At 62.2% G+C, this 54,943-nt stretch carries 55 protein-coding genes and 1 pseudogene (2 of these 56 only partly in view); 29 read left to right on the top strand and 27 right to left on the bottom strand.

The window, feature by feature from the left end:
* Both NTD80_RS16685 and NTD80_RS16680 read right to left on the bottom strand, forming a co-directional pair.
* A protein-coding gene (locus NTD80_RS16685; RefSeq protein WP_065905967.1) for a hypothetical protein crosses the window boundary here: on the bottom strand, positions 1 to 419 show its 5' portion. The gene continues 136 nt to the left of window position 1, outside the view; 419 of the gene's 555 nt are visible here — the first part of the coding sequence; the start codon lies at positions 417 to 419; its stop codon lies off the left edge, out of view.
* A 72-nt stretch (positions 420 to 491) separates the two neighbouring features.
* Positions 492 to 2,300 (bottom strand): monovalent cation:proton antiporter-2 (CPA2) family protein, encoded by a 1,809-nt coding sequence (locus tag NTD80_RS16680; protein ID WP_262134337.1) that lies wholly within the window; start codon positions 2,298 to 2,300, stop codon positions 492 to 494.
* Between the two features lie 246 nt (positions 2,301 to 2,546).
* Here NTD80_RS16680 and NTD80_RS16675 point away from each other — a divergent pair, with 246 nt between their 5' ends.
* The 3 genes from NTD80_RS16675 (at position 2,547) to NTD80_RS16665 (ending at position 4,171) form a co-directional block, all read left to right on the top strand.
* On the top strand, positions 2,547 to 2,912 hold the full coding sequence (locus tag NTD80_RS16675; RefSeq protein WP_213552489.1) for a type II toxin-antitoxin system RelE/ParE family toxin: 366 nt from the start codon (positions 2,547 to 2,549) through the stop codon (positions 2,910 to 2,912).
* Complete coding sequence (locus NTD80_RS16670; RefSeq protein WP_065905971.1) at positions 2,905 to 3,210, top strand: XRE family transcriptional regulator; 306 nt, start codon at positions 2,905 to 2,907, stop codon at positions 3,208 to 3,210. Before NTD80_RS16675 ends, NTD80_RS16670 begins: the two co-directional genes overlap by 8 nt.
* 64 nt (positions 3,211 to 3,274) lie before the next feature.
* On the top strand, positions 3,275 to 4,171 hold the full coding sequence (locus NTD80_RS16665; RefSeq protein WP_262134336.1) for a LysR family transcriptional regulator: 897 nt from the start codon (positions 3,275 to 3,277) through the stop codon (positions 4,169 to 4,171).
* On the opposite strand, the gene NTD80_RS16660 is transcribed toward NTD80_RS16665, so the two are convergent.
* From NTD80_RS16660 to NTD80_RS16640, 5 genes are all read right to left on the bottom strand, one after another.
* Entirely contained in the window at positions 4,161 to 4,562 is a 402-nt protein-coding gene (locus tag NTD80_RS16660; RefSeq protein ID WP_262134335.1) for a RidA family protein, read from the bottom strand. The genes NTD80_RS16665 and NTD80_RS16660 overlap by 11 nt on opposite strands.
* A gap of 82 nt (positions 4,563 to 4,644) precedes the next feature.
* A complete protein-coding gene (locus tag NTD80_RS16655; RefSeq protein ID WP_065905977.1) occupies positions 4,645 to 5,547 on the bottom strand; it encodes an EamA family transporter in 903 nt (300 codons plus the stop codon).
* Between the two features lie 53 nt (positions 5,548 to 5,600).
* The gene (gene asnB, locus NTD80_RS16650; RefSeq protein ID WP_262134334.1) at positions 5,601 to 7,505 is read right to left on the bottom strand and encodes an asparagine synthase (glutamine-hydrolyzing); all 1,905 of its coding nucleotides are present in this window, start codon (positions 7,503 to 7,505) and stop codon (positions 5,601 to 5,603) included.
* Between the two features lie 46 nt (positions 7,506 to 7,551).
* Positions 7,552 to 8,511: a diiron oxygenase gene (locus tag NTD80_RS16645; RefSeq protein ID WP_262134333.1), complete on the bottom strand. Its 960-nt coding sequence runs from the start codon at positions 8,509 to 8,511 to the stop codon at positions 7,552 to 7,554.
* Between the two features lie 79 nt (positions 8,512 to 8,590).
* Complete coding sequence (locus tag NTD80_RS16640; RefSeq protein ID WP_065905983.1) at positions 8,591 to 9,376, bottom strand: crotonase/enoyl-CoA hydratase family protein; 786 nt, start codon at positions 9,374 to 9,376, stop codon at positions 8,591 to 8,593.
* 107 nt (positions 9,377 to 9,483) lie between these two features.
* Here NTD80_RS16640 and NTD80_RS16635 point away from each other — a divergent pair, with 107 nt between their 5' ends.
* From NTD80_RS16635 to NTD80_RS16625, 3 genes are all read left to right on the top strand, one after another.
* Positions 9,484 to 10,281, top strand: coding sequence for an AraC family transcriptional regulator (locus NTD80_RS16635; RefSeq protein WP_262134332.1), 798 nt, complete (start codon positions 9,484 to 9,486; stop codon positions 10,279 to 10,281).
* 103 nt (positions 10,282 to 10,384) lie between these two features.
* Positions 10,385 to 11,938: a DUF726 domain-containing protein gene (locus NTD80_RS16630; RefSeq protein WP_262134331.1), complete on the top strand. Its 1,554-nt coding sequence runs from the start codon at positions 10,385 to 10,387 to the stop codon at positions 11,936 to 11,938.
* 41 nt (positions 11,939 to 11,979) lie between these two features.
* Positions 11,980 to 13,299 carry an Nramp family divalent metal transporter gene (locus NTD80_RS16625; RefSeq protein WP_065905989.1) on the top strand — a complete coding sequence of 440 codons (1,320 nt, stop codon included), beginning with the start codon at positions 11,980 to 11,982 and terminating at the stop codon, positions 13,297 to 13,299.
* 269 nt (positions 13,300 to 13,568) lie between these two features.
* Here the strand turns inward: NTD80_RS16625 and NTD80_RS16620 are convergent, their stop codons facing one another.
* Positions 13,569 to 14,501: a LysR family transcriptional regulator gene (locus NTD80_RS16620; RefSeq protein WP_065905991.1), complete on the bottom strand. Its 933-nt coding sequence runs from the start codon at positions 14,499 to 14,501 to the stop codon at positions 13,569 to 13,571.
* Positions 14,502 to 14,619: 118 nt separating this feature from the next.
* On the opposite strand from NTD80_RS16620, the gene NTD80_RS16615 reads away from it, so the two are divergent.
* The 3 genes from NTD80_RS16615 (at position 14,620) to NTD80_RS16605 (ending at position 15,825) form a co-directional block, all read left to right on the top strand.
* Positions 14,620 to 15,108: a DMT family transporter gene (locus NTD80_RS16615; RefSeq protein WP_262134329.1), complete on the top strand. Its 489-nt coding sequence runs from the start codon at positions 14,620 to 14,622 to the stop codon at positions 15,106 to 15,108.
* 4 nt (positions 15,109 to 15,112) lie between these two features.
* Positions 15,113 to 15,565: a DMT family transporter gene (locus tag NTD80_RS16610; RefSeq protein ID WP_065905995.1), complete on the top strand. Its 453-nt coding sequence runs from the start codon at positions 15,113 to 15,115 to the stop codon at positions 15,563 to 15,565.
* A gap of 89 nt (positions 15,566 to 15,654) precedes the next feature.
* Complete coding sequence (locus NTD80_RS16605; RefSeq protein WP_016977247.1) at positions 15,655 to 15,825, top strand: metallothionein; 171 nt, start codon at positions 15,655 to 15,657, stop codon at positions 15,823 to 15,825.
* 99 nt (positions 15,826 to 15,924) lie between these two features.
* On the opposite strand, the gene NTD80_RS16600 is transcribed toward NTD80_RS16605, so the two are convergent.
* Both NTD80_RS16600 and NTD80_RS16595 read right to left on the bottom strand, forming a co-directional pair.
* Complete coding sequence (locus NTD80_RS16600) at positions 15,925 to 16,188, bottom strand: hypothetical protein (protein ID WP_262134328.1); 264 nt, start codon at positions 16,186 to 16,188, stop codon at positions 15,925 to 15,927.
* Positions 16,189 to 16,202: 14 nt separating this feature from the next.
* Positions 16,203 to 16,445, bottom strand: coding sequence for a DUF6555 family protein (locus NTD80_RS16595; RefSeq protein ID WP_065905999.1), 243 nt, complete (start codon positions 16,443 to 16,445; stop codon positions 16,203 to 16,205).
* A gap of 117 nt (positions 16,446 to 16,562) precedes the next feature.
* On the opposite strand from NTD80_RS16595, the pseudogene NTD80_RS16590 reads away from it, so the two are divergent.
* From NTD80_RS16590 to NTD80_RS16580, 3 genes and pseudogenes are all read left to right on the top strand, one after another.
* Positions 16,563 to 17,347, top strand: a pseudogene (locus NTD80_RS16590) (AraC family transcriptional regulator).
* 70 nt (positions 17,348 to 17,417) lie between these two features.
* Entirely contained in the window at positions 17,418 to 17,591 is a 174-nt protein-coding gene (locus tag NTD80_RS16585; RefSeq protein WP_074851542.1) for a DUF1427 family protein, read from the top strand.
* A gap of 27 nt (positions 17,592 to 17,618) precedes the next feature.
* Positions 17,619 to 18,578: a zinc-binding alcohol dehydrogenase family protein gene (locus NTD80_RS16580; RefSeq protein ID WP_120448243.1), complete on the top strand. Its 960-nt coding sequence runs from the start codon at positions 17,619 to 17,621 to the stop codon at positions 18,576 to 18,578.
* Positions 18,579 to 19,137: 559 nt separating this feature from the next.
* Here NTD80_RS16580 and NTD80_RS16575 read toward each other — a convergent pair.
* The 3 genes from NTD80_RS16575 to NTD80_RS16565 all read right to left on the bottom strand — a co-directional run bounded on the left by NTD80_RS16575 (position 19,138) and on the right by NTD80_RS16565 (position 22,222).
* Complete coding sequence (locus tag NTD80_RS16575; protein WP_262134326.1) at positions 19,138 to 20,166, bottom strand: purine-nucleoside phosphorylase; 1,029 nt, start codon at positions 20,164 to 20,166, stop codon at positions 19,138 to 19,140.
* Between the two features lie 14 nt (positions 20,167 to 20,180).
* Complete coding sequence (locus NTD80_RS16570; protein ID WP_065906007.1) at positions 20,181 to 21,128, bottom strand: nucleoside-specific channel-forming protein Tsx; 948 nt, start codon at positions 21,126 to 21,128, stop codon at positions 20,181 to 20,183.
* A 155-nt stretch (positions 21,129 to 21,283) separates the two neighbouring features.
* The gene (locus tag NTD80_RS16565; protein ID WP_106804327.1) at positions 21,284 to 22,222 is read right to left on the bottom strand and encodes an AraC family transcriptional regulator; all 939 of its coding nucleotides are present in this window, start codon (positions 22,220 to 22,222) and stop codon (positions 21,284 to 21,286) included.
* A 210-nt stretch (positions 22,223 to 22,432) separates the two neighbouring features.
* Between NTD80_RS16565 and NTD80_RS16560 the strand changes: the two genes are divergently transcribed.
* The gene (locus NTD80_RS16560; RefSeq protein WP_201144077.1) at positions 22,433 to 23,743 is read left to right on the top strand and encodes an ABC transporter substrate-binding protein; all 1,311 of its coding nucleotides are present in this window, start codon (positions 22,433 to 22,435) and stop codon (positions 23,741 to 23,743) included.
* Positions 23,744 to 23,761: 18 nt separating this feature from the next.
* A complete protein-coding gene (locus tag NTD80_RS16555; RefSeq protein ID WP_065906013.1) occupies positions 23,762 to 24,535 on the top strand; it encodes an L-iditol 2-dehydrogenase in 774 nt (257 codons plus the stop codon).
* A 40-nt stretch (positions 24,536 to 24,575) separates the two neighbouring features.
* On the opposite strand, the gene NTD80_RS16550 is transcribed toward NTD80_RS16555, so the two are convergent.
* On the bottom strand, positions 24,576 to 25,268 hold the full coding sequence (locus tag NTD80_RS16550) for an NUDIX hydrolase (protein WP_201144078.1): 693 nt from the start codon (positions 25,266 to 25,268) through the stop codon (positions 24,576 to 24,578).
* 146 nt (positions 25,269 to 25,414) lie between these two features.
* On the opposite strand from NTD80_RS16550, the gene NTD80_RS16545 reads away from it, so the two are divergent.
* The 3 genes from NTD80_RS16545 to nadE all read left to right on the top strand — a co-directional run bounded on the left by NTD80_RS16545 (position 25,415) and on the right by nadE (position 28,203).
* Positions 25,415 to 26,062, top strand: coding sequence for a nicotinamidase (locus NTD80_RS16545; RefSeq protein ID WP_106804323.1), 648 nt, complete (start codon positions 25,415 to 25,417; stop codon positions 26,060 to 26,062).
* 11 nt (positions 26,063 to 26,073) lie between these two features.
* Entirely contained in the window at positions 26,074 to 27,312 is a 1,239-nt protein-coding gene (gene pncB / locus NTD80_RS16540) for a nicotinate phosphoribosyltransferase (RefSeq protein WP_120448249.1), read from the top strand.
* A 75-nt stretch (positions 27,313 to 27,387) separates the two neighbouring features.
* Positions 27,388 to 28,203, top strand: a complete 816-nt coding sequence (gene nadE / locus NTD80_RS16535) for an ammonia-dependent NAD(+) synthetase (RefSeq protein WP_262134325.1) — start codon at positions 27,388 to 27,390, stop codon at positions 28,201 to 28,203.
* Between the two features lie 85 nt (positions 28,204 to 28,288).
* On the opposite strand, the gene NTD80_RS16530 is transcribed toward nadE, so the two are convergent.
* Positions 28,289 to 28,777, bottom strand: coding sequence for an Hcp family type VI secretion system effector (locus tag NTD80_RS16530; protein WP_262134324.1), 489 nt, complete (start codon positions 28,775 to 28,777; stop codon positions 28,289 to 28,291).
* A gap of 184 nt (positions 28,778 to 28,961) precedes the next feature.
* On the opposite strand from NTD80_RS16530, the gene NTD80_RS16525 reads away from it, so the two are divergent.
* From NTD80_RS16525 to NTD80_RS16515, 3 genes are all read left to right on the top strand, one after another.
* A complete protein-coding gene (locus NTD80_RS16525; RefSeq protein WP_262134323.1) occupies positions 28,962 to 29,885 on the top strand; it encodes an NAD synthetase in 924 nt (307 codons plus the stop codon).
* Positions 29,882 to 30,361 carry a hypothetical protein gene (locus NTD80_RS16520; RefSeq protein ID WP_262134322.1) on the top strand — a complete coding sequence of 160 codons (480 nt, stop codon included), beginning with the start codon at positions 29,882 to 29,884 and terminating at the stop codon, positions 30,359 to 30,361. The genes NTD80_RS16525 and NTD80_RS16520 overlap by 4 nt, the downstream gene beginning before the upstream one ends.
* Before the next feature lie 292 nt (positions 30,362 to 30,653).
* Positions 30,654 to 31,130, top strand: coding sequence for a hypothetical protein (locus tag NTD80_RS16515; protein WP_262134321.1), 477 nt, complete (start codon positions 30,654 to 30,656; stop codon positions 31,128 to 31,130).
* A 3-nt stretch (positions 31,131 to 31,133) separates the two neighbouring features.
* On the opposite strand, the gene NTD80_RS16510 is transcribed toward NTD80_RS16515, so the two are convergent.
* From NTD80_RS16510 to NTD80_RS16480, 7 genes are read right to left on the bottom strand one after another with little or no spacing between them, the layout of a single operon-like run.
* Positions 31,134 to 32,165, bottom strand: coding sequence for an ABC transporter substrate-binding protein (locus NTD80_RS16510; protein ID WP_262134320.1), 1,032 nt, complete (start codon positions 32,163 to 32,165; stop codon positions 31,134 to 31,136).
* Positions 32,166 to 32,179: 14 nt separating this feature from the next.
* A complete protein-coding gene (locus NTD80_RS16505; RefSeq protein ID WP_262134319.1) occupies positions 32,180 to 33,277 on the bottom strand; it encodes an NAD(P)/FAD-dependent oxidoreductase in 1,098 nt (365 codons plus the stop codon).
* A complete protein-coding gene (locus tag NTD80_RS16500) occupies positions 33,274 to 34,617 on the bottom strand; it encodes an NAD(P)/FAD-dependent oxidoreductase (protein ID WP_262134318.1) in 1,344 nt (447 codons plus the stop codon). Before NTD80_RS16500 ends, NTD80_RS16505 begins: the two co-directional genes overlap by 4 nt.
* A complete protein-coding gene (locus NTD80_RS16495) occupies positions 34,614 to 34,904 on the bottom strand; it encodes a (2Fe-2S)-binding protein (protein ID WP_065906028.1) in 291 nt (96 codons plus the stop codon). The genes NTD80_RS16500 and NTD80_RS16495 overlap by 4 nt, the downstream gene beginning before the upstream one ends.
* A complete protein-coding gene (locus NTD80_RS16490; RefSeq protein ID WP_262134317.1) occupies positions 34,904 to 35,698 on the bottom strand; it encodes an ABC transporter permease in 795 nt (264 codons plus the stop codon). Before NTD80_RS16490 ends, NTD80_RS16495 begins: the two co-directional genes overlap by 1 nt.
* A gap of 4 nt (positions 35,699 to 35,702) precedes the next feature.
* Positions 35,703 to 36,548 (bottom strand): ABC transporter permease, encoded by an 846-nt coding sequence (locus NTD80_RS16485; protein ID WP_065906033.1) that lies wholly within the window; start codon positions 36,546 to 36,548, stop codon positions 35,703 to 35,705.
* On the bottom strand, positions 36,545 to 37,573 hold the full coding sequence (locus NTD80_RS16480; RefSeq protein ID WP_262134316.1) for an ABC transporter ATP-binding protein: 1,029 nt from the start codon (positions 37,571 to 37,573) through the stop codon (positions 36,545 to 36,547). The genes NTD80_RS16485 and NTD80_RS16480 overlap by 4 nt, the downstream gene beginning before the upstream one ends.
* A gap of 243 nt (positions 37,574 to 37,816) precedes the next feature.
* Between NTD80_RS16480 and NTD80_RS16475 the strand changes: the two genes are divergently transcribed.
* On the top strand, positions 37,817 to 38,647 hold the full coding sequence (locus tag NTD80_RS16475; RefSeq protein ID WP_106804313.1) for an IclR family transcriptional regulator: 831 nt from the start codon (positions 37,817 to 37,819) through the stop codon (positions 38,645 to 38,647).
* A 119-nt stretch (positions 38,648 to 38,766) separates the two neighbouring features.
* Here the strand turns inward: NTD80_RS16475 and NTD80_RS16470 are convergent, their stop codons facing one another.
* Positions 38,767 to 39,432 (bottom strand): response regulator, encoded by a 666-nt coding sequence (locus NTD80_RS16470; RefSeq protein ID WP_065906038.1) that lies wholly within the window; start codon positions 39,430 to 39,432, stop codon positions 38,767 to 38,769.
* A complete protein-coding gene (locus NTD80_RS16465; RefSeq protein ID WP_065906040.1) occupies positions 39,407 to 42,790 on the bottom strand; it encodes an ATP-binding protein in 3,384 nt (1,127 codons plus the stop codon). Before NTD80_RS16465 ends, NTD80_RS16470 begins: the two co-directional genes overlap by 26 nt.
* 300 nt (positions 42,791 to 43,090) lie before the next feature.
* On the opposite strand from NTD80_RS16465, the gene urtA reads away from it, so the two are divergent.
* From urtA to NTD80_RS16435, 6 genes are all read left to right on the top strand, one after another.
* Positions 43,091 to 44,299: an urea ABC transporter substrate-binding protein gene (gene urtA, locus NTD80_RS16460; RefSeq protein WP_065906042.1), complete on the top strand. Its 1,209-nt coding sequence runs from the start codon at positions 43,091 to 43,093 to the stop codon at positions 44,297 to 44,299.
* A gap of 170 nt (positions 44,300 to 44,469) precedes the next feature.
* A complete protein-coding gene (gene urtB / locus NTD80_RS16455) occupies positions 44,470 to 45,387 on the top strand; it encodes an urea ABC transporter permease subunit UrtB (protein ID WP_065906044.1) in 918 nt (305 codons plus the stop codon).
* Between the two features lie 10 nt (positions 45,388 to 45,397).
* Positions 45,398 to 46,561 carry an urea ABC transporter permease subunit UrtC gene (gene urtC, locus NTD80_RS16450; RefSeq protein WP_262134314.1) on the top strand — a complete coding sequence of 388 codons (1,164 nt, stop codon included), beginning with the start codon at positions 45,398 to 45,400 and terminating at the stop codon, positions 46,559 to 46,561.
* Positions 46,558 to 47,316 carry an urea ABC transporter ATP-binding protein UrtD gene (urtD, locus tag NTD80_RS16445; protein WP_262134313.1) on the top strand — a complete coding sequence of 253 codons (759 nt, stop codon included), beginning with the start codon at positions 46,558 to 46,560 and terminating at the stop codon, positions 47,314 to 47,316. The genes urtC and urtD overlap by 4 nt, the downstream gene beginning before the upstream one ends.
* Positions 47,317 to 47,326: 10 nt before the next feature.
* Positions 47,327 to 48,016: an urea ABC transporter ATP-binding subunit UrtE gene (gene urtE, locus NTD80_RS16440; protein WP_138815132.1), complete on the top strand. Its 690-nt coding sequence runs from the start codon at positions 47,327 to 47,329 to the stop codon at positions 48,014 to 48,016.
* Positions 48,017 to 48,346: 330 nt separating this feature from the next.
* Positions 48,347 to 49,429: a hypothetical protein gene (locus tag NTD80_RS16435; RefSeq protein ID WP_262134311.1), complete on the top strand. Its 1,083-nt coding sequence runs from the start codon at positions 48,347 to 48,349 to the stop codon at positions 49,427 to 49,429.
* A gap of 62 nt (positions 49,430 to 49,491) precedes the next feature.
* Here the strand turns inward: NTD80_RS16435 and NTD80_RS16430 are convergent, their stop codons facing one another.
* The 3 genes from NTD80_RS16430 to NTD80_RS16420 all read right to left on the bottom strand — a co-directional run bounded on the left by NTD80_RS16430 (position 49,492) and on the right by NTD80_RS16420 (position 53,641).
* A complete protein-coding gene (locus NTD80_RS16430) occupies positions 49,492 to 50,883 on the bottom strand; it encodes a class II fumarate hydratase (RefSeq protein ID WP_262134310.1) in 1,392 nt (463 codons plus the stop codon).
* A 12-nt stretch (positions 50,884 to 50,895) separates the two neighbouring features.
* Entirely contained in the window at positions 50,896 to 52,200 is a 1,305-nt protein-coding gene (locus NTD80_RS16425; RefSeq protein ID WP_065906053.1) for a cation:dicarboxylate symporter family transporter, read from the bottom strand.
* A gap of 85 nt (positions 52,201 to 52,285) precedes the next feature.
* Positions 52,286 to 53,641 (bottom strand): adenylosuccinate lyase family protein, encoded by a 1,356-nt coding sequence (locus NTD80_RS16420; RefSeq protein ID WP_065906055.1) that lies wholly within the window; start codon positions 53,639 to 53,641, stop codon positions 52,286 to 52,288.
* 113 nt (positions 53,642 to 53,754) lie between these two features.
* Between NTD80_RS16420 and NTD80_RS16415 the strand changes: the two genes are divergently transcribed.
* Both NTD80_RS16415 and fmdA read left to right on the top strand, forming a co-directional pair.
* Positions 53,755 to 54,486 carry a GntR family transcriptional regulator gene (locus NTD80_RS16415; protein ID WP_262134309.1) on the top strand — a complete coding sequence of 244 codons (732 nt, stop codon included), beginning with the start codon at positions 53,755 to 53,757 and terminating at the stop codon, positions 54,484 to 54,486.
* An 87-nt stretch (positions 54,487 to 54,573) separates the two neighbouring features.
* Positions 54,574 to 54,943, top strand: partial view of a formamidase gene (gene fmdA / locus NTD80_RS16410; RefSeq protein WP_262134308.1) — the start only. The gene runs 860 nt beyond the window's last position; only the first 370 of its 1,230 coding nucleotides appear in the window; the start codon lies at positions 54,574 to 54,576; its stop codon lies off the right edge, out of view.

Genomic DNA, 54,943 nt, shown 5'->3' with positions numbered 1-54,943 from the left:
TGGGTGGCGGTGCTGTCCACCTGGCGCAACCCCAGGCCCTTGAACGTGAGTTTCTTCTCGCTGAGTTTCTTGAAGTCGGGCAGTGCAGCGGTCTGGTCCTTGACGAAGCCGGCCACGGCGCCGTCGAGGAACTGCGTGTCGTTGTCCTGGATGGTAACCCCGTCGTTACGCACGGTTTCGGCGACGATCACCACGCTTTTCGTGGTCTGGTTGGCGTACATCGTGCCTTGGGTGTCGGCGGTGCCATCTTCGGCCTTGCCGGCCGGCAGGGTGTCGGCGACGTAGGCCTTGGGCAGGCTGAAAGTGAACTTACCGCCCAGGGTGGAGAGGGTTTGCGTGGCAGGCTTGGCAGCAGCGAAGGCGCTGCCGGCGGTAAGCGCAAGGGCCAGCAGGACGGCGGTCTTGGTGAAAGTGGCCATGAAGCGCTCCAGGGATGAACGAAATTGCGGCATATTCTGTCAGAAATTTCGCAATATCGTTCATCCGAAGCCTTACACCTTGTCGGACTCCTCCTCGAGCCGATCCATCTCAAACAGTCGCGCCAGTTCTGCACGGGCTTCCTGGGCGGTCTGCATGACCTTGGCCGCATCGTCGTACACCGCGTGTTGGGCGGCGAGGACTTGCAAGTCGTGATTTTTGAAACGGGTGATGCGCGCATCCGCCTGGGCCTGGCTCAAGCCCAGGCCCACCAGGGTACGGCGGCTCATTTCCAGGCTGGAGTAGAAGGTCTCGCGCACCGGCGAGGCATCCAAGTCCACCAGGCGGTGCACGTGCTGGCGGTTACGCGCGCGGGCGATGATCTTCATGTGCGGGTAGAGGCTGCGCACCAGCTCGGCGGTCTTGATGTTGATCTCCGGGTCGTCCATGGCGATCACGAAGAATTCCGCCTGGTCGACCTTGGCCGCATGCAGGATTTCCGGGCGTTGCGGGTCGCCATAGAACACCGGCATGCCGCCGAAACTGCGGGTCAGCTCGATGGTTTCCACCGAAGTGTCGAGGGCGATGAACGAGATGTTCTGCGCACGCAGGATCCGCGCCACGATCTGCCCCATGCGGCCCATGCCGGCGATCACCACGCGCGGTGCATCGCTTTCGATGGTGCGGTATTCCTCGGGCACTTCCACCGGCTTGACCTTGGGCTTGAACAGCTTCGGGCACACCAACAGCAGCAGCGGCGTCACGGCCATGGACAGGGTGATGGTCAGCACCAGGATGTCGTACAGGTGCGGTTCGAACAGGCCCTGATCGCGACCGATCTTGAACACCACGAAGGCGAATTCCCCGCCTGCCGCCAGCACCACGCCCAGGCGCAGCGCGCTTTCGCGGTTGAGTTCACCGACCATGCGGCCCACGGCGTAGAGCAGCGGCAGCTTCAGACCGATCAGCAGCAGCGTCAGGCCGATCACCACCAGCGGCGAGCTGAGCAACAGGCTGAGGTTGGCGCCCATGCCCACGCTGATGAAAAACAGCCCGAGCAGCAGGCCCTTGAACGGCTCGATCTGCGATTCGAGTTCGTGACGGTACTCCGAGTCCGCCAGCAGCAGGCCGGCGAGGAACGCGCCGAGGGCCATGGACACGCCCACCAGTTCCATCAACCAGGCGGTGCCGATCACCACCAGCAACGCGGTGGCGGTGGAGACTTCACGCAGGCCGGTCTTGGCGACGATGCGAAACACCGGCCGCAACAGGTAGCGGCCGCCGATGATCACCACGGCGATGCTGCCGAGGATCTGCAGCACGTGTTGCAGGCCCTGGGCCTCGGTGGTCGGATGATCGCTGCCGGCCAGCAGCGGCACCATGGCGATCAGCGGGATCGCGGCAATGTCCTGGAACAACAGGATGGCAAACGCCAGGCGCCCGTGGGGCTGGTTCAGCTCCTTGCGCTCGGCCAGGCTCTGCAGGCCAAACGCGGTGGACGACAGCGCGAGGCCCAGGCCCAGCACGATCGCGCTGTTCCAGGGCTGGCCAAACAGCCACAACGCCACGGCCCCCATTACCAGGCCGGTCAACAGCACCTGGGCCAGGCCAACCCCGAACACCGCCTTGCGCATCACCCACAAACGCTTGGGCGACAACTCCAGGCCAATAATAAACAGCAGCAGTACCACGCCCAGCTCCGAGAACTGCGCCACGCTTTGCGGATTGCCGACCAAACCCAGCACGGAGGGGCCGATGATCACACCGGCAAACAGATAGCCCAGGACCGCACCCAGTTGCAGGCGTTTGGCCAGGGGCACGGTCAGCACGGCGGCGAGCAGGAACACCACGGCTGCTTGTAACAGGTTGCCTTCATGGGGCATTGCGAACTCCAGGATCTTCAAAACCAGTCAACAGGCGGGTATTAGAGCGCTTTTTACATTTCGATAATTGTGTTTTTGCAGCGAGCTACCGTGCATGGGGCGCCATTTCTATTGCGCAAGCACTATTCCGCCGCTACGCAGGAAGGATGTACAAACAATTTCCCGAGGTCGGCGGGTGGCAGCTCATCCAGTTTATCTACTAGTTTTCAGTCTCTTGAGTTTATATTCCTTGGATGGCATATTTGCATGAGCTGGGAAATTGAATACACGGATGAATTCGGGGCCTGGTGGGAACATCTGGGTGAAAAAGAGCAGGTTTCGGTGTCGGCCAGCGTTGATCTGCTGGGCCTCTTCGGTCCGGGTTTGAGTTTTCCCCACAGCAGCGACATCAGGGGCTCTCGGCACGGCAACTTGCGAGAACTGCGCATCCAGCACGCGGGGCGGCCTTATAGGGTGTTGTACGCGTTTGATCCGCGACGATGTGCGTTGTTACTGATGGGCGGTGATAAGACCGGGCAACATCGATGGTATGAAACGCACGTCGCCGTGGCAGAAAAGCTGTATGACGTGCATTTAGAAATATTGCGTAAAGAGGGCCGTAACCGTGGCTAAGAAATTCGCCGAACTCCAAGCTCGCATGACGCCGCAGGCGCGTGCCGAAGCCGAGCAGTTGCTTGAGCAACACCTCAAGGAAATGCCGCTGCACGAACTGCGCAAGGCTCAGCAGTTGAGCCAGGAAAGCCTGGCGAAAATATTGAATATCAACCAGGCCGCCGTCTCCAAAATGGAAAGGCGCACCGACATGTACATCAGCACGTTGCGTGACTACATCCGCGCGATGGGCGGCGAGTTGGAAATTATCGCGACGTTTCCCGACGGCCAGGTCAAGATCGAAAACTTCGCGTGCTGAAGTCCAGCAGGGTGTTTGGCAATCGCCAAGGCATGCGCCGGGTATGCGTTAAAGTGTCGCTCTCGTGAATCAGCTTCTCGCCATGCGCGCCTTCGTCCGTGTGGTCGAAACCGGCTCCTTCAGCCGTGCGTCCGACCAGTTGGGATTGCCGCGCTCCACCGCCAGCAAGTTGATCAACGACCTGGAAATGCACCTGGGCATCAAGTTGATGCACCGCACCACGCGCGCGCTGGCGCCGACGTCCGAAGGGCTGGAGTATTACCGCCATGCCCGGCGCCTGGTGGCAGAGCTGGATGAAGTGGACAGCGCCGTGCGCGGGCAAACCCTCAAGCCCAGCGGGCATTTACGGGTAGACGCACCGGCGTCGTTCGCCAATTGCCTGTTGATTCCGGCGCTGGTGGATTTTCACCGCGAGTATCCCGATATCACGGTTGCCCTGGGCATCAGTGATCGCTCAGTGAATATCGTGGGGGAGGGGGTTGATTGCGTGATCCGCGCCGGCAAGCTGGAGGACATGGCGATGATCGGTCGCAAGGTCACGGACCTTGAGTACCTCACCTGCGCTGCGCCGGCTTATCTGGAGCGCCGAGGTGTACCGGTGTCCCCGCAGGACCTGGCGCAACATCACCACAACGTCGGCTATTTCTTCGCTGGCTCGGGCAAGCCGGAGCCGTTGATTTTCGAGCAGGGCGACACGCGCATCGAGGTGGAAAACTGCGCGTTTTCCACCAACGAGGGCAACGGCCTCAAGGAAATGCTGCTCGCCGGCCTGGGCGTCGGGCAGCATTTCAAGGCAATCGTGCAGCACTACGTGGACACCGGCGAACTGGTCAGCGTGTTGCCGCACTGGTCACGCCCGGCCACACCGCTGCATATTCTTTACCCGCCCAACCGGCACCAGAGCGCGCGGCTCAAGGTATTCGCCGATTGGGTGATTGGTACGTTCGGGGTCAGGGAATGATCGCGGTCACGCGGATTTCCACGCGCATGGTCGGCAAGCCCAGCGCTTCGACGCCCAGTTGCGTCCAGATCGGCGCATGGTTGGGCATGTACTGGCGGTAGCGCTTGACCATCGCCTCGTTGACTTCGGGCGGGAAACCGCCGACGTGGTAGGAGTTGACGTGGATCACGTGCTCCCAACTGGCACCGGCGGTGGCCAGGGTGCGCTCCAGGTTGTGAAACGCCTGGGCGATTTCCTCGCCCAGGTCGGCGGGGATCTGCAATTCATCGTCCCAGCCGCCCTGGCCGGAGGTTTCCACGCGATTGCCGACCTTTACCGCTTGCGAGTAGTGCAGGTGCTCGCGCAGGTAGTCGCCATAGCCTGGGGTGACAAAGAATTCGGGCGTGCTCATGGTGTTTCCTTGGGTTCAGTACAAGACCGGACCCAGGCTAGAGCACTGGATGGGCGAACAAAATCCCGAATTCATGCCATGACTATCTATCCATATGCACAATCGGCTGCGGCTCTACAGGTGCAAGGTTCGCTGGCTTGCGATACAGCCCCACGGCCAGCCCGGCGATGATGATGCCGATCGAAATCAGGTTCGGCGTGGAAATACGCTCGCCGATAATCAGCATCGAACTGGTGATCCCGAACACCGGAATCAGCAACGACAGCGGCGCCACGGTGGACACCGGGTATAGCTTGAGCAGCGAGTTCCAGCCCCAGTAGGCGAAGTGCGTGGCCAGGTAGACCTGGAACAGGATGGACAGGATCGCCGTCAGGTCGAGGCTCGCCTGCAGGCTTTCGAACGGCGCACTGCCGTGCATCAGCCAGGCCGTGAGAAACAGCGGGATCGGTGGGATCAGGCTGGCCCACACCATGAACGAGAAGATCTCCTTGACCCCGGATTTCTTGATGATCACGTTGCCCACGCTCCAGGCCACCGCGCTGAGCACGATCAGCATAACCCCGAGTACCGCGTGGTTGCCCTCCTGGGTGGAGATGATCCCCGCCAGGCCGATCAGGGCCAGGAGTGCACCGAGCATCTGCGCGCCACGGATTTTTTCCTTGAACAACACAAAGCCCCAACCCATGGTGAAAAACACGCTGAGCTGAATGATCAATGAGGCAATGCCGGGGCTCACGCCCACCTGGATCCCGTAGTTGATCACGCCCCACATGCCCAGCCCGAAAATAAAGCCGTAGGCGGCCACATAGCTGAACTTCACGGCCGGGCGCTTGATGAAGAACACCAGCGGCAAGGCGGCGAGGGCGAAGCGGATGCCCGTGAGCACAAACGGATCGATCGAGCGCAGGCCCAGTTTAGTGATAGGGAAGTTCACCCCCCAGACCAGGGTGACGAGAACGGCGAGTGACAAATGTTTTTTCAGCATGGACCCTCCTTGGGTCAGGCGGCACACCGCAATCACGGTGCGCCGCGTGCAAATCAGTTCAGGGCGAAGCGTTGTTGCATCAGGCACAGCCCGGCCATTTCCATCAGCAGGTTGTCGGCCGAAGCACGTTGGGCCGGCGACAGGCTGGGCAGTGTAGCCAGCAAGGCGCGCACTTTACGCGGATCGAAGAACGGTACGTTGCTCAAGGCCGGGCCGCTCAGGACGTCGTGGATCATTTCGAACAGCTTCGACTGCGGGCTTTCGGACGCCGGCGGCGCGCGGAAATACTGTTTCTTGCGATCCAGCACCGCCTGCGGCACATACGGGCGCATGGCTTCGCGCAGCGCGTATTTCTCGGTGGCGCCGCGCACTTTCATGTTCACCGGCAGGCGGCAGGCGGCTTCGATCACTTGGTGGTCCAGTAGCGGCGGGCGGCCTTCGAGGCTGCCGGCCATTTCCATGCGGTCGCCCAGGGAGGTGAGGACCACGTTCGGCAGGCTGGATTTGGCGACCATGTACAGCGAGCGGTTGACCGGCTCCCAGCCTTCGAGCGCGCGGGGGCTCAGGCGGTCGTAGAACTGGCGATAGGCATCCACGTCGCAGAAACGCTCGCGGAACTCATCGGTGTACAGCTGTGCCAGCGGGCCGAACAACGCGGACTGGGTCTGCAGCCACGACACGCCGTGGCCGAGTTCGTCCTGCACCCACTTCACGCCATTCTTGCCGCCGGGCAGGTAGCGATCTTCGCTGCTGTGCAGGCGTCGGGTGAGTTCGGCGATCACCGCCGGGTCCTGGTGTTCGTGGTTGTACAGCAGCATGTCGCGGCGGTAGTGCGGATAGCCGCCGAAGACTTCGTCGGCGCCTTCGCCGGTCAGCACCGCGCGCATGCCCTGGCCCTGCACGAACTTGCACAGCAGGTACTTGGCCACGCTGTGGGCGTTGGCGAACGGCATCTCGGCGTGCCACAGCGCGTTTTCGAAGTTGTCCGCCATGTCGGAGGAGTTCACGGACAACACATTGAGGTGGGCGCGGTTATGCCGGGCAGCCACTTCGGCGTATTGGCGTTCGTCGTAGGCCTGCTCGCCTTCGAAGGACAAGTGGAAGGCCTGCAGGGGCTGGCCGGTCAGCTCGGTGGCGATGCCCAGCATTGCCGAGGAGTCCAGCCCGCCGCTCAGGCAGACGCCGACCGGTACGTCGGCATGCAGGCGCAGGCGTACGGACTCCTCGATGGTGCTGCGCAGCGTGTCGATGATCTCGGCTTCACTGCGCTGCTCGGTGTCCTGCGCGTCGGGGAAGTCCCAGTCCCAGTACTGCTCGGTCTGCAGGCCGCTTTCGTCGGCGATGATCCAGCAACCCGGCTTGACGCTGCGAATATTGTTGAACAGCGTGCGGTCGCGCAGGATAAAGCCACGGCTGGCGTAGGCTTCGTGGTCCCACTGCGCCGGCACACCGGCTGCCAGCAGCGCCTTGATTTCGGAGGCGAAGTACCAGGCGCCTTCATGCTCGGTGTAGTACAGCGGCTTGACGCCGACCCGGTCACGCACGGCAAACAGCTTTCTGCGCAGGCGATCGAAGATCAGGATGGTGAACTCGCCGCGCAGTTGCTTGAGCCCGCGCACGCCGTGGCGGCGGTACAGGTGCATGGCGATTTCGCTGTCGGAGGAGGTCTTGAAGCGGCAACCGTAACCCTCCAGCTCTGCGCGAATGCGCTGATAGTCATAGAACTCGCCGTTGACCATCATCACCAGGTCGCCTTCATCGGCGACGATCGGCTGGGTGCCATTGCCCAGCCCGACCAGGCCCAGGCGCACATACCCGAAAGCGGCCTGGCCCTTGGGGTCGAACCATTGGCTGGAGCTGTCCGGGCCACGATGATGGATGGCGCGCAGGGCTGCATCGAACATGTTCGGGTTGAACGCACGAGGGTGTTTGGCAAAGACGCCAATGTATCCACACATAAGATTTACTCTATTGAATTTGTATTGGTCAGCGGCACGCTGGTGTTCAAACGGTGGTTACCGGTTCCGGCATCAACTGCAACTCAGGCAGCACCGAGGCTGGGTGTATGCCAATCGAATTGAGGATCTCGGGCATGGCCGAGTAGTCCGCTTCACCGGTCTCGATGAATTGGGTGGGCAGCAGCAGCGAGCGATCGCCGAACACTTCGAGCAGTTGCGGCAGGATGATTCGCCACGCGGAAATCTCGCGCATCGGGAAAATACGGATCGAGTTGGCGATGCCGCGGGTAAACAAGGTGGTTTGTTGCGCGGTGAAGTCGCCGACCACCTGCTGCACGAACAGCGGGAAGATGTGCTTGTGCACCAGCTCGTCTTTTTTGTGCAGGGCCACGACGTGACGGAACACCGGTTGGATCTCGGGTGCGTCGCTGAGGTCGGCCAGGTAGTCGCTGATGAAGGTCTCCGACACCAGCGAGAAGGCCAGGCGGTAGATCTTGAAGTCCGCCTCGGACATCGTGGCCTGGGCCTGGCTCAAGTGGCGGGTCAATTCCAGCTCCGGCCATTTGATGCGCATGCCGCGCTGGGTAATCGCCAATTCACACATGTTGATCGAGAACAGCGTGTGGTAGGCCTCATCCGCCAGGGTTTCGGAAATGGTCGCGGCGCTCGCTGAGCTCAGGCGCGAGCCCAGTTGCAGCAGGTCGATGCAGGACGGGCAGATGATCTCGGTTTCGATGGCGATGGTTTTCTGGTTGTAGATCACCCAGCCCGCCGACAGGATCAGCAGTTTCAGCGCGTGGGGGTAGTGCTGGTAGTGCGGGTCATGGGCGAAAGGTAACAGGGCCTCGAGAAAGTCCGGGGCCTGCAGGTCGAGCTGGATATCCGGGCGTTGGGAATCGAGCTTGATCTGTGCGCGTTTGTGCCAGCTGCGTTCGATTTTGATCAATCGTTCATCGGCGGCGTCATTGCTGCGATAAAGATCGTCTTGAGTGCTGTGCTGAAACATGGTTTCACCGGGTTGATAGTGAATTGTGAAGGCCATCCATGGTTTGCCGATTAAGCTCGGCAACATTCACGACCGCGAGTTACACCGCCGGGGCGGTCTGGATCTTGTCCTTCTTGCGATCCAGGAAATCCGCCAGGCGATCCTGTGTGCGGGTGTCGGAGGACACCACTGCAGCAATCAAGGCTTCTGTCATCAGGCCGTCCTGCTGGCTCTGATCCACGATGCGTGGCAGCACGTGGGTGACCGCGTAGTTGGTCATGGGCAAGTTGCCGGCGATCTTGTGCGCCAGTTCAGTCGCCTTGAGCACCGCCTGGCCGACCGGGACCAGGTACTGCGCCACGCCGCGCTCGTAGCTTTCCTTGGCGTAGAGCGTGCGGCCGGTGAGCATCATGTCGGTCATCAGGGCGATGCCGGCGATGCGCGGGAAGCGCACCGAGGCGCCGACGCCCACATACAGGCCGCGCATGGCTTCGGGCAGCGAGAAGAACGCGCTGTCATCGACCACGCGAATACTGCAGGCCGTGGCGATTTCCAGGCCGCCGCCGATGGCCGCACCGGTAATGGCGGCCACGACCGGCACTTTGCCGAACTGGATCAGTTCAAAGGTTTTATGCCACTCACGGAAGGCCTGGACGTTGTCGATTACCGATTGGTCGCGGATTTCCGACAGGTCCAGCCCCGTGCAGAAGTGCTGGCTGGTGCTGTAGAGCACGGCGGCACCAATGCCTTCAGGCAGGTTGCTGAAGGTCTCGCGCAGTTCATGCATGACCTCGAGAGACATGGCGTTGCGCTTCTGCGGGCGGTTGAGTCCCACCATCAAAACCGCGCCATCTACTCGTACGTCCAAGTAGTTTTTGATCGTCATTTTCCGAGTATCCCTTCGATATGAACCCAACTTGGGGAGCAACGATTCTAGGTGGCAGAGTAATGGCCCGCTTGCTATGTCAGGTCATACTTTGACAAAATCGGGCCATGCCGCCGACCTTCACTTTTTCCCCTTACGAACTCGACAGCCCCGAAGCGGTGGTGACGCTGCGGGAGTACCCGTCCGGCACGGTGTTTCCACGCCACACCCATCGTCGGGGACAGTTCGCCTATGCCTCGACGGGGGCGCTGAAGATGTTCACCGACCTGGGTAACTGGGTGGTCCCGCCGCAACGGGCGATCTGGGTGCCGGGCGGGGTGGCGCATGAGATGCACATGCGCGGCGATGTGGTGATGCTCAACACCTACCTGGACGACGATGCGGCCGAGCGTGCCGGTTTGCAGAATTACTGCCAGGTGTTCGGGGTGTCGCCGCTGCTGCGGCATTTGCTGGAAGCGGCGTTGGCCATCGGGCCGTCGGCGTCGCCGAGTGTCAGGGACCGCTGCGTGCTGACCCTGTTGATCGATGAGATCGGCGCCATGCCCGAGCTGCCGCTCAGCGCCCCGTTGCCCTCCGAATCGCGGCTGTCCCGTTCTTGTCAGCGGTTTCTCGAAGCGCCGACGCAGAAAATCTCCATCGGCGAAATGGCCGATTGGTCGAGCATGAGCCGGCGCACCTTTACGCGTAACTTCCGGGAGTGCACTGGCATGACCTTTGTATCGTGGCGCCAGCAGGTCTGCCTGCTGGAGGCCACGGCGCGGCTCAGTCACGGCTCGTCGATCACCGATGTGGCCTTTGAGCTGGGTTTCAGCAGTTCCAGCGCGTTCACTTCGGTATTTCGCCGCAACCTGGGGGATTCACCGGCGCGCTACCTGGCCAAATCCAAGGCGGCGTCGATGTTCTGAAAGGAGGAGGGCGCTAACCTGGTGCCTTTCCCCCCAGCGGTACGGCGTTGAGTCTCACCCTTTGTTACTATCGCCGTCCCTTGTCACCCGGAGTCACCGCCCCATGCAGCACCAGTGGGATGAAATGCACCGCACTCGCAAGCCCACGTTCGTGTTGTGTGGCGAGCCGCAGGGGGAGGTGCTCAATCTCTATGTCCACGGTTATTCGGCGTTCTTCAATCAGCAACAACTGGGCAATTTCAAGCAACAGTTGGCGGCGATCGAAGGCTCGACCAACCTGATGCTGTTCTGGCCGGCGGGGCATTTCCTGGAAAACCTGTTTGCGCCGTTCAAGGACGTGATCACCGCGATGCTTGGCGGTGGCAGCCTCGGCGCGGCGACGGTGGGGGTGGGCAAGGCGATTGCCTATTTCCTCGACCACTACAAAAGTGTCGAGGCCCGGGTCGACGAAGTGGCCAGGAGCCTGCTGCCGGAACTCGCCGGTTACCTGCACGGGGAAGCGCTGCAAGTGCGGCGTATCAACCTGATCGGCCACTCCCTGGGCGCGCGCATTCTGGTCAAGAGTGTGTTGGCCAACCCCGAAACCGCTCGCGAGCTGCCGTTGGACAACCTGCTGCTGATGGGCGGCGCGATCTGTACGTCGAGCCCGTGGGACGAGGTCTCGGCGCCGCTCAAGGGACGGGTGATCAACTGTCACTCGAGCAAGGACTGGGCCCTGGCGATGAAGCCCGACACCGAGCGCTGCATTGGTCGTTACGCGATCCCGGTAACTCCGGCGCTCAAGGCCAAGGTCACCAATGTGCACCTGGCCAGCTTCGATCACGCCGCCTACTGGCCGCAGTTGCAGACCGTGGTGCAGTACACCGACCTGTTGCAGGAGCGGCGCGGCATGATCCGCGCCGACCAGCGCAGCAGCGAGGTGCGCTTTGCCGAGGAGGACGCAGACCTGTTCCCGGCCCTGGTGCAGGCGCGGCCGGAAGAAGTGAAGTTCCTCGCCGAGTTGATGGCGCAAAAACGCAGTGCCTCGATCGATGCCACGGTACGCGAGCCGCTGAAGCTGGCCATCGAGTTGCAGCGCATGGGCGGCGACAGCTTCATGAACCTGGCCCGTGGCCATGGCGTGAATTACCGCCAGATCGCCGAAGATGTCGCGCAGCGCCTGGGGATCAAGTTCGATGAGCCACTGGAGACGGTGGCTTTGGCTGATGTCGAAGCACGAGTCGCGGAAAAACTGATCGAGCAGTACAAGGCCAAGCTGAGCACGGCCGACCGCCAAGTGTTCGACGCTGAACTCAAGGCGGCAGCGCAGAAGGAGCAGGGCGTGTTCAGCCGTTTCGATGTCGGCCGCTCGGCCACGGCGGCGTTGAGCGGGACGGCACTGGCCGGATTGACCGGGTTTATCCTGCGCCGGGGGGGCGCCACGGCGATCCCGGTGGTGGGCCAGGCCTTGGCCGCCGCCATGCTGTTGGTGAGCGGGGTGCGTGCGTTTTCCGGCCCGGCGTATTCGATCACCACCCTGGCGGTGCTGGTGGTCGGGCTGATTCGCCAACGCATGGAGCGTGAAGCGCTGAACCAGGAGATCGACCTGGTGGTGCAGGTGGTCGAAACGTTTGACCTGCCTCGGGACACGGTGATGCGCACGGTCGCATCCGACTGATAAGCTGCGCCCTTGTCTTGTGTGTTTGCCTGGGATACCGCGTGAAATTCAGCCTGCCGAAAATCGCTACCGCTCCATTCTGCCCACCGGAAGTGGCCGGCTCCGTTGCCGTTGATCCCAACGCGTCGTTCTTCAAGCGCATCCTCATGTTTGCCGGCCCCGGGCTGCTGATCTCCATCGGCTACATGGACCCGGGCAACTGGGCCACGGCCATCGAGGCCGGGTCGCGCTACGGCTACAACTTGTTGTTCGTGGTGCTGCTGGCCAGCCTCGCCGGGATGGCGGTGCAGTGCCTGTGCTCGCGGCTGGGCATCGCCACCGGCAAGGACCTGGCGCAACTGTGCCGCGAGCGCTACAGCCCGCGTTCGGCACGCACCCAGTGGCTGCTGGCGGAAGTCTCGATCATCGCCACCGACCTCGCCGAAGTGCTTGGCTGTGCCCTGGCGTTTCACTTGCTGCTGGGGGTTTCACTGACAACCGGCATCGTCATCACTGCCTTTGATACCTTGCTGATCCTCGCCCTGCAAAACCGGGGCTTTCGCCGCCTGGAAGCGATCATGCTGGCGTTGGTGGCGACCATTGGCGTGTGTTTCTTCATCGAGCTGGTGCTGATCAAGCCTTACTGGCCCGACGTGTTCAGCGGCTTCACGCCCTCATTGTCGGCCATCAGCGACGCCGCGCCGTTGTACCTGGCCATCGGCATCCTGGGGGCCACGGTGATGCCGCACAACCTGTACCTGCACAGCTCGATCGTACAAACCCGGCTGATCGGCAAAGACCTCGCCAGCAAACAGGACGCGGTGAAGCTGGCCCGGATCGATACCATCGGCTCGCTGGCCCTGGCGTTGCTGGTCAATGCGGCGATCCTGATCCTCGCCGCCGCGGCCTTCCACAAAACCGGGCACACCGATGTGGTCGAGATCCAGGACGCCTATCACCTGCTGGACCCACTGGTGGGCGGTGCCTTCGCCAGCATCCTGTTCGGCGTCGCCTTGCTGGCGTCTGGGCAAAGCTCGACCTTCACCGGCACCATCGCCGGGCAAGTGATCATGGAGGGCTATCTCAACCTGCGCATCCCTTGCTGGCAACGTCGCTTGATAACCCGTGGACTGGCGCTGATCCCGGCGTTCCTGGGCGTATGGCTGATGGGCGACGACGCCATCGGCAAATTGCTGATCCTCAGCCAGGTGGTGCTCAGCCTGCAGTTGCCATTTGCGCTGTACCCGCTGATTCGCATGACCGGCGACAAGCAACTGATGGGACCGTTCGTCAATCGGCTGCCGACCAGGATGCTGGCGTGGTTTCTGTTTGCGGTGATCAGCGGGGCGAATGCGTGGTTGATTGGCCAGTGGGTGTTTTGATCAAGCCTGCGGGGCCATTGGGATGATTTAAACCAGGATTGCCAGGGACGTGTATTGGGCAACCTGTGGGTCCGCTGGCTGCAATGGCCCGTTCAGACCGCACCTTCTTGTAATGCACGACTTCCATGGCGTTTCCCCAAAAAAAAGATCTGCTGGGAGTCTGCCCGAGCCTGCCGTGCTGGAAAATGCTGGCCCGAAAAAACAGAACGGGCCTACCTCATTGGGTGGGAAAAATCCGCAGCAGCGACGTCCTGCACACTCAACCCGCCTCACCGATCCCAATACGGCACGCTGCCAAAACACTCCACGAAGTAATCGATCACCGTGCGCACCTTCAGCGACAACCGCCGGCTCCCCGGCCACAACGCGGCGATCTGCTGGGGCTCCAGGGTGGTCGCCACCTCATAGTCCGTCAGCACCGCCTGCAGCGTGCCGGCGCGCAGGCCTTCGCCGATCAACCAGGAGGGAAACACCACCAGGCCCAGGCCTTGCTCGGCAGCGTGGGTGAGGGTGTCGGCGTGGTTACCGGTGATCGGGCCCTTGACGCTGTAGGGCTTCCAGTCGCCCTGGCCCTTGCGGAAGAACCATCGTTGCTGGCCGGTGATGCCCTTGTAGGCCAGGCACTGGTGGTCGATCAGTTCGTCAGGGTGGGTGGGCGTGCCATGCAGGGCCAGGTAGGCGGGGCTGGCGGCAAGGCGAAAGCGCTGCGGGGCAAAGATGCGTGCCTGCATGCTGGAGTCGTTGAGCACGCCGATGCGAAACATCAGGTCGGTGCCGTCTTGCAGCGGGTCGACGTAGGTGTCGGTCTGCTGGATATCCAGTTGCAGCTTCGGGTAGCGCCGGCACAACTCGCCCAGCCACGGTGCCAGGTGGCGCTGGCCAAAGACCATCGGCGCGTTGATGCGCACCAGGCCGCTGGGTTCGCTTTCCTGCTCCTGCAGTGCTTGGCCGGCGGCTTCGAGTTGTTCCAGCATCAAGCGCGCGTGGCGTCCCAGCAAACGCCCGGCCTCGGTAGGGCTGACCGCGCGGGTGTGGCGATAGAGCAATTGCTGGCCGAGGGCCTGTTCCATCAGTTGGATCTGCCGGGAAATCGAGGAGGGTGCCAGGCTCTCGCGGCGTGCCACTTCCGAAAAGCTGCCATGGTCCAGCACCGCGACGAACAGGCGTAGCGCCTTGAAACTCAATTCATTCAAGCCCTGCATCATGCCTCCAGGTTGTGCGTAATGCGCAAAGGTGTTGTCCGTATGCTCCCATTTATCGCACAGGACGACCACCGGATAATGCGCGTCATCCAATCCTTTGTTGATGTGCAGGTGATGTATGCAAGCAAGTTCTATCGAGGGCGTGGCGCAAGCCAAGTCGAAAAAAAACCTCCTGCGGCTGCTGTTGTTGCCGTTGGTGATCCTGGCCGGTATGGGGCTGTCGGTCGAAGCCGGCCTGCTCGGGCCGCTGGGCGTGCAAGTCGGGCATTTGTGGGCAACCTTGAGCATCTTCGGCGTCGGCTCGGCGATCCTGTATTTGCTGCTGTTGTTCAGCGGCCCGCAAAAGGGCCCGGCCCTGTCCGAGTTGCCGCGTTGGCAATTGATCGGCGGCTTCCTGGGGCCGATGTACGTGGTGGTGCTGACCCTGGCCACGCCGCATATCGGGATTGCCATGACCATGATCGCGATTCTGTCGGGCCAGGTCGGCAAGAGCGTGCTGATCGACCATTTCGGCTGGTTCGGCACGGCGCGCAAGCGCGTGAATGGCGAGCGCTGGATTGCCCTGGCGTTGATTGTGGTGGCACTTGTTTTGATTGCACGAGGTTAAGGCGATGAATCTGATTCTGTTATTGGTACTGGTGATTGCCGCAGGGGCGGTGTTGAGCGTGCAGGCGGCGATCAATGGTCGCCTGGGCCAGGCGGTGGGTGTATTGCGCGGCAGCCTGGTGACCTTTGTGGTCGGGGCGATTGTTACCGCGCTGATGATTCTGTTCTTCGAACCGGCCTATCCCGTGACCTTGTTGGACGTGCCTAAATGGCAACTGACCGGCGCGCTGTTCGGTGTGGTGTACATGATGGTGATGGTCGGCGCGGTGCCGGTGGTCGGTACGGCGGTCGCCACCGTTGCGGTGATCCTCGGCCAACTGGGCATGGGCATGCTGATCGACAACTTCGGCTGGCTGGGCAACCCGGCGATCGAATTGTCGGGCGCCCGGATCGTTGCAATGGCGTGTCTGGCCCTGGCGTTGGTGTTCATGTACCGCAGCAATACGCGCACCGACTGATGGTTTGAACCATCGACGGCGGGCCGCAGTCACTGCTTAAGGTGCCGGCGCTCGCCGCACCGGGACGACCATGAAGAAGGAGTCTGACCATGCCCGATAAAACCTGTGCCTGCCCACACTGCAAGTGTGTGCTGGGAGCTGATGCGGTAATGAAGGACGGCAAGGGCTATTGCTGCCAGGGCTGTGCCGAGCATCATGCTCATGGCGAGCCGTGTGCGGCGGCCACTGGCTGCGAATGCGCCAAGTCGGCTAAAGGCTAACCCCCGTAGGAGCCGGCTTGCCGGCGATGCGCCCCCAAGGACTGCACGAATCTTGAGTTCGCCATCGCCGGCTTGCCGGCTCCTACGCAGTTTCTGCGGTCACTGGCGTTCGAGTTCGAGCCGCAGGCTATGATCGGGCAGGCGTTGACGGTCTTTCACCACGCCGCTGGTACGGCGGCCCTCCAGCGCAAATACCACGGTTTGCGCGTCATGCAGATCATCCGGCAATGGCTGGAAAACCTTCAGCACCAGCCAGCCTGGCGAGTGTTGCAAGCTCACCTGACACTCGGCCTGTTTGGCCAGCGGCCCGAACAAAGTGTCGCGGGTGTAATCAATGCGCGCCCTGCCATTGATTGAATCCATGGTTTTCTCCCTGATCAAGCCTGAGCGCGCGCATCCGAGCGGCGCCATTGCACGTTGGTAATGCCGAACTTCTCGGCCTGCTCCCGGCTGGTCTTCTTGACCTGCTCACGGGCGAAACGGCCGATACGGCCCACGCCGGCATCACAGCTTGCCCAATGCCAGGCTTCCAGGGTGTCGAGCTTTTCCAGGCGGATGATGAATGACTTCGGCTCGCCATGGAGGCTGTAGTCGATCACGAACAGTTTTGCGTTATTCATTGGCCCATCAACCCTGGTGGTGTAAAGCAAGTGATCCTCGTGGGCGCTAAAAATTCACTCGGATTGTCGAGCGGTGGTCATTACCATGGCGACTCACCCTTGATTGATGTGCTCCCCATGGCCCTGGCTGCGCCCCCCGACCTCAGTGATCACGCCGTCCCCGTGCAGCCGTTGGCGCGTACTTACCCGCGTGGGTTGTACGTGGAGCCGCACAGTCACGACTGGGGACAATTGCTCTACGCCATGAGCGGCGTGATGTGGGTCGAGACCCCTCGCGAAGCCCTGGTGGTGCCGCCCCAGCGTGCCGTGTGGTTGCCGCCTGGGGTGGAGCACGGGATCCGGGTGGTGTCGGACCTGCAGATGCGCAATATCTACCTGCGTCCATCATTGGCGGCGACGCTGGACAGCCAGGTTCAGGTGATTGAGGTTGGCGGGCTGCTGCGTGAGCTGATCGTCGCGCTGGTGGAGCAGGGCGACAGCGGTGACGCCGCGTATTACGACGCGGTGGTCGGCCTGGCGCTGCTGGAGCTGCAACGGGCGCGTCGCTCGCAGATCCGCATCGCCATGCCGGTCGAGGCCGACCGACGCCTGATCAACGCGTGCCAATCGGTGATGGCCGAGCCGTCCCTGGAAATCCCCTTCGAGCAGCATGCGGACACGGCCGGTGCCAGCGTGCGCACTTTGGCGCGGCTGTTCCAGCACAACCTGGGCATGGGCTTTGCCGAGTGGCGCCGCCAGGTGCAGCTGGCCACGGCGGTGGCGGAGTTGATCCAGGGCCAGTCTGTCAGTGCGATCGCACGTTCGCTTGGGTACTCGCCGAGCAGTTTCAGCGACATGTTTCGCCGCGAACTCGGTGTAGCGCCTTCGCAATACGTCGGCTGAGGGGTTGGCCGAAATCCTGAAGCACTTGGCCGATGCTTCAGAAATGGGCTCTCTACACTGAGCCTATCAACCCCCTGAGGCGCAGCCCCCATGAACTACCTGATCTCCCTCGCCATCGGCCTGTTTGTCGGCGTGATTTACGGCGCGCTGGATTTCCGCTCGCCCGCGCCGCCGGCCATCGCCCTGGTGGGCCTGATGGGCATGCTGCTCGGCGAGCAGCTCTGGCCCATGGGGCGGCAGCTGGTCAGCGGTTGGTTGTCCTGATTTTCTTTCCCTCCTAAGGATTGCGTCATGAAAGCACTGCAGTTTTCCGCCACCGGCGATCTTAACGCCCTGGGTTTCGTCGACGTCGCCACCCCGGTACCGGCGGCCGGTGAAGTTCTGGTCCAGATCAAGGCCGCGGGCCTGAACCCCAGCGATGTAAAAAACGTGCTCGGCCGCTTCCCCTACACCACCTTGCCGCGCATTCCGGGCCGCGATTTTGCCGGTGTGGTGGTGCAGGGGCCGCAGGCGCTGGTCGGTCAGGCCGTGTGGGGCACCGGACGCGACCTGGGTTTTTTCGCCGATGGTTCCCACGCCGAGTACCTCACCGTGTCCGCCAAGGGCGTGGCGCATAAACCCAGCCACTTGAGTTTTGCCCAGGCCGCAAGCCTTGGCGTGCCGTACACCACCGCCTGGGACGCCCTGGAACGCAGCGGTGTCGGCAAAGGCACGCGGCTGCTGGTGATCGGCGCCAATGGTGCGGTCGGCAGCGCAGCGTTGGCCTTGGCGAAAATTCGCGGGGCCCAGGTGCTGGCGGCGGTGCGCAAGGTCGAGCAGGTCGAGGTGTTGCAGGCGCAAGGTGTTGACGCGATTGCCCTGGGCACGCCGGACGAGCTGGGCGCGCAGGTGAACGCGGTGTTCAAGGGCGGTGCCGATGTGATTTTCGACACCACCGGTTTCTGGTTGCCGGCGGCCGTGGCGGGCCTGGCGCCATTCGGTCGCATCGCGATCATCGCCGCGCCGGTGGACGGCCACGTGCAATTGCCGGCCCTGGCCCTGTACCGCAAGGGTGGCTCGGTAGTGGGGATCAATTCGTTGCTCTACAACTGCGAGCAATGCGCGGTGATGCTCGAGCAGTTCGGACGCTTCTTCGACGAAGGCCTGCTGCCGCTGCCCACCGGCCTGCGCGAAGTGGCGCTGGCCGACGGTGTGCAGTGCTATCAAGACGTGAACCAGGGCAGTGCAGACAAGATCATCCTCCTGCCCTGACACGCTAAAAAAAGGGGGATGAGTGCAGGCCTGAGTCCCGTGTCTGGCGCAGCTCCACTGTGGGAGCGGGCTTGCCCGCGAAGGCGGTGGATCAGTAGCGGTGAAGTTGGCAGACCCACCGCCATCGCAGGCAAGCCAGCTCCCACACTGATCGGGTGCAGGCTTGAATCCCGTGTCTGGCGCAGTTCCACTGTGGGAGCGGGCTTGCCCGCGAAGGCGGTGGATCAGTAGCGGCGAAGCTGGCTGACCCACCGCCTTCGCAGGCAAGCCAGCTCCCACACTGATCGAGTGCAGGCCTGAGTCCCGTGTCTGGCGCAGCTTCACTGGGGGAGCGGGCTTGCCCGCGAAAGCGGAGTGTCAGTAGCGGCGAAGCTGGCTGACCCACCGCCTTCGCAGGCAAGCCAGCTCCCACACTGATCAAGTGCAGGCCTGAGTCCCGTGTCTGGCGCAGCTTCACTGTGGGAGCGGGCTTGCCCGCGAAGGCGGTGGACCAGTAGCGGCGAAGCTGGCTGACCCACCGCCACCGCAGGCAAGCCAGCCCCCCACAAGTCAACGCTCGTCAGGCTTCGGGGACGCCTTTTTCCCACGCCGACCAGTTCTTCAGGATCGCTTGCACCAGCGGGTTGCCCGTGCGGTACAGGTTCTCCAGCGCCGGTACAAAACCGCCTTGATCGGCGTACTTCAGCAGGTTGTCCACTTCGCTGTAGCCCGGATAAGGGCGGTCGAAATCGGAACCGGCACGCACCACCGCCAGGCGCTGGATATCCACCAACCCTTCGCGACTGGCGCGCAGCAGGGCCTCGTAGGTGGAGTTGTCCTCCTGCTGGGTGGTGCAGTACTCGCCTTTATTGTCCGTGAGCAACTGGGTCCAGACTTCGGCGCGCTCGCCCAGGCGCGTGCCGGAGAACCAGGTGTTACCCGCCAGGGTGTCGCAGCGGGTGACCTGCGGCGGCTGGTTGGCTGGCGCGGCGGGGTAGTGTTTGCGCCAGGCGCTGGATTCCTTGCTTTCCGTGAGCTCGACTTTTTGTGACAGCGCAAACGCCTTGGCTTGCAGCTTCGGGTTCAGCTCAAACACTTCGGTCTTGTAGTCCAACGGTGGTTTCTCGTTGGGCCCCTTGGTGTTGATGCCGATATAGCCGGTTGGCCAGTCCTTGGGCGCATCCCGCGAGTCCAGCTCCCACTGGGTACCGAATTCCACCAGGTAATGCGCCCACGCCGCCGTGCCGAGGGTGCCGTGCTTGGGGCTGATGCCGGCGATTCCGGCGATCAGGAAATAGCTCTGGCGCAGGTCGAACTTGGGCGACAGGGCCAGTGCCAGGGTGGACGCGGCGGCGTTGGTCTGGCCCATGCCGGTGACCAGCAGGCAGACGTCCTCGGTGTTGCAGCGGATCACCGGGTATTCGGCCGACAGGCCCGGCACGCGCACTTCCTGCTTGAGCGCCAGGCGGTCGATCCAGGTTTGCGCCTCGGGGGCGAACATGGTGATCAGCATCACCTTGGGCTTGATCGGCGCCGGTGTATCAGCCAGCACCACGTGGGGCAGCAGCGCCAGGCCGATGGCCAGTGACAGACGGGTAAACGCTTTCATCGAATGCTCCTTGATCAGAATTGATAGCCCACGCCGGCGTAGTAACCCCAGCCGTCGGAGCGGGCGCGGAAGTTGCCCTCGCCAAAGTTCAGCTCGCTGCCATCCTCCCAGTTGCCGCCGTTATGAAAGTAACGACCGACCAGGGTGAAGCGCAGGTGCGTGAACGAGTACAGCAGCACGTTGGTTGCCACCAGGGAATTGGCGGTGCGTGCCGGGTTGTCCTTGTGCAGGTCCGAGCCGAAATCGTAGTTGGTGAAGCCTATGTAGGTCAGCGAGGCACCGTTGTCGAAACTGCTGATGGGCACGATGTACTTCATCTGCGCGCGGTAGCCATCCCAGGAATATTCATTGCTGGCGCCGTAGTTTTCCCACTGGTAACGCCCGTAGAAGTTCGCCGACAGGTTGACCCGCGAGTGGGTGTCGATGTCGGTGCCGAGGCCGCTGTACAGGGTGTTGGCGCGGTTGTCCTTGTTGCTGCCGTGGTCGTAGATCCAGTCGAACGCCACGTACCATTCCTTGAACGGGCCGATGGCCAGGCTGCGCCCCGCCAGGTAGTCGATGGAAATACGCGGCTCATGCTCCATGAACACCGGCGAGCCATGGTCCCACACGCCTTTGTCATTACTGTTACCGATGGTGAGGATCTTCGGCACGTCGATGTAGCCGTACAGCTCGAAAGGCCCCTTGCGGCCGAAGTACTCGTATTCCAGGTACACGTCGTCCTGCGGCTTGGGGCCGAAGCTGATGTCTTTGCTGCCGATCAAGGTCAGGTCCTGGTTGAACCAGTCCGACCAATACACGCCTTTTTTAGCCGGGCTGGCTTCGGGGCTGAGGGTTTCGCCCTGTGCCGAGTCATCCACGGGTTTTTGCTGCGCCAAAATGGGTGCACTGAGTACTCCCGTAACGGCAGCCAGTAGCAAGGAAACACCAAAGCAAGCACGAGGCCTTGAGGTGGGGTGCATTGAAAATCCCTATTCGTACGCGGTTGGAACCCGATTCTGCGGGTAGTGGTGAACTTGGCTGGCAAGTTCGTTCCGCAAACGTTTGCACGTGGCGTACCAACTTTGTTCAAGGGGTTGAGTTGAATGGAAAAAAGTGCGATTAATCGACCTTTTGGTCAAAATTGACTGGGTGTCATTTTCTCGATGCGATTGAACAGGTGCATCGCGGTTTCGCGCCGATACTCACTCGGCGTCTGGTTCATCTCGATGCGAAAATGCCGATTGAAGTTGGACAGGTTGGCGTAGCCCACTTCAAAGCAGATATCTGCCACCGACATCTCACTCTGCAGCAGCAACCGACAGGCGCGTTGCACGCGGAATTTACGCATCAGGTCGATAAAGCCGTGGCCGGTGTTGCGTTTGAAGAAGCGCGAGAAGCCCGGTTCGCTCATCTCCAGCTGCTGCGCGATGACCGACAGGCGCACGTCGCCGGTCAGCTCCGTCATCAAGTAGTCGAAGGCCTTGTTGATGCGTTCGGCGCTGCGTGCGTCCAGGGTCGGCGCGTAGCAGGGGCTGGCCAAGGCCTTTACCTGTGGGGGCGGGGCGTTTTTCAGGGTGTCGAGCAGTTGCAGGAACAGGATCAATCGCTGCAGGCCGTGGGCGCTGCCGATGGCTTCCATCAGGCGGGCAGCCTGCAGCGCCGTGGCGCCGGTGAACTCCAGGCCGCGCCGGGCTTGCTCGAATAGCGGCTGCAAGTCGCCGAGTTCGGGTAGGGTCTTGCGCAAGGCGAGGAGGGCGGCGCCGTCAAATTGCAGCACCACGTCGCGGCCGCTCAGGTATTCGCCGGGAGCCAGCTCGCCGATCCAGTCGTGCGGCAGGTCCGGGCCGATCAGCGCGACATGCCCGGCACCGAACGCGCCGATATAGTCGCCCGCCACCAGCTTGCCGCTGCCCTGGCGGATCAGGTGGATTTCAAATTCGGGGTGGTGATTCCAGCGCGCGAGGTCGTAGGGGTAGTCATGTTCGAACCAGCGAAAGCAGTGGTCCGGCTCAGGCAGGATCACTTCAAGCTCGGCAGGGCGGTGTTCGAACAGTTGGGCGCGGCTGATGGGCATGGTGATGCCTCTTTTACTTGTCGGATCGGCTCAAAATACGCGGGTTGGCAAGCCGTGCGCTACCCCTGGTTTCGCCCGGCACTGATACTTTTTTGATCGTGGAACGGCGGTTAAAAAAGTATCAGCCGAGCATTCGCCCTGCGTTTGTGGGGGGCTGGCCAAGCTGCTGTAATCGGCGCTCAACAACAAAAACAACAGGTGGAAACCGCCATGTTCAAGCTCCCGCACGCGTTGTTCCTGCTTTCCGGCCTGGCAGTGGCAATGCCCAGTCAGGCCGCCGACACCGTCACCATCGCCACCGTCAACAATAGCGACATGATCCGCATGCAGCGCCTGTCCAAGGTGTTCGAGCAGCAACACCCGGACATCCAGCTGAACTGGGTAGTACTGGAAGAAAACGTGCTGCGCCAGCGTCTTACCACCGATATCGCCACCCAAGGCGGGCAGTTTGACGTGCTCACCATTGGCACCTATGAGACGCCGCTGTGGGGCGCCAAGCACTGGCTGGAGCCGCTGACCCAGTTGCCGGCCGATTACGATGCCGACGACATCTTCCCGTCGGTGCGCCAGGGCCTGTCGGTCAACGACACCCTGTATGCGTTGCCGTTCTACGGCGAAAGCACCGTGACCTACTACCGCACCGACCTGTTCAAGCAGGCTGGCCTGAGCATGCCCGCGCACCCGACCTGGACGCAGCTTGGCGAGTTCGCCGCCAAGCTCACAGCCAAGGACCAAGGCCAATACGGCATGTGCCTGCGCGGCAAGGCCGGCTGGGGTGAAAACATCGCACTGCTGAGCACCATGGCCAATGCCTTTGGCGCGCGCTGGTTCGATGAGCAGTGGAAGCCCGAGCTGACCAGCCCCGAATGGACCGCCGCCGCCAACTTCTACGTCAACACCCTCAAGCAATACGGCCCGCCGGGCGTGTCCAGCAACGGCTTCAACGAAACCCTGGCGCTGTTCAATAGCGGCAAATGCGCGATCTGGGTCGATGCCAGCGTCGCCGGCTCCTTCACCACCGACAAGAGCCAGAGCAAGGTCGCCGACAGCGTCGGCTTCGCGGCTGCCCCCACCGAAGTCACCGACAAAGGCTCCTCGTGGCTCTACGCCTGGTCGCTGGCGATCCCGGCCACCTCCCAGCACAAGGACGCCGCCAAGGCATTTATCGCCTGGGCGACGTCGAAGGCGTACATCCAGTTGGTCGCGGATAAAGAAGGCATCACCAACGTACCGCCGGGCACCCGCCAATCCACCTACAACGCGGCGTACCTCAAGGCTGCACCGTTCGCCCAGGTGACCCTGGAGATGATGAAGCACGCCGACCCCGCGCACCCCTCGGCCAAACCCGTGCCGTACGTGGGCATCCAGTACGTGACCATCCCCGAGTTCCAGGCCATCGGCACCTCCGTCGGCAAGCTGTTCTCGGCGGCGCTCACCGGCGGCATGTCGGTTGACCAGGCGTTGCAGCAGGCGCAGTCCACCACCGAGCGCGAGATGAAACGTGCCGGCTACCCGAAATAGTTTTGACAGGACACCTCAATGAAACGACTCGAAGGTAAGAGCGCGCTGATCACCGGATCGGCGCGCGGAATCGGCCGCGCGTTTGCCCAGGCCTACATTGCCGAAGGCGCCACCGTTGCCATCGCCGATATCGACCTGCAACGCGCCCAGGCTACTGCAGCCGAACTGGGCCCCCAGGCCTACGCGGTGGCGATGGACGTCACCGACCAGGCCTCCATCGACAGCGCGATTGCCGCCGTGGTCGCCCAGGCCGGCAAGCTCGATATCCTGATCAACAACGCCGCGCTGTTCGACCTGGCGCCCATCGTCGACATCACCCGCGACAGCTACGCGCGGTTGTTCTCGATCAATGTCGCCGGCACGCTGTTCACCCTGCAGGCTGCCGCGCGACAGATGATCAGCCAGGGCCACGGCGGCAAGATCATCAACATGGCCAGCCAGGCCGGGCGGCGCGGTGAGCCGCTGGTGGCGGTCTACTGCGCAACCAAGGCGGCAGTGATCAGCCTTACGCAATCGGCGGGGTTGAACCTGATCAAGCAGGGCATCAACGTCAACGCCATCGCCCCCGGTGTGGTGGATGGCGAGCACTGGGATGGCGTGGATGCGCTGTTCGCCAGGCATGAAGGTTTGCCGCCTGGCGAGAAGAAGAGGCGGGTAGGGGGTGAGGTGCCGTTCGGGCGGATGGGTACGGCAGAGGATCTGACCGGGATGGCAATCTTCCTGGCGTCCAAAGAGGCCGACTATGTGGTGGCCCAGACCTACAACGTCGACGGCGGCAACTGGATGAACTGATCCTGGTAGGCGCCCGGCTTGCCGGGCTCCTACAGGTGTTTTACTCGGCGAAACTGCGATCAAAAAAATACACCGCCCCAGGCTTCAGGTTCTCCACCGTCGCCTGGGGCCGGCCGCCTTCACCGTGCTTCTTGCGCCCCGTCTCACGCAGATACCCCGCCTCTGTCAGCTTCAATAGCCGCTGGCGAATACTGGTCTTCAATACCGGCCGCTCCAGCACCAGGGAAAAGATCGTGGTCGCTTCCGGTGCGCTGAATTCATTGCCCAGGAACATCAGCGGCAAGCTGCTGTACAGCGACTTGGAGAGCAACCGTTCCTGTACGGCCGCGACGATACTGTTGTGATCGAACGGCAGCTTGATGCTGCCATCGGCCACTGCCTTCAGCGCAAACCAGCCCTGGTGCTCACCCAGGCTGACTTCATCCGCGACGATCGCCAGGTAAAAGGTCGACGACGACCAGCAACGCGGATCGCGGAACGCGTCACCCACTGTGCCCACTTGTTCACTCCAGGCCAACGCCAGGCCGACCTTGTCGCTGGTGCGCAAACGCTCCACGGCAGCCTGGAGGCTCAGATCTTGCACGTCGCCATTCACCACCACGCCGGGCAGCGCCCAGTGCCCGGCAAATGGCTCGGCCTCGCGTTTATTCAGCAGCAGTTTCAGTTCGCCGCCCGTGCGGCAATAGCACAACACGCACAGGTCGACGGTATGGAGGTAGGGGCTAAGGGGCATGTGACGTCCTTCTGAACAACGATGAGGCACAGTCTAGCGGATCGAACAGATATGTCATGTACTGGGCCCGGGATAGATATCTAAATGTTTCTTGCAATGAAAGTACATGACGTGTACTTTTGATTCCAGGCCACAGGAGATCCGCCATGACCCTCGCGAAAACCGCCATTGCTTCATTCGACGTCGATGCCCAGAAGAGCTTCACGCCGCTGTGCCCCAACGAATTGCCGGTGGTCGGCGGTGATCAGATCGGTGCCGAACTCAACTTCATGGCCAGCCTCGCCGGCCACCGCGTCGGCAGCAAGGACGCGCACACCCCGCATGCACCCTGGGTGGTCACGCAGCACAGCGAGATGCTGCAGCCCACCGGCCTGGTCCACGCCGATGTCACCTGGGTCAGCCACTGCGTGCCGGGTACCGAGGGCTTTACCTTGCTCGACGAACTGCCCACGCCCTATGACTACGACTACTTCATCTGGAAAGGCGTCGAACCCGACCTGCATCCCTACGGCGCCTGCTACCACGACCTGCACGACAAGCTCTCCACCGGCGTGATCGAGTACCTCAAGGCCCAGGGTGTCAGCCGCGTGATCGTCGGCGGCCTGGCCCTCGACTACTGCGTCAAGACCACTGCCCTGCAACTGCTCAAGGCCGGGCTGGAGGTGGTCCTGCACGTGCCGGCGTGCCGCAGTATCAGCGAGGAGGGCGGTGTGCAGGCCGTCAACGAGTTGCTCAAGGCCGGTGCCTGCATCAGCAGCACCCGCGAAGAACTGGCCGCGATGGCCACGCGTTAAGGAGATACACCATGGAAAGTGCCTACGACTACGAATCCCCGGTGATCCAGGGCTTGCTCGACACCGACTACTACACCTTCACCATGATGCAGGCGGTGTTGCACCAGCACCCGAATGTCGATGTGGAATACAACTTCATCGTCCGCTCCCGGGAAAAGCTCGGCCACCTGATCCCCGCGTTGCGCGCCGAGCTGGAGAACATGGCCGGCCTGCAGATGCGAGAAGGCGAGCTGCGCTTTCTGTTCAATCCGCGTTTTCGCGAATACTTGACCCCTGACTACGAGCGCTTCCTCGGCCTGTTTCGCTTCAATCTGCGTTATATCCACGTCAGTGAGATCGACGGCCAGTTGAACATCCGCGTGGTCGGCCCGATGCTGCACTGCATCATGTTCGAACAGCCGGTTCTGGCGCTGGTCAGCGAGTTGCGCAATCGCGACAAATACCCCGACGTGAGCCTGGAGGACGTCACCCGCAAGCTCTATCAGAAGTTCGACTGGCTGGAGAAAAACCTCAGCCGCGAGGAGCTGGCCGACTTGCGTGTGTCGGACTTCTCGACCCGCCGGCGCCTGTCGTTCAAGGCCCAGCGCGAAGTCGTGGACATCATGCGCCGCGACTTCCCCGGTCAGTTCGTCGGCACCAGCAATGCGCACCTGGCCTATGAGTTCGACCTGCCGCTGATCGGCACCATGGCCCACCAATGGCTGATGGTGCACCAGCAACTGGGCCGCCTGCGTGAAAGCCAGAACGCCGCGCTGGAAAACTGGGTGCGCGAGTACCGGGGCCGCCTCGGCATCGCCCTGACCGACTGCATCAGCACCGACTTTTTCCTCAAGGATTTCGACTTGTACTTCGCCAAGCTCTACGACGGCCTGCGCCAGGACTCCGGCGACCCTATCGCCTGGGCCGACAAGGTGCTGGCCCGCTACAAACAGCTGGGCATCGACCCGATGACCAAGGACCTGATGTTTTCCGACGGCCTGAACTTCGAAAAATGCCTGCCGATCCTGCGGCACATCCGGGGCAAGGCCAAGTTCGGTTTCGGCATGGGCACCAGCCTGGCCTGCGATGTGGAGGGCGTCGAGCCGCTGAGCATCGTGATGAAGCTGGTGCGGGTGCACGGCGAGCCGGTGGTGAAATTCTCCGATGATCCGATCAAGAACGTCTGCGAAGACCCGTCGTTCTTGCAGTACGCGGCCCAGGTATTTTCTGTAGGAGAGGGCGTGCTCCCGAAAGCGGTGGATCAGCGCTGACGGGGTCGACTGACACGTCGTCTTCGCGAGCAAGCCCGCTCCCACAGGTCAATCCAGGCAATACAGAGGTGTGATATGCAAACCCAAGAACGTATCGCGCAGGAACTGAATATCGATCGGCAACTGCGCAAGGGCGATGAGGCCAAAGAGGTCCAACGGCGCATCGACTTCATCAAGACCACCTTGCGCCAGTCGGGCTGCAAGGCCCTGGTACTGGGCATCAGTGGCGGTGTCGACTCGCTGACCGCCGGCCGCTTGTGCCAGCTGGCGGTAGAGCAACTGCGAAATGAGGACTACGCCGCGCGCTTTATCGCCATGCGCCTGCCCTATAAAACCCAGGCCGATGAAAGCGACGCCCAGGCCTCGCTGGATTTCATCGCCCCGGACCACATTGACACCCTGAACATTGGCGCCAGCGTCGATGGCCTGATGGCCAGCCTCGACGCCAACCAAGCCAGCGCCAGCCACGTGGATTTCATCAAAGGCAACGTCAAGGCCCGCACTCGCATGATCGCCCAGTACGCGGTGGCCAACCTGCACAACGGCCTGGTCGTCGGCACCGACCATGGCGCCGAAGCGCTGATGGGTTTCTTCACCAAATTCGGCGACGGCGCCTGCGACCTGGCGCCGCTCTCGGGGCTGACCAAGACCCAGGTACGCCTGCTGGCCAACGCCCTCGGTGCTCCGGCGAAGCTGGTGCACAAACTGCCGACCGCCGACCTGGAAGAGCTGGTGCCGGGCAAACCGGACGAACACGCCTACGGCTGTACTTATGCAGAGATCGACGCCTACCTGATGGGCGAGCCGGTGAGCGAACGAGTGAGGAGCCTTATCGAGCAGGCCTACCTCAAGACCGCCCACAAACGCGCACTGCCCATCACCCCCTCGTAGGCGCCGGCTCGCCAGCGAAAAACCCATCGGCACCGCGCACTTCCAGCATGCCCGCGTTATCGTTGTGGTTTTTCGCTGGCCGCGCCTACAGTTTGCCGTTCTCGCGAATGTTCCAGCCGAACCGGATCGGCCCGCCATCCTTGCCGCCATCGGCTTTCTGCGGCTGGTAACTGACTTCCACCTTGGCGAAGTTAAGGCTGATTTCTTCCGTAAGCACATCGTTTGATGCTGCTGCGCGTGTCTCGTAAGAGGCAACCATAACCTCCTTCAAGGTGATCAGCAGATACTCCACACTGCTGCCGCCTCCAGCCTTGCGCACCACAATGCGGGCTTCCGGATAATGCTTGCCGGTAGCACAGGCCATCATCAGGTTTGGCGTGGATTTATCCAGGCTCTTTTCAATCGCGATATTCGCCATATTGACCTTACCGGCCCCGCCGCCCGTGCCGTTGTGCATGGAGCCAGACTGAGACAGGCTCCAGCCCCAGCGGGTGATATCGATTTCATCCCGATGCACCTGGTCCCTGGACTCGCCCTCGATATCTCCCAGCTTCAAAAACATATCGATCGCCATCTTCGGTCCTTGTTTGATCGTTCGCCGGTAGTGGCGCGGGCGTACTTTTCCCATTCCCAGGATTGACTACAAGGCTCTGAGGCGAGATCGAGAAGTGCCTGTCTTGAAAAAGGAAACCTTCCTACATTCCTGGTGGATATTGATTCTTTAGGCTCTGCGCTCTTGAGAATTCTGGAGTAAAGGAATGGCTACCAGCGTATTGAAGGACGGATTCCCCAAGGCTCACCTCACCCCCCGTGAGCGGGTAGAAAGCAGCATTGACCTGCGTCGATTGTTTGCTGTGATCGACGCTGATCCGGCGATTGCCGGGGCAGGGGTGGTGTACCTCGATTCACAGTTGTGGCCGGTGACGTTGCGCGAGTTTCAACCGATTTGCAGTGTGCTGCCCAAACGCGTGATTTTGCGCGAGATGCCGAGGTCGATGGCGCGGTTGGATTTTGTCCGGCGGTTGGAGCAGGAGCCACAGGAGTCGCAGCTTGTATTCGAGGCGATCAGTGCCTCGTTATCTTGCGGGGCTGCAGTGCTGGGTTGGCTTGTGGTGCTGAGTGGCTCTGTGGCGATGCCCTTTACGATGGGCGTGACCAGTTTTGTTGTTGCGGCGGGCGTCTCTGCCGCCCTTGCCAGCTCTGCGCAATGCGCAATTGGAGCGGTTCGGGCCTACAACGAAAGGTACAGACCGGTCGACAATGATCATATGGATGATTCGGACTGGTACAACACAGTTTCGCCGATATTGGATGGCGTTTCCCTGATAGGGATTGGAACCAGTGCGCTGACCACTGTACGGCTATTAAAAGTTAACAAAAAGACCTTGGGCAAAAGCTGGTATGAGCTTTTGCGAGGACTCTCACGGCAAGAACGTAAACAGCTCACAAATGAACTGTTGACGCTGAGAGATCCTGGCTTGTCGACGAAGCTGCTCAAATTGCGCCAACGAACCGGGGCATTGCCCAAGCGCTACAGCGCCCACCAAATCCGCCATGCCACGTTCACTCAGCTAAAGGACATCTTGGGCGGCGTATTGGGGCTGAGTGGCAGCTATCAAAATGGTCATATAGGGAGCGCCGCAACCCTTGCTATTGGCCTGTACGAGGAAATTGCGGAATGACGGAGTCAGTTGCGAGTTTTCTCGGGCGCTATTTTCCAGTGTTCATGGGCACGATTTTCATGGCTATCCTCTCAACCGCCATGGTGACTGTGCTGGTTGACGAAAACTATTTGCGCGGGCTCGACCAGCCACTGAGAACCGAATTGTCTGGTTGGGGGCTGCTGTCGTTGACGGCTTTTTTCGGGCTTTGCAATTTCATGATTGTGCGTGGTCGTAGATGGGCGACTGGACTGTTGGTGGGTTATTTCGCTTTTTGCCTGATGCTGGTATTACCCACGATTCAATATCGACCGCATACAGTAGCGTTTTCGCTGGGGGTTGCGTTTCCGCTCCTTGGGTTACTGCTGCTCAACACTGAACGCCATCGAGAAATGCGGCGGAAATTGATTGAAATCCGAATTCAACGCAATACGGCGAAAGCGAACTATAAAATACACCGCAATAAAGCCGGGGCGAGCAGGGCAAGGGAAGCGTAACTCCCACGTCCACCACGTGGGAGCGTCCGCTATGTCGGCCTATCGCTCGATCGACCGACTCCACCGCGCCTGGTTCACCTGGTCCCAGTCAATCGAAATCGCCGTCGGCAAGTAAATGCGCCAGTCCCGCTTGGTCATTGCATGCACGAAAGTGGTGAACGAGTGACCCAACTTGTGCAACAGGTCGGGATGTCATAGGCGCCTCATTGACTTCGGGGGGTAGCATTGTAAATGGCAATTTCCGAACGATTGCCGTGGGATTATATGAGGCGTTTGAAGAATGATATTTCTGATGACCTATAAGGAACTCTTGCGTTATTTGAAACGCTATTTTCCTGTTTCTATGGGGGCACTTTTTGCTCAGGGGCTCACTCTCGTCATCGGCATACCGATGATGATCGACAGTTACTTTGAAGTGCTACCTGTTAGCGAAAGCCTAAGGTATTCCTATTTTTCAGTACTCGTTGCGTCTTTTCTTATCGCCCACTGCAACTTCATGGTTGTCCGTGGCTATCTAGGATGGATCTGCATTCCGGTCATCTTGATGCTCTTGTGCTTGGTCGGCGTTCTCCCGACTATCGTCTATCGCCCTCACACAGTTTTCTATGTGTCAGGCATCCTGTTCCCACTGCTCGCCCTGCTATTGCTCAACAGTAAACGCCACCGGGAAGCCCGTAACGAGTGGGTGAAACTGCGCGAAGAACGCCAACGTATCGGTAGAATAATCCACACCCAACGCCAGAAGAGTCGGCGCCAGGAGCGGTTATAGGCGTTACCGCTCGATCGACCGACTCCACCGCGCATTCCACTCCGGCCGCGCCTGGTTCACCTGGTCCCAGTCAATCGAAATCGCCGTCTGCAAGTAACCCTGCATCGCCTCTACCCGCGCGCGGGTCTTGTCGGTGGTCGGTGTGGTCGGGTTCGACGGGATCTGGTCGCCTTCTTCCAGCGCCGGTGCCTGGGCCTCGGCGGTCAGCAAAAATGTTGCGAGTTTCTGCGCCAGTTCCGGCTGGTCGTTGCGTGCAATCACGCATTCAGCCACGTTCAGCACCACCGCGCCTTCCTTCGGTTGCGCATATTCCATCGGCACGCCGAGCAACTTCTGGGTGGTGACCTGGGTCGGGGTGAGGGGGAAGATCGCCGCTTCGTCGGTCTGCACCATCTCGGAGATTTTCGCCGAGCTGGCGATGTATTCCAGTACGTTGGGGCCAACGGTTTTCGGCCAGGCCTTGAAGCCCGGGTCGACGTTGGTTTCATCGCCGCCCTGGATGCGGTTGAACATCAAGAAGCCGTGCAGGCCGAAGGTCGACGAGGCCAGGGACTGGAACACCACTTTGTCCTTGAAGCGCGGGTCGGCCAGGTCCATCCACGAGGTGGGCGCGGCCCAGCCTTTTTCCTTGAACATCTTGGCGTTGTAGCCCAGGCCGGTGACGCCCAGGGTCACGGCCACGGCCTGTTGCTTGATTTTCGCCTTGGCCGGGATCTGTTCCAGGGTCGGGCTCGGCGCCAACGTGTCGCACAGGCCCATGGAGATGGCGCGGTACATGATGCCGTCGTCGAGGAACATCACGTGCATCTGCGGGTTGTCTTTGTTGGCCTGGACCTTGGCGAGGATGTCCGACGAGGTGCCAGGCACGATCACCACCTTGACGTTGTTGGCCTTCTCGAATGCGGGCAGCACCTTGTCGGCGTACACCCGTTCCATGGTGCCGCCATTCATGCCCAGGTACAGCGTCGGCGCGGCGTTTGCGGTGGTGGTGAGCAAGGCGAGGGACAAGCAGGACAGCGCAATACGGAGGTTCATGGATGTTTTTCCTCTCAGGCTTGGAAACGACGGATGGAAAACGCTTCGATGGGTTGGCGGCTGGCCCCGTCGCAGACAATCTCTGCCAGGGCTTCACCGACCGCGGGGCCGAGCTGGAACCCGGCGCCGGCAAAGCCGAAACCGTGGAGCAAGCCCGGTTGGGTACTGCTGGGACCGATCACCGGTTCGTGATCGGGTAGGTAACCTTCGGTGCCGCTCCAGGTGCGAATCGCCTGGGCACCCTTGAGGAACGGGTACAACTCGCCGGCATTGCGCAGAATCTCAAGCACTGCGGCCTGGCCAGGGCGCGCCGTCAACGGGCCGAGGGCAAAACCGCGCCCGCCACCGAGGATGCAATTGCCCCGGGCGACCTGCCGCGCATAAATCCCGCCGCCTTCGACGCCGGTGCTCACGTTCATCACCATCGGCAATGGCTCGGTGACCAGCATCGCCGGATGCGCCGAGGTAATCGGCACCGGCTCGCCGAAGTGCGCAGCGACGGTGCCCGCCCAGGCGCCGGCGCAATTGAGTAACCACGGCGCCTGCAAGTGCAGGCCGTTGGCGCAGCGGATCTGAAAGCGCTGGCCGTCATGTTCGACCTGAAGCACTTCGGCCTGCTCGTGGACCGCCGCGCCAAGGCGTTGCGCGGCACGGGCGAAAGCCGGAGACACCAGTCGCGGGTTGGCATGCCCGTCTTCCGGACACAACGAAGCGCCCACGGCGATATCGCCGACCCAGGGAAAGCGTGCGCGCAGCTCGGCGTAGTCCAGCAATTGCAAGCCCAGGCCAAAGCCTCGGGTGTGCTCGGCATAGGCTTGCAGCGCAGCAAAATCCGCCGCGCTGCGCGCGAGTTTCAGATGCCCGGAACGCACGTACTCACCATCGATGCCGATCAACCCCGGCAGGTCGGACCACAGCGCATGGGCGCGTTGCGACAGCGGTAACTGATGCAGCGGCCGGCCTTGTCGGCGCACGCCGCCGTAATTCACGCCACTGGAATGCGAGCCGCAAAAATCCCGTTCCACCAGGGCCACGCGCTGGCCCTTCTGCGCCAGCATCAAGGCTGCCGAAGCGCCGACAATGCCGCCGCCGAGTACGATGACGTCGATCATGGCTGCACCTCCACGCCGAACGGCAACGGCTTGATCGGAGCCTGGCCACGCAGGCGGCCGACGTTTTCAACTGCGCGACCGCTGCGCTCGGCGACGATTTCCGCCGCCGCCAGCCCGCACATGCGGCCCTGGCAGCGACCCATGCCGACGCGGCAATGCGCCTTGACCCGATTGATTTCCCAGTGGCCTTCATCGACCACGGCGCGCACATCACCGACGCTGACTTCCTCGCAGCGGCACAGGATCAACGCATCCGGCGCCTGCGCAGCCCAGTTTTCAGGGAACGGGAACGCGGTTTCCAGGCCATGGCGAAAGCGCTGGATAGCCGCCAGTCGCTGCTCCAGCTCAGCCGGGCGGCGATGATCGATGGCAATGCCTGAATCTTCCAGCACCGCCAAGGCTGCGCGTTCGCCGGCCATTGCTGCCGCGTCTGCCCCCATGATTCCGGCGCCATCGCCAGCCAGGTACACGTCGCTCACACTGCTGCGTCCGGCGCCGTCGCGTTGCGGCAACCAGGCGCGATTCAACGCGCTCCAGGCAAACTCACAGCCGAGCAAGTCCGCCAGCTGTGTCTCGCTGCGCAAGGCATGGGCGAAGCCCACGGCGTCACATTCCAGCACCTGCTGGTCCCAGCGGATGCCACGCACGCGTTGCTCGCCGTCGATCTGTTGAAGCGTCGCACCCTGATGCACGGGCACGCCGTGAGCGGTCAGCCAGGCGCGGTAATACAAGCCCTTGGCCAAGGTCAGCGGTTGCCCGAGCAGGGCCGGCACTGCACGGCATTGCGCGCTGAACGGCGCACTGTCGAGCACTGCCACCACCTGGGCGCCAGCCTTGGCGTACTGGTACGCGACCAAATACAGCAACGGTCCGCTGCCACAAAACGCCACCCGTTCACCAATCGCGCAGCCCTGATACTTCAAGGCGATTTGCGCCGCGCCCAGGCTGTACACCCCCGGCAAGGTCCAGCCCGGGACTGGCAGGATGCGGTCGGTGGCGCCGGTGGCGACGATGATCCGCGCATATTCGACGCTCTCGGCACGCCCGTTATTGAGCATGTCCAGGCGCCCATCCTCGGCGTTCCACACCAGCGTTTGCGGGCGGTAGTCGATCAGCGGCGCGAGTTCATCCAGCGTACGGTGCACGGCCTCGGCCTTGCGCGCCTCGAACCCGTAGATCTGCTTGGCCGTACGCTGGAAGTTTGCCGGCTGGCGCCGATAGATCTGCCCGCCGCCGCGCAGGCTTTCATCCACCAGGCAGGCCTTGATGCCATGGTCGAGCAGGGTGCGCGCAGCGCTGATGCCTGCCGGGCCGGCACCGACAATCACCACCGGCTTCATAGCTGGCGCCCCGGCTCGCGGCTGATCGCCTGGCCTTCTTCCAGCAGCGTCGAGCAGGCCCGCACGCGGCGCCCATCCTCAAGCCGCACCCAGCAATCCTGGCAGGCGCCCATCAGGCAAAACCCGGCGCGGCGTTCGGCGCTGAAATCACTGCCGCGCAGGTGCTCGGCGCAGGTCAGTACGGCGGTCAGCAACGTGTCGCCGAGCAAGCCGGTGGCGGGTTGCCCGTCCAGGGTAAAGGCCAGGGCAGGGCGCGTGGTTTCGGCCAATCGTTTGAACAAGGCCATCAATGTTTCCCCACCAGCACGCGGTCCAGGCCGTAGACCCGGTCGAGCAGAATCATGGTCGCCGCCGTCAGCGCAATCACCAACGCCGACACCGCCGCCATCATCGGGTCGATGGACTCGGTGGCGTACACGTACATGCGCACCGGCAGGGTCTGCGTGGCCGGCGAACTGACGAAGATCGACAGCGTCACCTCATCGAAACTGTTGATGAAGGCCAGCAGCCAACCCCCGGCGACGCCGGGGAAAATCATCGGCAAGGTGATCTGCCGAAACAGCGTGAAGCGCCCGGCGCCCAGGGACTCCGCCGCCTGTTCGGCACTGCGGTCAATACCGATGGCCGCTGCCAGCACCAGGCGCAGCACATACGGGGTGATGATCACCACGTGCGCGAGCATCAGCCAGGTGAAGCTGCCGTTCACGCCCATCAGCGCGAACAGGCGCAGCATTGCCACGCCCAGGACCAGGTGCGGAATGATGATCGGCGACAGGAACAACGCGCTGAAGAAGTTGCGCCCCGGGAACGAGTATCGGCTGATCGCCAAGGCCGCCGGCACGGCAATCAAGGTGGCCAGGGTCGCGGCGGTAAACGCCAGGATCAGGCTGTTGTAGAACGCCTGGATAAAGTCGGCACGCTCGAACACTGCGCGAAACCAGCGCAGGGAGAAGCCCGAGGTGGGCAGGCTCAAGGTGTTTTCCGGGGTGAAGGCCACCAGGCAGACCACCACCAGCGGCGCCATCATGAACAGCACCACCAGGCCGTGAAAGCCGAGGGCCAAAGGACCGTTTCTGGACATGCGCTTAAACCCCCAGGGACTTTTTATAGCGGCCTTCGACCATGCGGTTCCAGCTCAGCATGATCAGCAGATTGACCAACAGCAGCACCACCGCGATGGTGGCGCCCATGGGCCAGTTGAGTTCCGAGAGGTACTGGTCGTACACCACGGTGGCGACCATTTTCAGGCGTCTTCCGCCAAGCAGGCCGGGAATCGCAAACGAGCTGGCGGCCAGGCCGAACACGATCAGGGTGCCGGACAGCACGCCGGGCATTACCTGGGGCAACACGATTCTGCGCATCACCGTGGCCTGGCTTGCACCCAGCGACAGCGCGGCCTGTTCAGCCGACGGGTCGAGCTTTTGCAGGGAGGTCCACACCGGAATGATCATGAACGGCAGCATCACGTGCACCAGCGCGATGATCACTGCGAACGGCGTGTACAGCAGCTTCACCGGGCGCCCGCCGAGGGCCTGGATCACCTGGTTGACCAGCCCGTCGGCACCCAGCAGCAGGCTCCACCCGAAGGCGCGCACCACCACCGAAATCAGCAGCGGCGTGAGGATCAGGATCAGGAAGATCGAGCGCCATGGCGTGCCCATGCGACTGAGGATGTAAGCCTCGGGGACGCCGATCACCACGCACAGCAGGGTCACGAGCGCGCTGATCCAGAAGGTGCGCCAGAAGATCTCGTAGAAGTACGAGTCACTGAACAGCGCCAGGTAGTGGGCCAGGGTCCATTCATCACCCTTGACGCCGACCTGGTAGTCGAACACGTTGAACGACAGCACCAGTGTCAGCCCGAGCGGCAGGATCAGCAGCCCGGTAAACAGCAGCAGGGCCGGCAGTGAAAGCAAGTAGCCGCGACTCATGCGTGCACCTCATCCACCGCCAGTACCCGCAGCAGTTCGGCCTGCCACTCCAGGCCGACCGCCGCGCCGCAGCCCAGCGGCGCGCTGCCGTCATTGCTGCGCACCACGGTGATTTCGCCGAGAGGGGTGTGGATGCGGTACAGCCATTGGCTGCCGAAGAAGTAGCGGTCGAGCACCTTGCCCTGCAGGCGCCCGGCGCCGGCTTGCACCAGGCTGATCTTTTCCGGGCGCAGGCTCAGGACCAGTTCGCCATCGCCGCTTTCGTGGCGCACTTGCGGGATACCCAGTTGATCGTAATCACCGGCGAGCAAGTTGGCCTTGCCGACGAAGTCCGAGATAAAGCGCGTGCGCGGGTGTTCATAGAGCTTGTACGGCGCATCGATCTGGGTCACGCGGCCGGCCTGCATCACCACCACGCGGTCGCTGATCGACAGGGCTTCGGCCTGGTCGTGGGTCACCATCAACGTGGTGATACCCACAGCGCACTGGATGCGACGGATCTCGAACTGCATCTCTTCGCGAAGGTTGGCGTCGAGGTTGGACAGCGGTTCATCGAGCAGCAATACCGGTGGTTCGATCACCAGGGCGCGGGCCAGGGCCACGCGTTGGCGCTGGCCGCCGGACAGCTCCCGTGGGTAACGCTCGGCGTGGGGTGCCAGGCGCACCAGTTCGAGCACGGTCTTGACCTTGCTGGCGATCTCGGCGGCCGGCACTTTGCGCATCTTCAGGCCGAAGGCGACGTTGTCGCGCACGGTCATGTGCGGGAACAGCGCATAGCTCTGGAATACCACGCCCAGGCCACGGCTGGCGGGCTTGGCGTGGGTAATGTCGCGCCCGTCGAGCAGGATCTGCCCGGCGCTGACATCGACGAAACCGGCGATCATTTGCAGGGTGGTGGTCTTGCCGCAGCCAGAAGGGCCGAGCAGGGAAACGAACTCGCCTTTTTCCACCGCCAGGTCAGTGGCGACCACCGCGTCGACGGCGCCGTAGCGTTTGCTCAAGGCGTTGAGTTGGAGAAATGCCATGTCTGCGTTCCACCTTTTTTTGAGTCGCGTCGAAACGCGCTTTTTTGTTTTGGGCAGATGCGAATGAGGTGTTGCCGGTGCGTTGGCGCTCGATCTTGAGTCGGCTGCCGTTAGTTGTTCATTTCGCCCCTGTGGACGCAGATTAGGACGAAGACTAGGATGGGCGGAAGATGGAATTTCACTCAATGAACTACTTTTTTCGTTTTTATTCACTCACCAGAATTTTCTAAGAGATCACGTTATATGGATTCCACTGAGCGGAATGAAAATGCCCGGGAAGTCGGCGCCGGCGGGGTCTCCCGACTGTTCGCGCTGTTGCGCACCCTGGGCGAGGTGCCGGAAGGTGGCGAACGTGTGACCCAACTTGCGCAACAGGTGGGCCTGTCCCAGCCCACCACTCACCGCCTGTTGCGCAGCCTGATGGATGAGGGCATGGTCGAGCAGGATGCGCGCAGCAAGCGCTATCGCTTGAGCCTGGAGTTCTTTGCGCTGGCGGCGAACGCGGGCAAGACCGGCAACCTGCGCGACCTGGTGCGGCCGAGCATGCTGCGCCTGAGTGCGTCATTGGGTGATTCGCTGTTCCTGCTGGCGCGCAGTGGCTTCGATGCGATTTGCCTCGACCGCAGCGAAGGGCCGTACCCGATCCGTACCTTCACCGGCGATATCGGCGGGCGCGTGGCGCTGGGCGTGGGCCAGGGCAGCCTGGCGATCCTGGCGTTCCTGCCGGAAGAAGAGCGCGAGACGGTGATCCGCTACAACCTGCCACGGCTCAAGGACTTTCACCTGTACGACGAGGTGCTGCTGCGCTCGGAGGTCGAGAATGTGCGCAACCTGGGTTATGCGGCGCGCAATACCGGGGTGCTGGAAGGCATGGCAGGCCTGGCGGTGCCGATCCTCAATCGCGACGGCCACGCGGTGGCGGCGCTGAGTGTGGCAACCATCAGTGATCGGTTGGGGCCGAGCCGCTTGCCAATGGTGGTGGAATTGCTCAAGCGCGAAGCCGCGGCGATCGGGCCGAGGATCAACCCGTTCGATCCGACCCTGCGCAGGCCGTCGCAGACCTTCGGTGGGTAACTCATCTCGGCCACGATGAAGAACCAGTGTGGGAGCGGGCTTGCTCGCGAATGCGTAGATCAGTCATGGATATGTCCACTGACACGCCGCGTTCGCGAGCAAGCCCGCTCCCCCATTGTTCAGATCGCGGCCAGGGCCACGGATGTAGCCGCCGTTCGAGTCTCCACCCCCAACTTCACATACACATGCTCCAGATGCTTGTTCACTGTCCTGGGGCTCAACCCCAGGATGTCGCCGATATCCCGATTGGTCTTGCCGCACGCAACCCAGCGCAAGACCTCCACCTCACGCTCGGTCAACTGGAACCTGGCCGACAGCAGCCGCTGTGCCGGCTCATCCTCGAGCGTCAGCACATTCGGCTGCGTCGCCTCCCGCGCCGACAGCAAGATGCGTGACGTGCGCAGGTGCGCAGCCACCCGTGCCAGGACCTCATCGGTCTGGATCGGTTTGGTCACGTAGTCACTGCCACCCACCTCGAAGCCTTGCACCACGTGCTTGCTGTCGGTTAGCCCGGTCATGAACACCACCGGCACATCCGCGCTGGCCGGCATTGCCTTGAGCCGGCGACAGGTTTCGAAACCGTCCAGGCCGGGCATCATCGCGTCCAGCAGGATCAGGTCCGGACGCCGGCGTTGCACGCGGTTCAACGCGCTGAGGCCGTCCAGGGCCACCAGCACCATGTAGCCGGCGTCGTCGAGCGCGTCACAGAGCAATGCCAGGTTGTCCGGGGTGTCGTCGACGATCAGCACCACGCCGGGTTCAGTGCTGTGGGTGAGTGCATTCATCTGCGGCCTCCTTGAGGGTTCGGTTGAGTTCATCCAGGCGAAAGCCCTTGAGCAGCCCGCGCAGCTTGGTGATGAACGGTTCGGCATCGGGGCGGTGTGCAAGGATCGTGTCGAGTTTGGCGTGCAGGCCGCGTACATAGCCGATGGCGCTGAGTTCCGCCAGGGCGGCAAGGTCTTCGGGGCTGGGCAATACGCTGGGCGGCGGCGGTGCGGTGAAGGTCTTGGTGCGCCGCAGCCACTGCAGGTCCAGGTGCTGTTGCAGGCGCCCGAGCAGTTCCGGGGTGCGCACCGGCTTGGCCAGGTAGTCGTTGCAGGCCGCGGCGATGCTGCGCTCGCGGTCGTCGGTAAAGGCGTTGGCGGAGATCACGATGATCGGCGCGGTGCACAGCGCATTGCGCCGGATCAGGCGGCTGGTTTCGTAGCCGTCCAGGGTCGGCATCGACAGGTCCATCAGGATCAGGTCCGGGGCCAGCAACGCCACCTGGCGAATCGCATCCTGGCCGTTGCTGGCCTGCACCACCTCAAAGCCCAACGGCGTGAGCATGCCACTGAGCACCTTGCGATGGTCCACATGGTCGTCCACCACCAGGATGCGCCGACGCGCGCCCTGGTAGCCGATGATGTCGTGTTCCACATGCACCACCGCCTGCGGCGCGCGCACCTGGGACAGAAACAGCCGCACCTGGAAGCAGGTGCCTTTGTCCAGTTCGCTGGTCACGCGCAGCTCGCCGCCCATCAAGGAGGTGAGCATGCGCGTGATGGTCAGCCCGAGGCCGACGCCCTTGTCCTGGCGCATCAGGTCGCCGCGTTCGAACGGCTGGAAAATCCGCTCGATCTGCCCCGGATCAATGCCGATGCCGGTGTCGATGATTTCAAAATTGGCAGTCTCGCGCCTGTAGCTGACCCGCAGGCACACCTCGCCGCTGTCGGTGAAATTCACCGCATTGCCGAGCAGGTTGATAAGGATCTGGCGCACGCGCTTTTCGTCACCGCGCACCACGGCCGGGATCTTGCCCACGCAGTCCAGGCGAAAGCGCAGGCCCTTGTCCTGGGCTTGCGGCGTGAACATCTGCTCCAGGTCATGGATCAGTTCGGGGAAGGGGATTTCGGTGAGTTCCAGGCGCAGCTTGCCGGCCTCGATCTTGGCCACATCCAGCAGGCCGTCGATCAGCGACAACAGGTGCGAGCCGCTGCGCAGGATGGTCGCGAGTGCGTCCTGGTGCTGCTCGGGCATGGCGCCGTCACGCTGCAGGATTTGGGTAAAGCCGAGAATGCTGTTCAGCGGCGTGCGCAGCTCATGGGACAGCCCGGTGACATAGCGGCTCTTGGCAGCATTGGCAGCTTCGGAGGCTTCCTTGGCGTGTTGCAGGGCCTGGTCGGTGAGGCTGTGGGCGTCGATTTCGTGCATCAGCAGCAAGGTCTGGCGATCGGACTCTTCCTGGGCCACCCGCCGGCTTTCGCGGGTCAGCACCACCCACCAGGCGAGCACGGCGGCCAGGACCGAGAGGGTCAGGAAGGCCTTGAAGAACGCTTGGTACAAGGTCTCGGAGTGGGGCAAACCCTGGGCGGCCTGCACGTAAATCAACGCCAGGGCGCTGGCGAGCAACAGCTCCAGTACCAGCAGCAACCCCAGGTAATGGGCCAGCCGTGTGTGCAGGCGCGGCATCAGGGTAGTCGGCAGCAGCCAGCGCAACACGCCTTCGAACTGGGTGACCAGGCGCGCGTGGGGTTTGCAGCGATCGCCGCAACGTGCGTCCAGTGAACAACACAGCGAGCAGATGGGCGTGCTGTAGGCCGGGCAGAACGCCATGTCGGCGGTTTCGAACGGGTTGCTGCACAGCCCGCACACCGCGTGGGTGGCGGGCGCCACCGGGTGGATCAGTTGCAGGTCGCTGGTGCGCGCGATGTAGTACTTGCCTTTCGTCAGCCAGGCCAACAGCGGCGCCATGATCAAGGCCGTACCCAGCGCCACGAACGGCGGCGCGGCCTGGGCCAGGCTGCCGAACAGCCCGAAGTGCGCGAGGATCGACAGCAACGAGGCGACCAGCATCGAGCCGACACCCACCGGGTTGATGTCGTAGAGGTGCGCGCGCTTGAACTCGATGTGCCTGGGCGACAGCCCCAGCGGTTTGTTGATCACCAGGTCAGCGACCAGCGTGCCGATCCAGGCAATCGCAATATTGGCGTAGAGCCCCAGCACCTGGTCGATCACATCGAACACGCCCAGCTCCATCAGCATCAGCGCAATGGCCACGTTGAACACCAGCCATACCACGCGGCCCGGATGGCTGTGGGTCACGCGGGCAAAGAAGTTCGACCAGGCCAGTGAGCCGGCGTAGGCATTGGTCAGGTTGATCTTCATCTGCGAGATGAACACGAAGAGCACCATCGCGCCCAGCGCCCATTCCGGCGAGCTGAACACGTACCGGAACGCGACCAGGTACATCTGGGTCGGCTCGGCAGCGCGTTCCATGGGGATTTCATGTTGCAAGGCGAGGAACGCGAGAAACGCGCCGGCGAACATTTTCAACGCGCCGGGGATGATCCAGCCAGGGCCGGCGCAGAGCAGGGCGGCCCACCAGCGCTTACGGTTGGCGGCGGTTTTTTCCGGCAGGAAGCGCAGGTAGTCCACTTGCTCGCCGATCTGCGTCACCAGTGACAGCGCCACCGTGCAGGCGGCGCAGAACGCCAGCAGGTTGAAGCCGCCGCCATCGCCGCTGCGTCCGACGAAGCTGGTCCAGTCGCTGAAGGCGTCGGGGTTTTTCCACCACACAAAGCCATAGGGCAGCACCAGCAACAGCAGCCACACCGGTTGCGTCCACAGCTGCAGGCGGCTGATCAACGTCACGCCGTAGGCCACCAGCGGGATCACCAGCAGCGAGCAGATCACGTAGGCGATCGCCAGCGGGATATGAAAATACAGCTCCAGCGCCAGGGCCATGATCGCCGCTTCCAGGGCGAAGAACAGGAAGGTGAAGCTGGCGTAGATCAGCGAGGTGATGGTCGAGCCGATATAGCCGAAGCCGGCGCCACGGGTCAGCAGGTCCATGTCCACGCCATAGCGCGCCGCGTAGTAACTGATGGGCAGGCCGGTGAGGAAGATCACCAGGCTGATGGCGAGAATCGCCCAGAACGTATTGGTGAAGCCGTAACTCAGGGCCAGCACGCCGCCGATGGCTTCCAGAGCCAGGAAGGACACCGCGCCCAGGGCCGTGTTGGCAATGCGCAGCTCCGACCATTTGCGAAAGGACTTGGGCGTGTAGCGCAGGGCGTAGTCTTCCATGGTCTCGTCGGCGACCCAGGTGTTGTAGTCGCGGCGGATCTTGACGATGCGCTGGGTGCCGGGGAGGGGATGCACGGTGGGATGGCTCCGGGGAGTGGGCAAGGTGGATGAGCAAGTTCCGTGCCCCGATTCCAAATGTGCGAGCTGGCTTGCCTGCGATGGCGGTGGGTCAGGCACGGGAAGTCGATGGATGCACCGCCACCGCAGGCAGGCCAGCTCCCACATTGATCGGTGCTGTCAGGGCGGGCGGGATCCTGCTCGAAAATGGTGCGCAGTGGCATACGTCAAATGACGTATGCCGTTACGTCAGGCTGCGTATACCCGTGCTGGCCGGCCGCCGCCATGCTGGACCCCTCATTGCAGAGGAGTCGCCCCATGGCACCACGATTGATCCGCTCCAAACCCCTGTTGGCCTTGTCCTTGCTGGCGGCCGCACTGTTCAGCCAGGGCGTGCTGGCCGATAACGAAGGCCTGGCCGTGACCCCGACTGAAGTCACCGTCGGCCAGTTGCACTCGGCCACCGGCACCATGGCGATTTCCGAGACCGGTTCGATCCAGGCCGAACGCCTGGCCATCGAGCAGATCAACGCTTCGGGCGGGATCCTGGGACGGCAGATCAAGGTGATCCAGGAAGACGGCGCCTCCGACTGGCCGACCTTCGCCGAAAAGGCCAAGAAGCTGCTGGTCAACGACAAGGTTGCCGCCGTGTTCGGCTGCTGGACCTCGGCCTCGCGCAAGGCTGTGCTGCCGATCTTCGAGAAAGAAAACGGCCTGCTCTACTACCCGACCTTCTATGAGGGCCTGGAACAGTCGAAAAACGTGATCTACACCGGGCAGGAAGCCACCCAGCAGATCCTCGCCAGCCTCGACTGGATCGCCAAGACCAAGGGCGCCAAGACGTTCTACCTGGTCGGCTCCGACTACATCTGGCCGCGCACCTCGATGAAGATCGCGCGCAAGCACATTGAAAACGTGCTGCACGGCACCGTGGTCGGCGAAGACTACTACCCGCTGGGCAACACTCAGTTCGGTTCGCTGATCAACAAGGTCAAGCTGAAGAAACCGGACGTGGTCTTCGCGGCGGTGGTCGGCGGCTCCAACGTGGCGTTCTACAAACAGCTCAACGCGGCAGGTGTGAATTCGTCCAAGCAAACCTTGCTGACCCTGTCGGTGACCGAAGACGAACTGCTCGGCATCGGCGGCGAAAACATGGCCGGTTTCTATGCCTCGATGAAGTACTTCCAGAGCCTGGACAACCCCAACAACAAAGCCTTCGTCGAAGCCTTCAAGGCCAAGTACGGCAAGGACGCGGTAATCGGCGACGTGACCCAGGCGGCCTACCTCGGCCCATGGCTGTGGAAAGCGGCGGTGGAGAAGGCCGGCAGTTTCGACGTGGATAAAGTCGTCGCCGCCTCGCCGGGCATCGAGCTGAAAACCGCGCCGGAAGGCTACGTGAAGATCCACGAAAACCATCACTTGTGGAGCAAGTCGCGCATCGGTGAAGTGCAGCCCAACGGCCAGTTCAAGGTGATCTACGAGTCGGATCTGATCGAGCCGAATCCGTTTCCCAAAGGCTATCAATAAGCCTGGATCTGGCGCTGATCTAAATGTGGGAGCGGGCTTGCTCGCGAAAGCGCAGTGTCATTCGCAGATGTATTGACTGATACACCGCATTCGCGAGCAAGCCAGCTCCCACATAAATCAAAAGCAGACCTTGGTTTTCATCATTACCTCCCGCTCAGGAGACCATCATCATGGAATGGCTATCGGAATTTGGAGCCATCGCGGCGATGCAGGGGTTCAACGGCTTGTCCGTGTTCTGCGTGCTGTTGCTGATGGCATTGGGGCTGGCGATCATCTTCGGGCAGATGGGCGTGATCAACATGGCCCACGGCGAGTTCCTGACCATCGGCGCCTACACCACCTACGTGTGCTCCAGCCTCACCGCGCACTTTGCGCCAAGCTTCCAACCCTATTACTTCTTCTTCGCCATCGGCCTGTCGTTCCTGGTGGCCGGGGCCATCGGCTGGCTGGTGGAATGGGCGATGATCAGCCGCTTGTACAAGCGCCCGCTGGACACCTTGCTCGCCACCTGGGGCCTGTCGCTGGTGATGCAGCAAACCTTTCGCTCGGTGTTCGGCGCCCGCGAAGTCAGCGCCGAACCACCGGCCTGGCTGATGGGCTCGGTGAACTTCACCGATGCCATCGAGATCCCGCGCAATGGCCTGTTCATGATGGGCCTGACCCTGCTGCTGACCGGTGCGATCTTCATCATGCTCTACCGCTCGCGCTGGGGCCTGCAGGTGCGCGCCACGGTGCAGAACCGCCTGATGAGCCGCGCGGTGGGCATCAACACGCGCAAGGTCGACCGCATGACCTTCGCCCTCGGTTGTGGCGTCGCCGGTGTGGCGGGCGCGGCGTTCACCACCATCGGCTCCACCGGGCCCACGGCGGGATCGCAGTACATCGTCGACACCTTCCTGGTGGTGGTGTTCGGCGGCGCGCAAAGCCTGTTCGGCACCATCGCCTCGGCGTTCGTGATCGCTCAGACCCAATCGCTGTCGGAGTTTTTCCTCAGTGGCTCGATGGCCAAGGTACTCACCCTGTCCTCGGTGATTCTGATCCTGATGCTGCGCCCGCAAGGGTTGTTCTCCATCAAAGTGCGCAAGTAGAGGCGAGCAGATGAAGGCTTTAGACAAGCTGCTGGGCGGCCAGCAAAACCTGATCGGCATCGTGCTGCTGGCGCTGTTGATCCTTGTGGTATTCCCGCTGACCCTCGACGCGTTCCGGCTGAACATGGTCGGCAAATACCTGACCTACGCGTTCGTCGCCGTGGGTCTGGTGCTGTGCTGGGGCTATGGCGGCATTCTCAGCCTGGGGCAGGGCGTGTTCTTCGGCGTCGGCGGCTACTGCATGGCGATGTTCCTCAAGCTGGAAGCCTCGGACCCCGAGAGCACCAAGATCCAGTCCACCCCGGGCATCCCGGACTTCATGGACTGGAACCAGATCACCGAACTGCCCTGGCTGTGGCAGCCGTTCCACAGTTTCAGCTTTACCCTGGTGGCGGTGATCGCGGTGCCGGTGCTGCTCGCGTTCATCATCGGGATGGCGCTGTTCAAGCGACGCGTGGGCGATGTGTACTTCTCCATCGTCACCCAGGCGATTGCGCTGATCCTCACCGTGTTGATCGTCGGCCAGCAAGGCCTGACCGGTGGCGTCAACGGCATCACCGACCTCAAGACCCTGCTCGGCTGGGACCTGCGCACCGACAGCGCGAAGCTGATCCTGTACTTCATCAACGCCGGCTTGCTGTTCGGCTGCATCTTCATTGGCCGTTTCATCCTCGCGTCCAAGCTCGGCCGGCTGCTGATGGCGATGCGCGACAAGGAAGAACGCGTGCGGTTTTCCGGGTACGACGTGGCCAGCTTCAAGATCTTCGTATTCTGCGTAGCCGCCGCGTTCTCGGCGATTGGCGGGGCGATGTTTGCCTTGCAGGTGGGCTTCATGTCGCCGTCGTTCGTGGGCATCGTGCCGTCGATCGAGATGGTGATTTTCGCCGCGGTGGGCGGGCGCATGTCGCTGCTCGGCGCGGTGTATGGCGCGCTGCTGGTGAACTACGGCAAGACCTACTTTTCCGAGTCTTTTCCCGAGTTGTGGCTGTACCTGATGGGGGGGCTGTTTATCGCCGTGGTCATGTACTTCCCCAACGGCCTGGCCGGCCTGTGGGACAGCCATGGGCGCCAGGTGCTGGCCAAAGTGCTGCGGCGCAAACCCGCAGCGGCGACTCCGGCGAGCCCGTCGGTTAAATCCAAGGCTAAAAGCAAGATCCTGGAGACCCAGCCATGACCACGGTCGGCTTTGAAATGAAAAAACCGGTGCTGGCCATCGAAGGCCTCACCGTGTCGTTCGACGGCTTCAAGGCGGTCGACAACCTCAACCTGTACATCGATCGCAACGAAGTGCGCGTGGTGATCGGCCCCAACGGCGCCGGCAAGACCACGGTGCTCGACCTGATCTGCGGCAAGACCCGCGCCACCAGCGGCAGCATCCAGTTCGACGGCCAGGAACTGACCAAGATGCGCGAGTACAACATCGTGCGCGCCGGCGTCGGGCGCAAGTTCCAGAACCCGTCGATCTACGAGAACCTCACGGTGTTCGAGAACCTCGAGATGTCCTACCCGGCCGGGCGCAAGGTGTGGGGCGCGTTGTTCTTCAAACGCAACGCCCAGGTGATCGCGCGGGTGGAAGAAGTCGCGCGGGAAATCTTCCTCGGCGACCTGCTGCAGCAACAGGCCGACCTGCTGTCCCACGGACAGAAGCAGTGGCTGGAAATCGGCATGCTGCTGATGCAGGACCCCGAGTTGCTGATGCTCGATGAGCCGGTGGCCGGGATGAGTGTCAACGAACGCGCGCAGACCGCCGAGTTGCTCAATCGCATCAGCCAGGGCCGATCGGTGCTGGTGATCGAGCACGACATGGAATTCGTCAAGAGCATCGCCCACAAGGTTACCGTGCTGCACCAGGGCAAGGTGCTGGCCGAGGGCAGCATGGAGTCGGTGCAAAGCAATCCTAAAGTCATCGAAGTGTATTTGGGCCATTGAGGAAGCGGGCATGTTCAAGATCGACCAGTTGTCCTGCGGCTACGGGCAGAGCCAGATCCTCCACGACCTGGACCTGAACGTGGCCAAGCGTGAGATCGTCGCGGTGATGGGCCGCAACGGCATGGGCAAGACCACCTTGTTCAAGAGCCTGATGGGCATCCTGCCGCAGTGGAAAGGCCAGGTCAGTGTGGACGGGCACGATGTGTCGGCGCTGGAAACCCATGAGCGGGTGGAACGTGGCATCGCTTATGTGCCGCAGGGGCGCATGATTTTCCCGAGCATGACGGTGCTGGAAAACATCCAGACCGGCCTGCCGGCGTCGGCACGCGGCAAGGTGCCGGAGGATCTGTATGCGCTGTTCCCGGTGCTCCACGACATGCAGTCGCGCAAGGGCGGCAACCTGTCCGGTGGCCAGCAACAGCAGCTGGCGATTGCCCGCGCGCTGGCGACTAATCCCAAGGTGCTGCTGCTGGATGAACCGACCGAGGGCATCCAGCCGTCGATCATCAAGGACATCGCGCGCACGCTGAAGGAGATTCGCAACCTGCGCGACCTGACCATAGTGGTGTCGGAGCAAGTGCTGTCGTTTACCCTGGAGATCGCCGACCGTTTCCTGGTGATCGAGAAGGGCCGGTTTGTGATTGAGGAGACGCGGGATAGGGTGGATGAAGCGACGATCAGTCGGTATTTGTCGGTGTGAACTGCGGCTGTAAGAAGGTCTGCGAGGTAGCGCGATTCCGGGCGCTGTCCTACAGGTATGGCAGGTTTTATCGGCGTGCTGCCCAGGCCGTATGCTGAACTTCCCCAACTTCTTTTCCGGTGCTGAGTTGTGTGTTTGCCTCGGGTCTTTGGAACTGGCGTGTCGTCAGTGGCCACAGAGTGGGACGTTAATCCGTCGAGCAGCTGTAGTGGATTGGCATCTATCGACTCCATGACCTGAGGTGTAACTATGGACCTGTGTTATCCCCAACAACCCCACAGTCGGGCATTTTCCGGCATGGGCCTAATGTCAGTCCCCCCTGATGTTGGAATGCGCAACGCTTATAATCCTTATGCGAATGCTCCGTGGTCCGGCATCGCGCGGGAGTTTGCCAATAACTTTGATTATTTCCGGATGCCCAAAACGGATTTTGTCTCGCTTGATTCAATCAGGGGCATGGCCGATCGGCCCCAGATGAGAAACCCGCGGGACAATGATATGACCCAGTTGGCTCAAGTGGTTCTCGGCTTTCCGGAAATAGGCAAGTTGTTCGACTCAGTTAATAACGGCGGCCAGGAAGATGGGTATATCAGTCACGGCGACGTATCTGCTGCTATTGATCTTCTTGAGGAGCGGGAGGCACTTTCGATGCCGCCGGTGCGCGCGGGCCAATATAACGGCGCCATGCAACAACACAGGGTCAACCAGCAATTTTTCCCGCAATATTCCGGACCCGCGCCGCGGTATGAAGATCCAGACTTCGCGCTGCAGCGGCCTATCTACCAGCGCGCGCCAGGTTACCGAATGCCGGATGCCGAGAACAATGCGTACAGTCACCTCAGCAATGAAGACTTCAGCAACCGCGTCCTCACCCGTTTCAGCTCCCTGGAAGACCCGAACAAACCCGGTGAAATCACCGACAGGTCGCTGAATGCGGTGGCTGCGGGTCGCCGACTGGACGGTATGCCGGCAACTGAGGATGAGATGAATGTCGCCCGGGAACTGCTGGATCGAGGGGATTTGTTCAGGAAATATGATGAAGGCAAAACCGGTGAACTGGATGGCGGGTTCACTCGGCAAGACCTGGCGAATACCTCCAATCGATTCGAAAGCATGAGTAATTCAGAGCTGCTGGAAACGATTAAAAAGCACTTTGTCGAGTACGGTGATGGTGATGACTATGTCAACTTCAAGGAACTGAAACAAGCCGCTGGGTTAGTGCCTTCGAATAAAACCTACACCCCGCAAGCGCGCCAGGCAGCGACTGAGCTTCTCCAGCGCAAAGAGCTTCTGGAAGACACCGATATCGGCGTGGATGACAAAGGTAATCCTGGGTACAAGGACCAGCGATTCGATTTGGCGAACCTGAAGCATATGATCAAGAAAGAGCGGGACGACGAGCGCCCCCGTTGACCTGCGCAGGGTGCCGCCGATCACGTCGGTGGCACCTCGCGTCCTTCAGGCGTCGCGGCCCGCTAGGGTGTCGGGCGGATCATGGCCTCCGGCCGTACGTGCTGGGCGTATGCCTCGGCACTGATCAACCCCAACCGGACCGCCGCTTCCTTCGGTGTCAGTCCCTCGTCCGCAGCCTTGCGGGTGATCTGCGCCACACGGTCATAGCCCAGCACCGGGTTGAGTGCCGTGGCCAACAACAGCGAATGCTCGACGTTGTGCGCCAGTTGCGCGCGATTGACCTCCAGGCCACTGAGCAACCTGTGGCTGAACAGGCTGACGGCGTCCGTCAGCACCTCGATCGATTGCAGCAGATTGTGGATCAGCACCGGCTTGGCCACATTCAACTCGAACGTGCTCGACGCGCCCGCCAGGGTGATGGTGGTGTGATTGCCCATGACCTGCATGGCCGCTTGCACCAGCACTTCAGCGATGGTCGGGTTGCGTTTGCCGGGCATGATCGAGGAGGTCAGGCCATCGTCCGGCACGATCAGTTCCCCCAGGCCGCAACGCGGACCCGAACCGAGCAGGCGAATATCGTTGGCGATCTTGGTCAGTGACACGGCCAGCACGTTAAGCGCGCCGGAGGCCTCCACCAACGCATCGTGAGTGCCCATGCCTTCGAATTTGCACGGGTTGGTTGCAAAGGCGACGCCGGTGAGCTGACTGATTTCTTCGCAGAACGCCACATCGAATCCCACCGGCGTATTCAAGCCGGTGCCCACCGCCGTGCCGCCCTGGGGCAACAGGCACAGGCGCGGCATGCAACCTTCGAGGCGTGCAATGCCATGCTGGATCTGCTGGGCAAATGCCCCGAATGCCTGGCCTTGGCTCATCGGCACGGCATCCATGAGGTGCGTGCGGCCAATTTTCAGCACGTCCTGCCAGGCGTCGGCCTTGGCTTTCAGTTCGTTGTGCAGCTGGCCCAGCGCGGGCAGCAGGCGCCCGCGCAGTTCCAGCACGGTGGTCAGGTGCATCACCGTCGGAAAGCTGTCGTTGGACGACTGCGAGCGGTTCACGTGGTCGTTGGGGTGCACCGGTGACTTGCTGCCCAGTTCACCGCCCAGCATCAGGTTGGCGCGGTTGGCGATCACCTCGTTGGCGTTCATGTTGGTCTGGGTGCCGGAGCCGGTCTGCCAGATCGACAGCGGGAAGTGCTGGTCGAAAGCGCCGTCGGCCAAGGCCTCGGCCGCCTGTTCGATGGCGTCCGCCAGGGCCGGGGCCAGTGTGCCGAGCCGTACATTGGCGCGGGCACAGGCGCGCTTTTGCTGGCCGAAGGCGCGGATCAGGCTGGCGGGAAACGGCTGCTTGCTGCCGAAGACCTGCAGGGCCCGCTGGGTTTGTGCGCCCCACAGGCGGTCGGCCGGGATTTCGACGGGGCCGAACGCATCGTGTTCGATTCGTGTACTGGACATCCCTATGCTCCGTTAAAGCGCCGCGCCGGCGGGGCGGCCGAGGACGCGTTGATATTCATCCTGGGCGGTCTGTTGGGAAAACTCGCCGGACCATTTCGACACCACCACCGTGGCCACGCTGTTGCCGATGGTGTTGCAGGTGGCGATGGCCATGGACATGAAGCGGTACACCCCGAACAACAGCGCCAGGCCTTCGGCCGGCAGCACGCCGATGGCCGTGACAGTGGCGGCGAACACCACGAAGCTGCCACCCGACACTGCCGCCGCGCCCTTGGAGGTCACCAGCATGATCGCGATGATGCCCAGCTGTTGTTCCCAGCTCAGCGGCACGCCGTAGGCGTTGGCGATAAAGAGCACGCACAGCGACATGTAGATCGAGGTGCCGTCGAGGTTGAACGCATAGCCGGTGGGCAGCACCAGGCCGACGCTTTGTTTGGAGCAGCCGAACTTCTCGAGCTTCTGCAGCAGGCGCGGCAGCGCGCTTTCCGACGACGCGGTACCGAGCACGATGAAGATTTCATCCTTGATATACGTGAGGAAGCGCCACAGGCTGAAGCCGCTCAGGCGACACACCGCGCCGAGTACCACAAAGATAAAGAACGCGATGCCGACGTAGAACATCAACACCAGGTTGGCCAGCGACATCAGCACCGCCGTGCCGTTGCTGCCGACCGCATAGGCCACCGAGCCGAAGGCGCCGAGCGGCGCGAACTTCATGATCAGGTTGATGAACTCGAAGAAGCATTCGGAGATGCGGTTCAGGCCATCTTCGATGACTTCGCGGCGCTCGGGCTTGAGGGCCAACAGGGCGAAGCCGAACAGCACCGAGATCACCAGCACCTGCAACAGCTGGCCGCCGGCGAAGGCGCCGACGAAATTGTCGGGGAAAATGCCGTAGATAAAGTCCATGGTCGAGGCCGGTGCGTGCCCCTTGGCCACCGCGGCGGTGGTGGCGGCTGCGGCAGCGGCGCTCGGGTGGGCGTCATGCATGCCGGAGCCGATCTGCAGCAGGTTGCCCCACAACAGGCCGATGGCCAGGGCGATGGTCGACACCACTTCGAAGTAGATCAATGCACGCAGGCCAACTTTGCCGACGCGCTTGATATCGCCGGCCGAGGCAATGCCGTGGACCACGGTGAAAAACACCAGCGGCGCGACGGCGGTCTTGATCAGCTTGAGGAAGATATCGCCAAGGATCTTGAAACTGGCAGCCAGTTCCGGGGCGAGAAAGCCGAAGGCGATCCCCAGGAACATCGCGGCGACGACCTGGAAGGTCAGGTCCTTGTAGAGCGGTTTTTTTGCGGGGGTGGATGACATGTCTGTGATCTCATTGTTGTTATGGTTCGGCGACGTAAAGCGCAGGTAACCCCCTGCGGGAGCCGGCAAGCCGGCCCCTGCAAGGTCAGCGTTTTACCGCACCCTGGCGCGCGAGCGCGATATCGACCATCTGCGGTGCCAGTCCCAGGTAATTGGCCGGGTCGGTCAGGCGTTGCAGTTCGGCCAGGTCCAGTTGCGCGGTGGCTTCACCCTGGGCGAGCAGGGCGTCGAGCAGGCTGGTGCCCTGGTCGTTGGCCATGCGGCAGGCGGCGTAGACCACGTCGTGGGCCACCTGGCGGCCGAGCGCCGGGGCGAGTCCCATCATCACGGCTTCGGCGACGATCAGGCCCTGGGTCATGTCGAGGTTCTTGCGCATGCGCTCGGGGCGCACTTCCAGGCCGGCGAGCATGAAGGTTGCCTGCCCCAGCGACGCGGCGCTGAGGGCAAAGGCTTCGGGAATGGCGATCCATTCGGCCTGCCACGGGCCGGTGGAGCGTTCGAAATCCTGGATCATCGCATCGAGCATCAGCCCGGCGTGTTGGCGCACACCCTTGGCGGCGGCGTACATCAGTTCGCAGGAAATCGGGTTGCGCTTCTGCGGCATGGTGCTGCTGGCGCCACGGCCCTTGACGAAGGGCTCGTACACTTCGCCCAGTTCGCTGGTCATCATCATCATGATGTCGAGGGCGATCTTGCCCAGGGAACCGGTGACCAGGCCAAGGAAGTTCAGGGTTTCTGCCAGGCCATCGCGGGCCACGTGCCAGGTGGCTTGCGGCACGCCCAGGCCGAGTTCGGCCATCAGCGCTGCCTGCACATCCAGGCCTTTGTCGCCGAGGGAGGCGAGGGTGCCGGCGGCCCCGGCGAACTGGCCGATTTCGACGCGTGGGCGCAGTTCCACCAGGCGCTCGGCGTGGCGGTCGAACATGCTCAGCCAGACCGCACATTTGTAGCCGAAGGTGATCGGCAGCGCGTGCTGCAAGTGGGTACGGCCGGCCATCGGCGTGTCGCGGTAGCGCTGCGCGAGGCCGGCGAGCAGGCCGCGTACCGCCTGGATGTCACGCTCGACGATGGCCAGCGCAGCGCGCACCTGCAGGACCACGGCGGTGTCCATGATGTCCTGAGTGGTGGCGCCCCAATGCACGTAGCGGCCGGCTTCGCCGCAGATCTTCGAGAGTTGCTCCACCAGCGGCAGGATCGGGTACCCGACGATCTCGGTCTCGTGCTGCATCAGCGCCAGGTCCAGCGCCTGGTACTGCGACAGCGCGGCGATCTGCTCGGCCGCCTCGGCAGGGATCACCCCGCAACGCGCCTCGGCGCGGGCCAGGGCCACTTCCACTTCGATGTAACGCTCGATCAGCGCTTTATCGGAAAACACACCGCGCATTTCGGCGGTGCCGAACATGTCACGGAACAGGGCGGAATCAAAAACGGTACTCGACATGGGAAAACCCTATTTGTTATTTTTAAACCATACATATTTAATATGTCCGTACATTATGATTGCGCCTAGACTGATACACTGTCAACTCGACAGCGAGGGTAAGAATGGAAAGCGTGAGCCAGAGGCGTTATGCGGCAGTTGCCAAGGACTTGATCGAGCAGATCGGCAGCGGCCATTACCCGGTAGGGTCGTTGTTGCCGACTGAATTCGAGCTGTGCTCGCTGTACGCGGTCAGCCGCCACACGGTGCGAGCGGCCATCGACCAGTTGCAGGGGCAGGGCATGGTCTCGCGCCGCAAGCGCGTGGGCACACGGGTCGAAGCCGCCTCGCCGCAGGGCGGCTATTCCCAGGCAATGGCCTCGGTGGCCGACCTGGTGCAGGTGGCCGAGACGCATATCCGCGATATCCGGGCCGTGCGGGAGTTTGTCGCCGATATCGCCCTGGCCCGGCGCCTGGGGCTGGAACCGGGCGGGCATTATTTCTGCGTGTCGAGCATCAAGGTCGATGCCAGCGCCGGCAATGCGCCGTTGTGCTGGACCGATGTGTACGCCGAACAGGCGTTTGCCGAGGTGATCCCCGACGCGCGCAAGCACCCCGACGAACTCATTGCCGCGCTGATCGGCAAGGCCTTCTCGCGGCCTATCGAGGTGGTTGACCAACAGGTGCGCCCGGTGCAGTTGCCCGCCGAGCTGGCTGCCAGCCTCAAGGCGCAGGGCGGCGCGCTGGGGTTGAACATCATCCGCCAATACCGCGATGAAGCCGGGGCGCTGATTGCGGTGTCGGAAACGGTCTATCCCGCCGACCGTTTCACCCTGACCATGCAGATGAAACGCGACAAGCTCTGAGCCCATACGTCATCCAACGTATTTCCCGATTGGGCTGGCCCGATGAGACTGGATTGAACGCAATGTCATCCGTCCAGGAGCCAGCCCATGACCGAAACGCTGATCAAAGTCGACCTCAACCAACCCGTCACCGAGAACGAGCAGATCCACAACCGCTGGCACCCGGATATCCCGATGGCGTGCTGGGTGAAGCCGGGCGACGACTTCATCCTGGAAACCTACGACTGGACCGCCGGCGCCATCAAGAACAACGACGATGCCAGCGACGTGCGCGACGTCGACCTGTCCACCGTGCATTACCTCTCCGGCCCGGTGGGCGTGCACGGTGCCGAGCCGGGTGACCTGCTGGTGGTGGACCTGCTCGATATCGGCGCCAAGGCCGATTCCCAGTGGGGCTTCAACGGCTTTTTCTCGCGCCAGAACGGCGGCGGTTTCCTCACCGATCACTTCCCCAGCG

This window comes from Pseudomonas sp. 13B_2.1_Bac1 (genome assembly GCF_025466155.1).
In the GTDB taxonomy this organism is placed as follows: Bacteria; Pseudomonadota; Gammaproteobacteria; order Pseudomonadales; family Pseudomonadaceae; genus Aquipseudomonas; species Aquipseudomonas aylmerensis.
This window is presented reverse-complemented; position numbering and strand designations above follow the sequence as displayed.

What these genes read in the sequence shown, in the direction of transcription:
- NTD80_RS16680 (WP_262134337.1), bottom strand. Translation starts at nt 2,300, where the DNA reads ATGCCCCATGAAGGCAACCTGTTACAAGCAGCCGTGGTGTTCCTGCTC.
- asnB (WP_262134334.1), bottom strand. Translation starts at nt 7,505, where the DNA reads ATGTGTGGATACATTGGCGTCTTTGCCAAACACCCTCGTGCGTTCAAC.
- NTD80_RS16605 (WP_016977247.1), top strand. Translation starts at nt 15,655, where the DNA reads ATGCCCGATAAAACCTGTGCCTGCCCACACTGCAAGTGTGTGCTGGGA.
- NTD80_RS16510 (WP_262134320.1), bottom strand. Translation starts at nt 32,165, where the DNA reads ATGAACCTCCGTATTGCGCTGTCCTGCTTGTCCCTCGCCTTGCTCACC.
- NTD80_RS16525 (WP_262134323.1), top strand. Translation starts at nt 28,962, where the DNA reads ATGGCTACCAGCGTATTGAAGGACGGATTCCCCAAGGCTCACCTCACC.
- NTD80_RS16660 (WP_262134335.1), bottom strand. Translation starts at nt 4,562, where the DNA reads ATGAGCACGCCCGAATTCTTTGTCACCCCAGGCTATGGCGACTACCTG.
- urtD (WP_262134313.1), top strand. Translation starts at nt 46,558, where the DNA reads ATGACCACGGTCGGCTTTGAAATGAAAAAACCGGTGCTGGCCATCGAA.
- NTD80_RS16645 (WP_262134333.1), bottom strand. Translation starts at nt 8,511, where the DNA reads ATGTTTCAGCACAGCACTCAAGACGATCTTTATCGCAGCAATGACGCC.
- NTD80_RS16565 (WP_106804327.1), bottom strand. Translation starts at nt 22,222, where the DNA reads ATGCCCATCAGCCGCGCCCAACTGTTCGAACACCGCCCTGCCGAGCTT.
- NTD80_RS16580 (WP_120448243.1), top strand. Translation starts at nt 17,619, where the DNA reads ATGAAAGCACTGCAGTTTTCCGCCACCGGCGATCTTAACGCCCTGGGT.
- NTD80_RS16570 (WP_065906007.1), bottom strand. Translation starts at nt 21,128, where the DNA reads ATGCACCCCACCTCAAGGCCTCGTGCTTGCTTTGGTGTTTCCTTGCTA.
- urtA (WP_065906042.1), top strand. Translation starts at nt 43,091, where the DNA reads ATGGCACCACGATTGATCCGCTCCAAACCCCTGTTGGCCTTGTCCTTG.
- NTD80_RS16430 (WP_262134310.1), bottom strand. Translation starts at nt 50,883, where the DNA reads ATGTCCAGTACACGAATCGAACACGATGCGTTCGGCCCCGTCGAAATC.
- NTD80_RS16655 (WP_065905977.1), bottom strand. Translation starts at nt 5,547, where the DNA reads ATGCTGAAAAAACATTTGTCACTCGCCGTTCTCGTCACCCTGGTCTGG.
- NTD80_RS16505 (WP_262134319.1), bottom strand. Translation starts at nt 33,277, where the DNA reads ATGATCGACGTCATCGTACTCGGCGGCGGCATTGTCGGCGCTTCGGCA.
- NTD80_RS16585 (WP_074851542.1), top strand. Translation starts at nt 17,418, where the DNA reads ATGAACTACCTGATCTCCCTCGCCATCGGCCTGTTTGTCGGCGTGATT.
- urtB (WP_065906044.1), top strand. Translation starts at nt 44,470, where the DNA reads ATGGAATGGCTATCGGAATTTGGAGCCATCGCGGCGATGCAGGGGTTC.
- NTD80_RS16675 (WP_213552489.1), top strand. Translation starts at nt 2,547, where the DNA reads ATGAGCTGGGAAATTGAATACACGGATGAATTCGGGGCCTGGTGGGAA.
- NTD80_RS16630 (WP_262134331.1), top strand. Translation starts at nt 10,385, where the DNA reads ATGCAGCACCAGTGGGATGAAATGCACCGCACTCGCAAGCCCACGTTC.
- NTD80_RS16550 (WP_201144078.1), bottom strand. Translation starts at nt 25,268, where the DNA reads ATGCCCCTTAGCCCCTACCTCCATACCGTCGACCTGTGCGTGTTGTGC.
- NTD80_RS16470 (WP_065906038.1), bottom strand. Translation starts at nt 39,432, where the DNA reads ATGAATGCACTCACCCACAGCACTGAACCCGGCGTGGTGCTGATCGTC.
- NTD80_RS16420 (WP_065906055.1), bottom strand. Translation starts at nt 53,641, where the DNA reads ATGTCGAGTACCGTTTTTGATTCCGCCCTGTTCCGTGACATGTTCGGC.
- NTD80_RS16610 (WP_065905995.1), top strand. Translation starts at nt 15,113, where the DNA reads ATGAATCTGATTCTGTTATTGGTACTGGTGATTGCCGCAGGGGCGGTG.
- NTD80_RS16635 (WP_262134332.1), top strand. Translation starts at nt 9,484, where the DNA reads ATGCCGCCGACCTTCACTTTTTCCCCTTACGAACTCGACAGCCCCGAA.
- NTD80_RS16555 (WP_065906013.1), top strand. Translation starts at nt 23,762, where the DNA reads ATGAAACGACTCGAAGGTAAGAGCGCGCTGATCACCGGATCGGCGCGC.
- pncB (WP_120448249.1), top strand. Translation starts at nt 26,074, where the DNA reads ATGGAAAGTGCCTACGACTACGAATCCCCGGTGATCCAGGGCTTGCTC.
- NTD80_RS16600 (WP_262134328.1), bottom strand. Translation starts at nt 16,188, where the DNA reads ATGGATTCAATCAATGGCAGGGCGCGCATTGATTACACCCGCGACACT.
- urtC (WP_262134314.1), top strand. Translation starts at nt 45,398, where the DNA reads ATGAAGGCTTTAGACAAGCTGCTGGGCGGCCAGCAAAACCTGATCGGC.
- nadE (WP_262134325.1), top strand. Translation starts at nt 27,388, where the DNA reads ATGCAAACCCAAGAACGTATCGCGCAGGAACTGAATATCGATCGGCAA.
- NTD80_RS16500 (WP_262134318.1), bottom strand. Translation starts at nt 34,617, where the DNA reads ATGAAGCCGGTGGTGATTGTCGGTGCCGGCCCGGCAGGCATCAGCGCT.
- NTD80_RS16530 (WP_262134324.1), bottom strand. Translation starts at nt 28,777, where the DNA reads ATGGCGATCGATATGTTTTTGAAGCTGGGAGATATCGAGGGCGAGTCC.
- NTD80_RS16475 (WP_106804313.1), top strand. Translation starts at nt 37,817, where the DNA reads ATGGATTCCACTGAGCGGAATGAAAATGCCCGGGAAGTCGGCGCCGGC.
- NTD80_RS16490 (WP_262134317.1), bottom strand. Translation starts at nt 35,698, where the DNA reads ATGTCCAGAAACGGTCCTTTGGCCCTCGGCTTTCACGGCCTGGTGGTG.
- NTD80_RS16480 (WP_262134316.1), bottom strand. Translation starts at nt 37,573, where the DNA reads ATGGCATTTCTCCAACTCAACGCCTTGAGCAAACGCTACGGCGCCGTC.
- NTD80_RS16595 (WP_065905999.1), bottom strand. Translation starts at nt 16,445, where the DNA reads ATGAATAACGCAAAACTGTTCGTGATCGACTACAGCCTCCATGGCGAG.
- NTD80_RS16560 (WP_201144077.1), top strand. Translation starts at nt 22,433, where the DNA reads ATGTTCAAGCTCCCGCACGCGTTGTTCCTGCTTTCCGGCCTGGCAGTG.
- NTD80_RS16640 (WP_065905983.1), bottom strand. Translation starts at nt 9,376, where the DNA reads ATGACGATCAAAAACTACTTGGACGTACGAGTAGATGGCGCGGTTTTG.
- NTD80_RS16495 (WP_065906028.1), bottom strand. Translation starts at nt 34,904, where the DNA reads ATGGCCTTGTTCAAACGATTGGCCGAAACCACGCGCCCTGCCCTGGCC.
- NTD80_RS16435 (WP_262134311.1), top strand. Translation starts at nt 48,347, where the DNA reads ATGCGCAACGCTTATAATCCTTATGCGAATGCTCCGTGGTCCGGCATC.
- NTD80_RS16545 (WP_106804323.1), top strand. Translation starts at nt 25,415, where the DNA reads ATGACCCTCGCGAAAACCGCCATTGCTTCATTCGACGTCGATGCCCAG.
- NTD80_RS16515 (WP_262134321.1), top strand. Translation starts at nt 30,654, where the DNA reads ATGACCTATAAGGAACTCTTGCGTTATTTGAAACGCTATTTTCCTGTT.
- NTD80_RS16485 (WP_065906033.1), bottom strand. Translation starts at nt 36,548, where the DNA reads ATGAGTCGCGGCTACTTGCTTTCACTGCCGGCCCTGCTGCTGTTTACC.
- urtE (WP_138815132.1), top strand. Translation starts at nt 47,327, where the DNA reads ATGTTCAAGATCGACCAGTTGTCCTGCGGCTACGGGCAGAGCCAGATC.
- NTD80_RS16575 (WP_262134326.1), bottom strand. Translation starts at nt 20,166, where the DNA reads ATGAAAGCGTTTACCCGTCTGTCACTGGCCATCGGCCTGGCGCTGCTG.
- NTD80_RS16620 (WP_065905991.1), bottom strand. Translation starts at nt 14,501, where the DNA reads ATGCAGGGCTTGAATGAATTGAGTTTCAAGGCGCTACGCCTGTTCGTC.
- NTD80_RS16425 (WP_065906053.1), bottom strand. Translation starts at nt 52,200, where the DNA reads ATGTCATCCACCCCCGCAAAAAAACCGCTCTACAAGGACCTGACCTTC.
- NTD80_RS16520 (WP_262134322.1), top strand. Translation starts at nt 29,882, where the DNA reads ATGACGGAGTCAGTTGCGAGTTTTCTCGGGCGCTATTTTCCAGTGTTC.
- NTD80_RS16615 (WP_262134329.1), top strand. Translation starts at nt 14,620, where the DNA reads ATGCAAGCAAGTTCTATCGAGGGCGTGGCGCAAGCCAAGTCGAAAAAA.